At 64.6% G+C, this 56,199-nt stretch carries 51 protein-coding genes and 1 pseudogene (2 of these 52 cut by a window edge); 26 read left to right on the top strand and 26 right to left on the bottom strand.

The features are described 5' to 3' along the window. The 8 genes from hflK (DNK59_RS13025) to cfaB all read left to right on the top strand — a co-directional run. Positions 1-1,852 carry the 3' portion of a protease modulator HflK gene (gene hflK, locus DNK59_RS13025; RefSeq protein ID WP_110723445.1) on the top strand. Its footprint begins 86 nt before the window's first position, so the window shows 1,852 of its 1,938 coding nt (coding positions 87-1,938); the start codon falls outside the window, past its left edge; it ends in the stop codon at positions 1,850-1,852. Continuing rightward, the gene (hflC, locus tag DNK59_RS13030) at positions 1,849-2,889 is read left to right on the top strand and encodes a protease modulator HflC (RefSeq protein WP_110723446.1); all 1,041 of its coding nucleotides are present in this window, start codon (positions 1,849-1,851) and stop codon (positions 2,887-2,889) included. The genes hflK (DNK59_RS13025) and hflC overlap by 4 nt, the downstream gene beginning before the upstream one ends. Continuing rightward, positions 2,886-3,944: a protease modulator HflK gene (gene hflK, locus DNK59_RS13035; RefSeq protein WP_110723447.1), complete on the top strand. Its 1,059-nt coding sequence runs from the start codon at positions 2,886-2,888 to the stop codon at positions 3,942-3,944. The genes hflC and hflK (DNK59_RS13035) overlap by 4 nt, the downstream gene beginning before the upstream one ends. Further along, a complete protein-coding gene (locus DNK59_RS13040) occupies positions 3,941-5,842 on the top strand; it encodes a heavy metal translocating P-type ATPase (protein ID WP_110723448.1) in 1,902 nt (633 codons plus the stop codon). Before hflK (DNK59_RS13035) ends, DNK59_RS13040 begins: the two co-directional genes overlap by 4 nt. Positions 5,843-5,981: 139 nt before the next feature. After that, positions 5,982-6,233 (top strand): membrane protein, encoded by a 252-nt coding sequence (locus DNK59_RS13045; RefSeq protein ID WP_025131574.1) that lies wholly within the window; start codon positions 5,982-5,984, stop codon positions 6,231-6,233. Between the two features lie 66 nt (positions 6,234-6,299). Further along, positions 6,300-7,145: a DUF692 domain-containing protein gene (locus DNK59_RS13050; RefSeq protein WP_110723449.1), complete on the top strand. Its 846-nt coding sequence runs from the start codon at positions 6,300-6,302 to the stop codon at positions 7,143-7,145. Further along, positions 7,136-7,924 (top strand): DNA-binding domain-containing protein, encoded by a 789-nt coding sequence (locus tag DNK59_RS13055; protein WP_110723450.1) that lies wholly within the window; start codon positions 7,136-7,138, stop codon positions 7,922-7,924. The genes DNK59_RS13050 and DNK59_RS13055 overlap by 10 nt, the downstream gene beginning before the upstream one ends. A gap of 84 nt (positions 7,925-8,008) precedes the next feature. Beyond that, the gene (gene cfaB / locus DNK59_RS13060) at positions 8,009-9,196 is read left to right on the top strand and encodes a C17 cyclopropane fatty acid synthase CfaB (RefSeq protein ID WP_092317932.1); all 1,188 of its coding nucleotides are present in this window, start codon (positions 8,009-8,011) and stop codon (positions 9,194-9,196) included. A 19-nt stretch (positions 9,197-9,215) separates the two neighbouring features. On the opposite strand, the gene cls is transcribed toward cfaB, so the two are convergent. After that, complete coding sequence (gene cls / locus DNK59_RS13065; protein WP_092317929.1) at positions 9,216-10,655, bottom strand: cardiolipin synthase; 1,440 nt, start codon at positions 10,653-10,655, stop codon at positions 9,216-9,218. A gap of 132 nt (positions 10,656-10,787) precedes the next feature. Here cls and DNK59_RS13070 point away from each other — a divergent pair, with 132 nt between their 5' ends. Then, positions 10,788-11,312 (top strand): DUF3617 domain-containing protein, encoded by a 525-nt coding sequence (locus DNK59_RS13070; protein ID WP_110723451.1) that lies wholly within the window; start codon positions 10,788-10,790, stop codon positions 11,310-11,312. Between the two features lie 74 nt (positions 11,313-11,386). On the opposite strand, the gene thrS is transcribed toward DNK59_RS13070, so the two are convergent. From thrS to folE2, 8 genes are read right to left on the bottom strand one after another with little or no spacing between them, the layout of a single operon-like run. After that, entirely contained in the window at positions 11,387-13,276 is a 1,890-nt protein-coding gene (thrS, locus tag DNK59_RS13075; RefSeq protein ID WP_110723452.1) for a threonine--tRNA ligase, read from the bottom strand. Positions 13,277-13,305: 29 nt separating this feature from the next. After that, a complete protein-coding gene (locus DNK59_RS13080; RefSeq protein ID WP_110723453.1) occupies positions 13,306-14,640 on the bottom strand; it encodes a dihydroorotase in 1,335 nt (444 codons plus the stop codon). Between the two features lie 2 nt (positions 14,641-14,642). Next, the gene (locus DNK59_RS13085) at positions 14,643-15,203 is read right to left on the bottom strand and encodes a carbonate dehydratase (protein WP_092317917.1); all 561 of its coding nucleotides are present in this window, start codon (positions 15,201-15,203) and stop codon (positions 14,643-14,645) included. Continuing rightward, positions 15,193-15,636, bottom strand: coding sequence for a phosphoribosyl-AMP cyclohydrolase (gene hisI / locus DNK59_RS13090; RefSeq protein WP_092317914.1), 444 nt, complete (start codon positions 15,634-15,636; stop codon positions 15,193-15,195). The genes DNK59_RS13085 and hisI overlap by 11 nt, the downstream gene beginning before the upstream one ends. Further along, complete coding sequence (locus tag DNK59_RS13095) at positions 15,633-16,517, bottom strand: metal ABC transporter substrate-binding protein (RefSeq protein WP_110723454.1); 885 nt, start codon at positions 16,515-16,517, stop codon at positions 15,633-15,635. Before DNK59_RS13095 ends, hisI begins: the two co-directional genes overlap by 4 nt. Before the next feature lie 11 nt (positions 16,518-16,528). After that, complete coding sequence (locus DNK59_RS13100; protein WP_110723455.1) at positions 16,529-17,395, bottom strand: metal ABC transporter permease; 867 nt, start codon at positions 17,393-17,395, stop codon at positions 16,529-16,531. Continuing rightward, a complete protein-coding gene (locus tag DNK59_RS13105) occupies positions 17,395-18,063 on the bottom strand; it encodes a metal ABC transporter ATP-binding protein (protein ID WP_110723456.1) in 669 nt (222 codons plus the stop codon). Before DNK59_RS13105 ends, DNK59_RS13100 begins: the two co-directional genes overlap by 1 nt. Further along, entirely contained in the window at positions 18,063-18,956 is an 894-nt protein-coding gene (folE2, locus tag DNK59_RS13110; RefSeq protein WP_110723457.1) for a GTP cyclohydrolase FolE2, read from the bottom strand. The genes DNK59_RS13105 and folE2 overlap by 1 nt, the downstream gene beginning before the upstream one ends. A 128-nt stretch (positions 18,957-19,084) precedes the next feature. On the opposite strand from folE2, the gene DNK59_RS13115 reads away from it, so the two are divergent. Beyond that, entirely contained in the window at positions 19,085-20,308 is a 1,224-nt protein-coding gene (locus DNK59_RS13115) for an N-acetylmuramoyl-L-alanine amidase (RefSeq protein ID WP_110723458.1), read from the top strand. A gap of 91 nt (positions 20,309-20,399) precedes the next feature. Here DNK59_RS13115 and DNK59_RS13120 read toward each other — a convergent pair whose 3' ends face one another. After that, positions 20,400-20,780 (bottom strand): glutamine synthetase, encoded by a 381-nt coding sequence (locus DNK59_RS13120; protein ID WP_110723459.1) that lies wholly within the window; start codon positions 20,778-20,780, stop codon positions 20,400-20,402. Positions 20,781-20,900: 120 nt separating this feature from the next. Between DNK59_RS13120 and dksA the strand changes: the two genes are divergently transcribed. From dksA to DNK59_RS13140, 4 genes are all read left to right on the top strand, one after another. Then, complete coding sequence (gene dksA / locus DNK59_RS13125; RefSeq protein WP_092317894.1) at positions 20,901-21,305, top strand: RNA polymerase-binding protein DksA; 405 nt, start codon at positions 20,901-20,903, stop codon at positions 21,303-21,305. 29 nt (positions 21,306-21,334) lie between these two features. After that, a complete protein-coding gene (zigA, locus tag DNK59_RS13130) occupies positions 21,335-22,543 on the top strand; it encodes a zinc metallochaperone GTPase ZigA (RefSeq protein ID WP_110723460.1) in 1,209 nt (402 codons plus the stop codon). Then, positions 22,543-23,250: a DUF1826 domain-containing protein gene (locus DNK59_RS13135; protein ID WP_110723461.1), complete on the top strand. Its 708-nt coding sequence runs from the start codon at positions 22,543-22,545 to the stop codon at positions 23,248-23,250. The genes zigA and DNK59_RS13135 overlap by 1 nt, the downstream gene beginning before the upstream one ends. Before the next feature lie 104 nt (positions 23,251-23,354). Then, positions 23,355-24,317, top strand: coding sequence for a GTP-binding protein (locus DNK59_RS13140; protein WP_110723462.1), 963 nt, complete (start codon positions 23,355-23,357; stop codon positions 24,315-24,317). A gap of 7 nt (positions 24,318-24,324) precedes the next feature. On the opposite strand, the gene DNK59_RS13145 is transcribed toward DNK59_RS13140, so the two are convergent. Then, a complete protein-coding gene (locus DNK59_RS13145; protein ID WP_092317882.1) occupies positions 24,325-24,717 on the bottom strand; it encodes a DUF3301 domain-containing protein in 393 nt (130 codons plus the stop codon). A 117-nt stretch (positions 24,718-24,834) separates the two neighbouring features. Between DNK59_RS13145 and pdxY the strand changes: the two genes are divergently transcribed. Continuing rightward, complete coding sequence (gene pdxY / locus DNK59_RS13150; protein ID WP_092317879.1) at positions 24,835-25,707, top strand: pyridoxal kinase PdxY; 873 nt, start codon at positions 24,835-24,837, stop codon at positions 25,705-25,707. Positions 25,708-25,728: 21 nt separating this feature from the next. Here pdxY and DNK59_RS13155 read toward each other — a convergent pair whose 3' ends face one another. Together DNK59_RS13155 and DNK59_RS13160 are read right to left on the bottom strand one after the other, a co-directional pair. Further along, on the bottom strand, positions 25,729-27,123 hold the full coding sequence (locus tag DNK59_RS13155) for an APC family permease (RefSeq protein ID WP_110723463.1): 1,395 nt from the start codon (positions 27,121-27,123) through the stop codon (positions 25,729-25,731). A gap of 261 nt (positions 27,124-27,384) precedes the next feature. Then, positions 27,385-27,870, bottom strand: coding sequence for an acyl-CoA thioesterase (locus DNK59_RS13160; protein WP_060841804.1), 486 nt, complete (start codon positions 27,868-27,870; stop codon positions 27,385-27,387). Positions 27,871-28,157: 287 nt separating this feature from the next. On the opposite strand from DNK59_RS13160, the gene DNK59_RS13165 reads away from it, so the two are divergent. Continuing rightward, a complete protein-coding gene (locus tag DNK59_RS13165) occupies positions 28,158-29,921 on the top strand; it encodes a cation:proton antiporter (protein WP_092317874.1) in 1,764 nt (587 codons plus the stop codon). A 53-nt stretch (positions 29,922-29,974) separates the two neighbouring features. Here the strand turns inward: DNK59_RS13165 and DNK59_RS13170 are convergent, their stop codons facing one another. The 4 genes from DNK59_RS13170 to uvrD all read right to left on the bottom strand — a co-directional run bounded on the left by DNK59_RS13170 (position 29,975) and on the right by uvrD (position 34,305). Continuing rightward, complete coding sequence (locus DNK59_RS13170; protein WP_007927598.1) at positions 29,975-30,382, bottom strand: SMI1/KNR4 family protein; 408 nt, start codon at positions 30,380-30,382, stop codon at positions 29,975-29,977. A 136-nt stretch (positions 30,383-30,518) separates the two neighbouring features. Then, positions 30,519-31,394 (bottom strand): Tim44 domain-containing protein, encoded by an 876-nt coding sequence (locus DNK59_RS13175; RefSeq protein ID WP_110723464.1) that lies wholly within the window; start codon positions 31,392-31,394, stop codon positions 30,519-30,521. Positions 31,395-31,575: 181 nt separating this feature from the next. Then, positions 31,576-32,016, bottom strand: a complete 441-nt coding sequence (locus tag DNK59_RS13180) for an EamA family transporter (protein WP_110723465.1) — start codon at positions 32,014-32,016, stop codon at positions 31,576-31,578. Between the two features lie 105 nt (positions 32,017-32,121). Continuing rightward, positions 32,122-34,305 (bottom strand): DNA helicase II, encoded by a 2,184-nt coding sequence (gene uvrD / locus DNK59_RS13185; protein ID WP_092317864.1) that lies wholly within the window; start codon positions 34,303-34,305, stop codon positions 32,122-32,124. Positions 34,306-34,552: 247 nt separating this feature from the next. On the opposite strand from uvrD, the gene DNK59_RS13190 reads away from it, so the two are divergent. The 3 genes from DNK59_RS13190 to DNK59_RS13200 all read left to right on the top strand — a co-directional run bounded on the left by DNK59_RS13190 (position 34,553) and on the right by DNK59_RS13200 (position 38,849). Continuing rightward, complete coding sequence (locus tag DNK59_RS13190; protein WP_092317861.1) at positions 34,553-37,417, top strand: bifunctional diguanylate cyclase/phosphodiesterase; 2,865 nt, start codon at positions 34,553-34,555, stop codon at positions 37,415-37,417. A gap of 167 nt (positions 37,418-37,584) precedes the next feature. Further along, positions 37,585-38,451: a transcriptional regulator HexR gene (hexR, locus tag DNK59_RS13195; RefSeq protein ID WP_011064325.1), complete on the top strand. Its 867-nt coding sequence runs from the start codon at positions 37,585-37,587 to the stop codon at positions 38,449-38,451. 185 nt (positions 38,452-38,636) lie between these two features. Then, entirely contained in the window at positions 38,637-38,849 is a 213-nt protein-coding gene (locus DNK59_RS13200) for a PA3496 family putative envelope integrity protein (RefSeq protein ID WP_016966283.1), read from the top strand. Here DNK59_RS13200 and DNK59_RS13205 read toward each other — a convergent pair. Further along, positions 38,791-39,753 carry a LysR family transcriptional regulator gene (locus DNK59_RS13205; RefSeq protein WP_060845023.1) on the bottom strand — a complete coding sequence of 321 codons (963 nt, stop codon included), beginning with the start codon at positions 39,751-39,753 and terminating at the stop codon, positions 38,791-38,793. The two genes, DNK59_RS13200 and DNK59_RS13205, sit on opposite strands and share 59 nt — an antisense overlap. A gap of 190 nt (positions 39,754-39,943) precedes the next feature. Between DNK59_RS13205 and DNK59_RS13210 the strand changes: the two genes are divergently transcribed. The 4 genes and pseudogenes from DNK59_RS13210 to DNK59_RS13225 form a co-directional block, all read left to right on the top strand. Then, complete coding sequence (locus tag DNK59_RS13210; RefSeq protein ID WP_092317858.1) at positions 39,944-41,359, top strand: acetyl-CoA carboxylase biotin carboxylase subunit; 1,416 nt, start codon at positions 39,944-39,946, stop codon at positions 41,357-41,359. A gap of 100 nt (positions 41,360-41,459) precedes the next feature. After that, positions 41,460-43,268 carry a sodium-extruding oxaloacetate decarboxylase subunit alpha gene (gene oadA / locus DNK59_RS13215; protein WP_110723466.1) on the top strand — a complete coding sequence of 603 codons (1,809 nt, stop codon included), beginning with the start codon at positions 41,460-41,462 and terminating at the stop codon, positions 43,266-43,268. Between the two features lie 272 nt (positions 43,269-43,540). Continuing rightward, positions 43,541-44,815, top strand: coding sequence for a type II toxin-antitoxin system HipA family toxin (locus DNK59_RS13220; protein ID WP_110723520.1), 1,275 nt, complete (start codon positions 43,541-43,543; stop codon positions 44,813-44,815). Then, positions 44,812-45,075, top strand: a pseudogene (locus DNK59_RS13225) (helix-turn-helix domain-containing protein); the annotation flags it as partial. The gene DNK59_RS13220 and the pseudogene DNK59_RS13225, both read left to right, overlap by 4 nt. A gap of 83 nt (positions 45,076-45,158) precedes the next feature. Here DNK59_RS13225 and DNK59_RS13230 read toward each other — a convergent pair. Beyond that, a complete protein-coding gene (locus tag DNK59_RS13230; protein ID WP_110723468.1) occupies positions 45,159-45,995 on the bottom strand; it encodes an amino acid ABC transporter permease in 837 nt (278 codons plus the stop codon). Next, positions 45,992-46,813 (bottom strand): ABC transporter substrate-binding protein, encoded by an 822-nt coding sequence (locus tag DNK59_RS13235; RefSeq protein ID WP_110723469.1) that lies wholly within the window; start codon positions 46,811-46,813, stop codon positions 45,992-45,994. The genes DNK59_RS13230 and DNK59_RS13235 overlap by 4 nt, the downstream gene beginning before the upstream one ends. A gap of 110 nt (positions 46,814-46,923) precedes the next feature. Here DNK59_RS13235 and DNK59_RS13240 point away from each other — a divergent pair, with 110 nt between their 5' ends. After that, complete coding sequence (locus DNK59_RS13240; protein WP_110723470.1) at positions 46,924-47,823, top strand: homocysteine S-methyltransferase family protein; 900 nt, start codon at positions 46,924-46,926, stop codon at positions 47,821-47,823. Between the two features lie 83 nt (positions 47,824-47,906). On the opposite strand, the gene DNK59_RS13245 is transcribed toward DNK59_RS13240, so the two are convergent. Genes DNK59_RS13245 through DNK59_RS13255 form a run of 3 tightly spaced genes read right to left on the bottom strand, consistent with a single transcriptional unit; the run spans position 47,907 to position 49,698 of the window. Next, the gene (locus DNK59_RS13245; RefSeq protein ID WP_110723471.1) at positions 47,907-48,578 is read right to left on the bottom strand and encodes a GNAT family N-acetyltransferase; all 672 of its coding nucleotides are present in this window, start codon (positions 48,576-48,578) and stop codon (positions 47,907-47,909) included. Positions 48,579-48,597: 19 nt separating this feature from the next. Then, complete coding sequence (locus tag DNK59_RS13250; RefSeq protein WP_092317833.1) at positions 48,598-49,044, bottom strand: GNAT family N-acetyltransferase; 447 nt, start codon at positions 49,042-49,044, stop codon at positions 48,598-48,600. Between the two features lie 30 nt (positions 49,045-49,074). Continuing rightward, a complete protein-coding gene (locus DNK59_RS13255; protein ID WP_110723472.1) occupies positions 49,075-49,698 on the bottom strand; it encodes an FMN-binding negative transcriptional regulator in 624 nt (207 codons plus the stop codon). 103 nt (positions 49,699-49,801) lie between these two features. Here DNK59_RS13255 and DNK59_RS13260 point away from each other — a divergent pair, with 103 nt between their 5' ends. After that, the gene (locus DNK59_RS13260; protein ID WP_110723473.1) at positions 49,802-51,352 is read left to right on the top strand and encodes a PLP-dependent aminotransferase family protein; all 1,551 of its coding nucleotides are present in this window, start codon (positions 49,802-49,804) and stop codon (positions 51,350-51,352) included. A gap of 40 nt (positions 51,353-51,392) precedes the next feature. Continuing rightward, complete coding sequence (locus tag DNK59_RS13265; protein WP_110723474.1) at positions 51,393-52,604, top strand: YeeE/YedE family protein; 1,212 nt, start codon at positions 51,393-51,395, stop codon at positions 52,602-52,604. Positions 52,605-52,772: 168 nt separating this feature from the next. On the opposite strand, the gene DNK59_RS13270 is transcribed toward DNK59_RS13265, so the two are convergent. The 3 genes from DNK59_RS13270 to DNK59_RS13280 all read right to left on the bottom strand — a co-directional run. Beyond that, entirely contained in the window at positions 52,773-53,873 is a 1,101-nt protein-coding gene (locus DNK59_RS13270; protein ID WP_092317824.1) for a polyamine ABC transporter substrate-binding protein, read from the bottom strand. Between the two features lie 12 nt (positions 53,874-53,885). Continuing rightward, positions 53,886-54,917 carry a histone deacetylase family protein gene (locus DNK59_RS13275; RefSeq protein ID WP_110723475.1) on the bottom strand — a complete coding sequence of 344 codons (1,032 nt, stop codon included), beginning with the start codon at positions 54,915-54,917 and terminating at the stop codon, positions 53,886-53,888. Between the two features lie 163 nt (positions 54,918-55,080). Beyond that, positions 55,081-56,199, bottom strand: the 3' portion of a protein-coding gene (locus DNK59_RS13280; protein ID WP_110723476.1) for an ankyrin repeat domain-containing protein. It continues 798 nt past the right edge of the window; 1,119 of the gene's 1,917 nt are visible here — the last part of the coding sequence; its start codon lies off the right edge, out of view; its stop codon occupies positions 55,081-55,083.

The following is a 56,199-nucleotide window of genomic DNA, read 5'->3' on the forward strand; positions in this document are numbered from 1 at the left end:
GCGTTGGGGCGCGGTCCTGCTCGGGCTGGCGGTGCTGGGTTTGGTGTCGGCGGTGTTTGTCGACCTGTTCGCCGCGCAGACGATCTGGCCGGCGCTGCTGGTCAACTTGTCCTGCGCCTTGCTGGTAGCGGTGGCGGGTTTGCAGTCGGCCTGTTGGCTCAGTCGCTGGCGGGAAGAGGCGATCAACCCTGCGCCGCTGGCGCTGCCCGAGGAGCCGCTGCGCACCGGCCTCTCGGCGACCCTGGCGCTGCGCTGGCGACGCCTGTTGCGGCAGATCGGCGCCCCGACCTTGTGGCTCGCCGGCTGGTCGCTGCTGATCCTGTATAGCCTGTCGCAGGTGTTCAACCTGAGCTTGCCCGCCACGGCCCTGGGCCTGAGTGCCAGTGTCGCCGCAGTGCTGGCGTTGCTGCTGGCCTTCGCCCTGCTGGTGCTGGAGCGCCAACTGGCCCAGGAGCCGGTCCTGGAATGGCCGGAGGCCGGCGCCCTGGCGCAACTGTTGCGGGTGTCGATCCTGTGTCTGCTGGTCAGTGCCCTGTGCCTGCTGTTCAGCAGCGACGCGGCGCTGTGGCCGGTGCGCCTGGCGGTGCTGACCGGGCTGCTGCCGGCGCTGGTGGCCGGGGAGTTGCTGCTGCGGGCGCTGTTGTCGCTGTTCAGTCCGCAACGTGAACAGCTTGAACCGCGCTTGCTGGCCCACAGCGTGATCGCCGACATGCTGCGCTGGCCGCCGCAACCGCTGCTCAGCCTGCAGCACGAGTTGCACAACAGATTCGGCATCGATCTGCGGCAGATCTGGGCGTTTACCTACATGCGCCGGGCGTTGTTGCCGGTGCTGGCGGTGGTGCTGGCGATTGCTTGGCTGTTGACCGGCGTTCATGAACTTTCGCTGCAGAATCGCGGCATTTATGAGCGCTTTGGCAAGCCGGTACAAGTCTTCGGCCCTGGCCTGCATGTGGGCCTGCCCTGGCCGCTGGGCCGGGTCATCAGGGTGGAAAACGGCGTGGTCCACGAGCTGGCCACCAGCGTTGGCGACAGCCCGCAGCCAGTCCAGCTGGCCCCGGCCGAAGGCCCGGCACCGGCGATTGCCAACCGCCTGTGGGACGCCAGCCATGTGAATGACAAATCCCAGGTCATCGCCAGTGGCAGCGGCCAGCAACAGAGCTTTCAGATCGTCAACATGGACGTGCGCTTCGTCTACCGCATCGGCCTGGACGACAGGGCGGCGCTGGCCGCGACCTATAACAGCAGCGATGTGCCGACCTTGATCCGCAGCACCGCCAGCCGGGTGCTGGTGCACGACTTTGCGTCACGTACCCTCGACGGCCTGCTGGGCGAAGACCGTACCGGGCTGGCGGACGACATCGGCAAGGCGGTGCAGGCCGATCTGAACAAGCTGGACAGCGGCGTGGAAATCCTCGCCACCGTGGTCGAGGCCATCCATCCTCCGGCCGGTGCCGCCAATGCCTATCACGGCGTGCAAGCGGCGCAGATTGCGGCCCAGGCGCTGATCTCCCGGGAGCGCGGCGCCGCCGCCGAGCAGACCAATCAGGCGCTATTGCAGGCCAGTATGGCGAATGACCAGGCCCGGGCCGATGCTCGCGAGGTCCAGGCCACGGCCCAGGCCGCCGACCTGCGCTTTGGCGCCGATCGACAAGCCTATGCCAGCGCCGGGCAGGCCTTTGTTCTTGAGCAGTACCTGAGCCAACTGAGCCGGGGGCTGAGCCAGGCCCGGCTGCTGATTCTCGATCATCGTCTGGGGGGCGACAGCGCGCCGACCCTCGATCTGCGTACATTCACCCCGCCCGCCGACCCTGTGGCGCGGGGCAAAGCCGCTCAGCCAGGAGCCGTCCATTGAGCCAGTCTGCCCACTCTCACGATCACGCCGCTCATGACCATGGGCACGGCCATCATCAGCATCACGGTCATCACCACCATCATCACGGCGCGCCAGCCGAGGCCGGGCCCTTCCCCTGGCGGCGCATGAGCTGGGCGCTGCTGCTGGTGCTGTTCGCCGTCGCCGCCGCGAGCCTGGTGCAGGTGCGCTCCGGCGAGGCCACGGTGATCACCCGTTTCGGCAACCCGGCGCGGGTGCTGCTGGAACCGGGCCTGAGCTGGCGCTGGCCGGCACCCTTCGAAGCGGCGATCCCGGTGGATCTGCGTCTGCGCACCACCTCCAGCGGTTTGCAGGATGTGGGCACCCGCGACGGTTTGCGCATCATCGTCCAGGCCTATGTAGCGTGGCGAGTGCAGGGCGACCCGGACAACGTGCAGCGCTTCATGCGTGCCGTGCAGAACCAGCCCGATGAAGCGGCGCGGCAGATCCGCACCTTCGTCGGCTCCGCATTGGAAACCACCGCCAGCAGTTTCGATCTGGCCAATCTGGTGAACACCGATGCCGGCCAAGTGCGGATCGCTGACTTTGAAGCGCAATTACGCAAGCAGATCGATCAGCAACTGCTGGCTACATATGGTGTGCAGGTGGTGCAGGTGGGCATCGAGCGCCTGACCCTGCCGTCGGTGACCCTCACCGCCACCGTGGATCGCATGCGCGCCGAGCGGGAAACCATCGCCACCGAGCGCACCGCCATCGGCAAGCGCGAGGCGGCGCAGGTCCGCTCTGCCGCCGAGCGCGATGCGCGGATTGTCCAGGCCGATGCCACGGTGCAAGCGGCGAATATCGAAGCCCAGTCGCGGGTGGAAGCGGCGCAGATTTATGGTCGCGCCTACGCCAGTTCGCCACAGCTGTACAACCTGCTGCGCTCCCTGGACACCCTGGGCACCGTGGTGACACCGGGCACCAAGCTGATTCTGCGCACCGATGCCGCACCGTTCCGGGTGCTGGTGGACGGTCCGCCGAGCCTGCCGAACAAAGCCTCCGGATCGCAGCCATGAGCAAGGTTCCACGTGGAACAAATGAACTGAGCAGCCCGTGGATTCAGGCCGGCCGTCTGGCGTTTATCGCGCTGTACGTGGTCACGGTGCTGGCGGCGGTGGCCTGGGCGATCTCCAATGTGCGGCAGATCGACCCGCAGGACCGGGCCCTGGTGATGCATTTTGGCGCGCTGCAGCGGGTGCAGAACGCCGGTTTGCTCCTGGCCTGGCCGCAGCCCTTCGAGCAGGTGGTGTTGTTGCCCGCCGCCGACCGGGTGCTGGAGCGGCGGGTCGAAGGCTTGCTGCGTTCCGAGGCTGCGCTGGAAGGGGACCGGGTGGCGAGTCTGGCCACGCCCTTGAACGACGCCCTGGCCGGTTCGGGGTATCTGCTCACCGGCGATGCCGGGGTGGTGCAACTGGATGTGCGGGTCTTCTACAAGGTCAGTGACCCTTTCGCCTACGTGCTGCAGGGCGAACATGTGCTGCCGGCCCTGGATCGCCTGGTGACCCGCAGCGCCTTGGCCCTGACCGCCGCCCGTGATCTGGACACCATCCTGGTGGCGCGTCCGGAGTTGATGGGCACTGACAATCAGGCCGCCGAACGCCGCGAACGGCTGCGGGGCGATCTGTTGCAAAGCATCAACCAGCGGCTGGCGCAACTGACCGCCAGCGGCCAGGGCATTGGCCTGGAGGTGACGCGAGTGGACGTGCAGTCGAGCCTGCCGCAACCGGCGGTAAGTGCTTTCAACGCGGTGCTGACCGCCAGCCAGCAGGCCGACAAGGCGGTGGCCAATGCCCGCACCGAGGCCGAGAAGCTGACCCAGAACGCCAACCAGCAAGCCGATCACAGCCTGCAGGTGGCCCATGCCCAGGCCAGCGAACGCCTGGCCCTGGCCCGGGCCCGGACCGCCACGGTGCAGAGCCTGGCCCAGGCACAACGCGATGGCACCGATCCGCAAATGCTCCTGCGCATCTACCGCGAGCGCCTGCCGAAGATTCTCGGGCAGGCCGGCTCGCTGACCACGGTCAACCCCAAAGACGATTCCCGCCTGATCATTCAGGGAGCCGAACAATGACTGCTTCAACCCAGGCGGCCCCCGCCAGCATGCTGACCAGCGCCGAGCAACGCAGCGCCGCGCGCCAACTGACCCTGGCCATGCTGGCCCTGGGGCTGTTGGGGCTGGGCCTGCTGTGGCGCTGGCAGGCCCCGGAGCAGGAGGGCGTGAGCCAGTTGCTGCTGGGTGTGGCGTCCTTGCTGGTGGCGGTGCCGGTGATGCGCTCGGCCTGGTTCAGCCTGCGTTATCCCAGCCTGCACGGCATTACCGATCAACTGATCGCCCTGGCCATGCTCGGCGCCTGGGCCACCGGCGATCTGCTGACCGCCGCCTTGCTGCCGATCATCATGATCTTCGGCCACGTGCTGGAGGAGCGCAGCGTGATCGGCTCCCAGGAAGCCATCGATGCCCTGGGCCGCCTGACCCGCAGTCTGGCGCGCAAGGTTCAGGCCGACGGCAGTGTGCTGGAAGTGGACAACGCCAGCCTCAAGGCCGGTGATCGGGTGGAAGTGCGCGCCGGCGACCGCGTGCCCGCCGACGGCCTGGTGCTGTCCGGTCAGGCCAGCCTGGACACCGCGCCGATCACCGGCGAGTCGGTGCCCCTGGAGGCCACGGTGGGCATGCAGGTATATGGCGGGGCGATCAACCTGGATGGCTTGTTGCGTCTGCAAGTGACCCGCACGGGTGAAGAGTCGACCCTGGGCAAGGTCATCGGCCTGATGCAGAGCGCTGAACGGGCCAAGCCGCCGATCACCCGTTTGCTGGAACGCTATGCCGGCAGTTATCTGGTGCTGGTGCTGCTGTTGGCGGCGGTGACCTGGTTCATCACCCGCGATGCCCAGGCCATGCTCGCGGTGTTGGTGGCGGCTTGTCCTTGCGCCCTGGTGTTGTCGGCCCCGGCCACGGCGATTGCCGGGATCGCCGTGGCCGCGCGCCACGGCATCCTGATCCGCAGTTCGGCCTTTCTTGAAGAGCTGGCGGACCTGACCTCCCTGGTGGTGGACAAGACCGGCACCCTGACTTTCGGCTCCTTGCGCCTGCAGGCCATCGACAGCCCCCGGGAAGACCAGCAGGGCATGCTCAATCTGGCCGCCAGCCTCGGCTCGGCCAGCAGCCACCCGGTCAGTCGGGCCCTGGCCGGGTTGGTGCCCCAGGAACAACAATGGCTGCTGAGTGACATCCATGAGCGCCAGGGCCTGGGCGTGGTGGCCCGTACCGGGGAGGGCGAAGCGGCCCTTGGCCGCCCGGAACTGTTCGGCCAGTTGGGCATCACTACCAGCCCGGTGCCGAAGCATGACGGACCGATTGCCGGGCTTGCGCTCAATGGCGAGTTCCTCGGCTGGCTGCTCCTGGCCGACAGCGTCAAGCCCGAGGCTCGGCACGCGCTGGAGGAGTTGCGCGAGCTGGGGCTGGGGCGGCAGTTGTTGCTCACCGGCGACCGGCAGAGCGTGGCGGACAGCCTGGCCCTGGAGGTGGGGATCAGCGATGTGCAGGCCCAGGCCCTGCCGGAAGACAAACTCAAGCGCGTGCTGGGGGAGATCGACACGGGCTTCCGGCCGATGGTGGTGGGGGACGGCATCAACGATTCCCTGGCGCTGAAAGCCGGGGTGGTGGGCGTGGCCATGGGCGCCGGTGGCGCGGACATCGCCCTGGCCTCGGCGGACGTGGTGCTGATCGGCAGCGACCTGCGGCGCCTGGGCACCTGCGTGCGCCTGAGTCGAGAATGCCGACGCACCCTGCAGGTCAATGTGATCATCGGCCTGGGCTGGACCCTGGCCATCGTCGCCTTTGCCGCCTTTGGCTGGCTGGGGGCGGCGGGGGCCATGATCGCCGCGCTGTTGCACAACCTCAGCACCTTGCTGGTATTGGGCAATGCCGGTCGCTTGCTGCGGTTCCAGGAACCGCTGCTCAAGCTGTAGGAGCCGGCTTGCCGGCGAAATGCGACTGAGCAGATTTTTTTCATCCCGGCTGTAACGCCGGGATGCCTCCTCTCTCTAGTGCCATGACGGGATTGCACAAGCTGCCCGTCGACCCCTTGCGACTATTGAGGAATAAAAAATGAACATGAAGAAAACCGCTGCCGGTGCTGCTCTGGCCTTCGCCGCCGCCACTATGTTTGCCGGTGTCGTGACTCAAGCGTCTGCTGCCGATGCCCAGGTGCATTGCTACGGCGTCAACGCCTGCAAAGGCCAGAACGACTGCAAGACCAAGGACCACGCCTGCAAAGGCATGGGCGCTTGCAAAGGCCAGGGCTTCAAGGCCATGACCCAGTCGGCCTGCGAAAAAGCCGGCGGCAAAGTCGGCGAGTAAGCGGCGAATCCGTGCTGCCGCAGTGGGGGCTGACGACCACTGCGGCCACGTTGCGAGGAGTTCGCTATGTCTGACCTTTGTTCCTGCCTGGGCTATGGCCTGGGTTTGCGCAGCGCCTATTACCAACAGATTCTCGATGAAGCACCGGACATCGACTGGTTCGAAGTGGTGTCCGAGAACTTCATGGTCGAGGGCGGCAAGGCCCTCTACTACCTGGACGCGATTGCCGAGCGTTACCCCGTCGTGATGCATGGGGTGTCGCTGTCCATTGGTGGTCCCCATGCCCTGGACCTGGACTACCTCAAGCAACTCAAGCAACTGGCTCGACGGGTGGATCCTGCCTGGATTTCCGATCACCTGTGCTGGAGCCGGGGCAATGCTCATCAACTGCACGATCTGCTGCCCTTGCCCTACACCGAGGAAAGCCTGGAATACGTGGCGGGCCGGGTGCGGCAGGTGCAGGAGGTGCTGGAGCGGCCCCTGGTGCTGGAGAACGTCTCCAGTTATGTGCGCGCCGCGGCCGATCAATTCAGCGAATGGGAGTTTCTCGCGGCCCTGAGCCAGCTCAGCGGCTGCGAGCTGTTGCTGGATGTGAACAACGTCTATGTCAGTTCACGCAATCACGGTTTCGATCCCTGGCAGTTCATCCAGGGACTGCCGGCGCAGCGGGTGCGGCAACTGCATCTGGCCGGGCACCAGGACTACGGCGATTACGTGATCGACACCCACGACCATCCGGTGTGCGATCCGGTCTGGGCCCTGTATCAACGCACCCTTGAACACCTGGGGCCGGTGGCGACCTTGCTGGAGCGAGATGATCATTTTCCACCCTTGCACGAGCTGCTGAGCGAACTGCACAAGGCCCGCGCACTAGGGCAACAGGCTCTGGCCGGGAGGCAGCAATGCGCCTGAATGACTGGCAACTGGCTTTTGAAACCTATCTGCTGGGTGAACAGGCCCAGGCGCGCGCGGCCCTGGAAGAGAGCCTGATCGGTGGCCCGACCCTGGATGTCGAGACCGGCCTGGCGATCTATCACAACGCCTACCTGGCCCGGCTGCAGGAGGTGATGGGCAGTGACTTCCCGGCCATCTGGCACTGGCTGGGGGATGTTGAATTCCAGGCATTGACGGGGGCCTATATTCGCCAGTGCCCGTCCCGGCATTTCAGCCTGCGCTGGCTGGGGCAGGGCTTTGCCGAGTTTATCCAGGGCCATCTGGTGCCGGAGCAGGGCGAGCCCCTGGCGGAGCTCGCGCGTCTGGAATGGGCCTTCACCCTGGCCTTCGACGCCGCCGAAGCCCAGGTGCTGACGGTGGAAGCCATGGCCGGGCTGGATGCCGAACAATGGCCGCAGCTGCAACTGCGCCTGGCGCCTTGTGTGCAGTGGCTCGACTGTCGCTACAACAGCCTGGCCCAGTGGCGTGCGGTCAAGGAGCAGGTGGATTTCCCCGACAGTGCCTTACTCGATCAGCAACAGGTGTGCCTGGTCTGGCGAGCGGAGCGGGTCTGCCGGTATCGCAGCTTGTCGGCCGAAGAGGCCGCAGCGCTGTGGGGCATGATCGAGCAACAGTGGAATTTCGCGGAACTCTGCGCCGAGCTGGCCGTCACTTATGCCGAGGGGGCCCCGCTGCAGGCGGTTACCTGGCTGAAACAGTGGGTCGAAGAGGGCCTGGTGGTTCGCCGCGAATCCTGAAAAAAACCTGGAAATTCGATAGCCAGCTATTTTTTCAAGATGGTCTACCCTCATTTCAGACGTCTGAAACAGGGGGGATTTTTCATGCTCGCGCAACTTCCACCGGCCTTACAGAATCTGCAATTACCCTTGCGCCTGCGGCTCTGGGATGGCCATGAGTTCAATCTTGGGCCGGAGCCCAGCGTCACCATCGTGGTCAAGGACCCGCAGCTGGTCGCGCAATTCACCCATCCCAGCCTTGACGCGCTGGGGGGCGCCTTTGTCGAGGGCAAGCTGGAACTCGAAGGTTCCATCAGCGAAGTCATCCGGGTCTGCGACGAGCTGAGCCAGGCCCTGCTGGATGAGGACGGCGACAATCAGCCGGTGCGCACCCTGCACGACAAGGCCACGGACGCGGCAGCCATTTCCTACCACTACGATCTTTCCAACGCCTTCTACCAACTGTGGCTCGACAGTGACATGGCCTACTCCTGTGCCTATTTCGAGACGGGCAGCGAGTCCCTGGAGCAGGCCCAGCAAGCCAAGTTCCGTCATCTGTGCCGCAAGCTGCGTCTGCAACCGGGGGACTACCTGCTGGACGTCGGCTGTGGCTGGGGCGGACTGGCCCGCTACGCTGCCCGCGAGTTCGGCGCCAGGGTTTTTGGCATCACCCTGAGCAAGGAGCAACTGGCCCTGGCGCGGGAGCGGGTGAGTGCCGAGGGCCTGGACGATCTGGTGGAACTGCAGCTGCTGGACTACCGCGATCTGCCCCAGGATGGCCGCTTCGACAAGGTGGTCAGCGTCGGCATGTTCGAACACGTCGGCCACGCCAACCTGGCGCAGTATTGCCGGACCCTGTTCAACGCGGTGCGCGAAGGCGGCCTGGTGATGAACCACGGGATCACCGCCAAGCACATCGATGGACGCCCCGTGGGCCGGGGCGCCGGTGACTTCATCGAGCGTTACGTGTTCCCCAATGGCGAGCTGCCGCACCTGGCGATGATCTCCGCGCAGATCAGCGACGCCGGGCTGGAGATCGTCGATGTCGAAAGCCTGCGTCTGCATTACGCCCGCACCCTGGACCACTGGAGTGAGCGCCTGGAAGACAACCTGGAGGCCGCCGCCCGACAGGTTCCCGAGCAGGCGCTACGGATCTGGCGATTGTACCTGGCGGGTTGCGCCTATGCGTTCGCCAGGGGCTGGATCAACCTGCACCAGATCCTCGCGGTCAAGGCCCATGCCGATGGCAGCCATGAGTTGCCCTGGACCCGCGACGACCTCTACCACCCTTAGGCCGACCCTGAGCGACGACTTAAAGAATCGGTGAAATCAGCCGCGCGACCCGCATGCCCAGTTGTTGCAGGCGGTGGGTCTGGCGGCTTTCTTCCTTGGCGATTTCCCGGGCCTTGGCGAAGTCGGCCTTGAGCATGTCCTCGACCTCGGTGGCGAAATCGTCATCCACGGTCAGCAACATCACTTCGAAATTCAGGCGGAAGGAGCGGTTGTCCAGGTTGGCGCTGCCAATGGCGCTGATCTCGTTGTCGATCAATACAACCTTCTGATGCAGGAACCCCGGCTGATAACGGAAGACCCGGACCCCGGCGCGCACCGCCTCGAAGGCATAGAGACTGGAGGCGGCGTAGACGATGCGATGGTCCGGGCGCGCCGGCAGCAGGATGCGCACGTCCACACCACGCAGCACTGCCAGGCGCAGGGCGGCGAACACCGCCTCGTCGGGAATGAAGTACGGGCTGGTGATCCACACCCGTTCGCTGGCGGCGTGGATCGCCTCGACGAAGAACAGCGAGCAGGTTTCGTAGGCGTCCGCCGGACCGCTGGCCAGCAATTGGCAAAGCACGCCGCCGTCGGGGTAGGCGTCCGGCAGGATCAGCGGTGGCAGCTGCCGCGCGGCCCAGAACCAGTCTTCGGCGAAGGACTCCTGCAGGCAGGCCACCACCGGGCCGCTGACCTGCACGTGGGTATCGCGCCAGGGGGCCAGGGGCGGTTTCTCGCCCAGGTATTCGTCACCGACGTTGTGTCCGCCGACAAACCCCAGCATGCCGTCCACCACCACGATCTTGCGGTGGTTGCGAAAGTTCACCTGAAAGCGATTGAGCCAGCCGCTGCGGGTGGCGAAGGCGTGTACCTGAACCCCGGCTTCGCGCAGGGTCTGCACGTAGCTGGCGGGCAGGGAATGGCTGCCGATGCCGTCGTAGAGCAGGTGGATCGACACCCCTTCGGCGGCCTTTTCCAGTAGCAGGCGTTGCAGGCGCCGGCCCAACTGGTCGTCGTGAATGATGAAGAACTGGATCAGCACTGCCGTATGGGAACGGCGGATGGCATTGAAGATCGCTTCGAAAGTGGCATCGCCATTGACCAGCAGGCGCAGCTGATTGTTGGCCAGGCACGGCATGCGACCGAGCTTGGGCATGGCGCGCAACGAGGCATAGGCCTGGGAGGCCCGGGCGGTCAGGGCTTCTTCGACCCAGGGGCGCCAGTTCAGCTCATTGATGGCCTTGTGCATTTCCACGTTGGCCTGGCGCCGGGCCTTGATGTAGGCGTCGAAGGTGCTGCGGCCGAACACCAGGTAGGGGATGAGGGTCAGGTAGGGCATGAACATCAGCGACAGGGCCCAGGCAATGGCGCCTTGGGCGGTCCTGACGGTGAACACCGCGTGGATCGCGGCGATCAGCCCGAGAAAATGCAGCAGCGCGATGAGATAGCCAAAGATGTGCGGGCCAAAATAATCCATGGGGCAGCCTTGCTCCTGAAGAATTCAATGCCTAACAGACCATGTTCCACAGCGAATGTCGCTATTTTATTCTGCATGCAACGCCGTGCCTTGCTTGAAGTCTAACGGCCACTACTGTCTAGGAGTCATTCGATGAAACTTCGTTTACTGGGTTGGGCGTTGGCGGCGGGAATGGCGCTGCCACTGGCGGCGCAGGCGCAGATGCTGCAACCGGGCTTGTGGGAACTGACCAGCAGCAACATGAAGGTCGATGACCAGAACCTGCCGGATCTGTCGCTGATCCTCGGCCAGTTGCAGCAGCAGATGACCCCGGAGCAACGGGCCATGCTGGAGAAACAGGGCGTGACCATGGGCGGCAAGGGCATTCGCGTGTGCCTGACGCCGGATCAGGTCAAGTCCGATACCATCCCGCTGCAGGACCCGCAGTCGGGCTGCCGGCAGCAGGTCACCGAGCGCAACGGCAACCAGTGGAAGTTTCGTTTCAGTTGTCCCAAGGCCCAGGGCAGCGGGGTGGCCAGGTTCATCAGTGACCGCGAGTTCACCACCAATGTGATCGGCACCTTCAATGCCACCGGCCTGCAGCAGAAGGGCAGCATGGACACTCGCGCCGTGTGGCTCGGCCAGGACTGCGGCACGGTCAAGCCCCGGGCTTCCTGATCCCGCCCGGTACCGGTTGGCCGACACCCGCCCGACATCTGGAACCGGGTCCTGGCCGACCAGCCGGCCCCACGCTAGACCATGCGCTGCAGTGCCTGCTCCAGGGTCAGTTGCCCCAGGTCTTCGCCCTTGCGGCTGCGCAGGCTGACGTAGCCTCCGGCTTGCTCCTTGTCCCCTATCACCAGCAGATAAGGCACTTTCTGCAGGCTGTGCTCGCGGATCTTGTAGCCGATCTTTTCGTTGCGCAGGTCGGCGCTGGCCCGCAGCCCATGCCGGCGCAGGCGCTCGGTGATGGCCTGGGCATGGTTCGCCTGGGCCGCGCTGATGTTCAGCACCGCCACCTGCTGCGGTGCCAGCCACAGGGGCAGGGCGCCGCCATGGTGCTCAAGGAGAATGCCGATAAAGCGTTCCAGGGAACCGAACAGTGCGCGGTGCAGCATCACCGGCTGGCGCCGTTCGCCGTGGTCGTCGACGTAGCTGATGGCAAAGCGCTCGGGCAGGTTGAGGTCCACTTGCAGGGTGCCGCACTGCCAGTCGCGGCCGATGGCGTCGCGCAGTACGAACTCCAGTTTCGGGCCGTAGAACGCGCCTTCCCCCGGGTTGAGCCGATAGTCGATCTGCATGCTTTGCAGTGCGCCGACCAGGGCGCCTTCCAGCTGATCCCAGACCTCGTCGCTGCCGATGCGATTGGCCGGGCGGGTGGATAGCTTCACCGCCACTTCGTCGAAACCGAACTCCTTATAGATGTCGAACACCAGGGCGATGGTGCGGGCGCATTCGTCCTGCATCTGTTGCGGGGTGCAGAAGATGTGGGCGTCGTCCTGGGTGAAGTGGCGCACCCGCAGCAAGCCGTGCAGTGCCCCCGAAGGTTCGTAGCGATGGACCTTGCCGAACTCGGCGATGCGCAGCGGCAGGTCGCGGTAGCTCTTCAAACCCTGGCCGAAGATCGCCACCGCGCCGGGGCAGTTCATCGGCTTGAGGGCGAAGGTGCGCTGGTCCTCGGTGCTGGTGGTGAACATGTGGTCGCGGTAGTTGTGCCAGTGCCCGGAGGTTTCCCAGAGGCTGCGGTCCATCACGTCCGGGGTGTTCACTTCCTGGTAGCCGGCCTGTTCCTGGCGCTGGCGCATGTAGCCGATCAACTGCTGGAACAGGGTCCAGCCCTTGGCGTGCCAGAACACTGAACCTGGCGCGCAGTCGTCGAAGTGGAACAGGTCCAGTTGCTGGCCCAGCTTGCGGTGGTCGCGCTTGGCGGCCTGTTCCTGGCGAACCAGATAGGCGTCCAGATCCTGGCGAGTGGCCCAGCAGGTGCCGTAGATCCGTTGCAACGGCGCGTTGTTGGCGTCGCCGCGCCAATAGGCCCCGGCCACCTTGGTCAGCTTGAACGCCCGTAACTGACCGGTGCTGCGCACGTGGGGGCCGCGGCACAGGTCTTCGAAATCGCCCTGGCGGTACAGCGACAGCACGGCCTCCTGAGGCAGATCGCGGATCAGTTCGACCTTGTAGTGCTCGCCCTGCGCGGCGAAGTGTTGCAGCGCCTGCTCCCGGGACAGCTCGCGGCGGTGCAGGCGGTGGTTGGTGGCGGCCAGGCTGTGCATGCGCGCCTCGATCAGGTCCAGATCCTCGGGAGTGAAAGGGCGCTCGTAGGCGAAGTCGTAGAAGAAACCGTCCTCGATGACCGGGCCGATGGTGACCTGAGCCGAGGGGTACAACTGCTTCACCGCCATGGCCAGCAGGTGGGCGCAGGAGTGACGCAGGATTTGCAGGCCATCGGCATCGCTGGCGGTGACGATGCTCAGGTGGGTGTCGCTGTGCAACAGGTAGTCACAGTCCACCAGGCGGCCGTCGACCCGTCCGGCCACGGCGGCTTTGGCCAGGCCGCTGCCAATGCTGGCGGCCACTTCAAACACGGACAACGGCTGGTCGTACTCACGGCACGCGCCATCAGGCAGGGTGATGCGGATCATCTTGGGTGGTCCTTGGGCTGGCTGGGGGATCAGCGATCGAAGCGCAGGGGCAGGCCCTGACAGTGGTCGTACAGGCGACCCTGGTGCCAGGCGAGCTGGCCGGACACCAGGGTGGTGGCGACGCTATGGCGAAAGCGCCGGCCGGCGAACGGCGTCCAGCCGCATTGGGCGAGAATCGGCTGCTGGTCCACTAGCAGGCCCGCGGGCTCGGGGCGGATCAGCACCAAGTCGGCCCAGTAGCCTTCGCGCAGGTAGCCACGGTCGGGAATGCCGAACAGATCGGCCACCCGGTGGCTGGTCTTTTCCACCAGGGTGGTCAGTGGCAGGACTCGGTCCGCCACCAGCTCCAGCAGGGCGGGTAGTGCGTGCTGCACCAGCGGCAGGCCCGCCGGCGCGCGGGTGTAGGGCTGCTGCTTCTGCTCCCAGGTGTGGGGGGCGTGGTCGCTGCCGATGACGTCCAGGCGCTGGCTGTTCAGGGCCTGGCGCAAGGCGTCGCGATCGGCCTGGGTCTTGATCGCCGGGTTGCATTTGATCAAGTGCCCCAGGCGCGAGTAGTCGCGGTCATCGAACAGCAGGTGGTGCAGGCAGACTTCGGCGGTGATGCGCTTTTCGGCCAGGGGCCGGTCCTCGAACAGGGCCAGTTCCCGGGCGCTGGTCAAGTGCAGCACGTGCAGGCGGGTGCCGTGTTTCTTCGCCAGGGCTACCGCCAGGGACGAGGAGCGGTAGCAGGCCTCGGCGTCGCGAATGCGCGGGTGGGCGGCGGCGGGAATCTGCTCGCCGTAGAGCTGCTGCCAGCGTTGTTGCGCGAGCTGGATGCTCGGGGTGTGTTCGCAGTGGGCCAGGAGCAGGGTGGGCACCTGGCGAAACAGCCGGTCCAGCACCTCGGGGTCGTCCACCAGCAGGTTGCCGGTGGAGGCCCCCATGAACACCTTGACCCCGGCGACCTGGGTCGGGTCCAGAGCGGCGACGGTGTCCAGGTTGTCGTTGCTGACGCCGAAGTGGAAGCCGTAGTTGGCCACCGAGGCCACCGCTGCGCGGCGTTTCTTGTCGGCCAGGGCGGCCAGGGTCAGGGTCGCCGGTGAGGTGTTGGGCATGTCCATGAAGCTGGTGATGCCGCCGGCCACCGCTGCCCGCGACTCGCTATGGATGCTGCCTTTTTCCGGCGCGCCGGGATCACGAAAGTGCACCTGGTCGTCGATCATTCCCGGCAGCAGCCACTGGCCCTGGGCGTCGATTTCCAGTTCGGCGCTGAGATGGTCGAGGCTGCCGATGGTCTCGATGCGCCCATGGCTGACCAGCAGGTCGGCGTCGAACTCGCGACCTTCGTTCACCAGTCGGGCATTGCGGATAAGGATTCGGCTCATGGTCAGAACTCGTTCTGCAGGGCCTTGTAGCCACGCACCAGATCGATGTTGGTGCGGGCCACGTCTTCGGAAAACTCCGCGGCACTGATGCTCACCGGAGGGAACTGCGCCAGGTCGGTCTTGGGGCCGATGCGGGTGGTGGAGGGCACATAGAAGCCCGGCGGCAGGTCGCGACCGTCCACCACCGAGTTGTGCCGGACCACGCTGCCGTCGCCCACCTCGCAGTTGAACAGCACGCTGTTGAAGCCGATGAATACCCGGTCGCCGACCACGCAGGGGCCGTGGACGATGGAGCGGTGGGCGATGGAGGTGTGCTGGCCGATGGTCACCGCCGCGCCGGATTTGGAGTGGATTACCACGCCGTCCTGGATGTTCGAGTTGGCACCGATGGTGATGGCTTGCATCTGGCCGCTGGCGTCCACTTCATCGGCGCGGATCACCGCGTAGGGGCCGACGAACACGTTTTCGCCGATCACCACCTTGCCGCAGATGATGGCGGTCTTGTCGACGTAGGCGGATTCAGCGATCACCGGCAGGTCGCCGGAAGGGTTTTTACGGATCATGGCGCGAGTCCTTCAAGGGGGAACTGATGACTTCCACCGCGCCATCGCGAATGGCGTTGTAGAAACAGTTGGGGCGGCCGGTGTGGCAGGCCGGGCCGTGCTGATCCACCTGCAGCAGTACGGCGTCGCCATCGCAGTCCAGGCGCGCCTCGATCAGGCGCTGGCGGTGGCCCGAGCTTTCGCCCTTGCGCCACAGGCACTGGCGCGAGCGCGACCAGTAGCAGACCTGGCCGCTGGCCAGGGTTTCGGCCAGGGCCCGGCGGTTCATCCAGGCCAGCATCAGTACCTCGCCGCTGTCGTGTTGCTGGGCGATGGCGGCGATCAGGCCGTCGCTGTTCCAGGGCAAGGCATCGAGCACCGCGGTCAGTGGCCAGCGACTGCCCAGGGCAGCGCTTTCCAGGTCCAGCAGCGATAGCGCAGGGCGTTGGATCATGGTTGGCTCAGGGCGTCGTACAGGGTGTTGAGGTTGGACTCGAACAACCCTATGAAGCTGCTGGCCGGGCCGCTGGCCGCCAGGGCATCGGAATACAGGGTGCCGCCGATGTGGGCGCCGCTTTCCTCGGCGATCTGCTGGAGCAGGCGCGGGTTCTTGATGTTTTCCATGAACACCGCCTTGACCTTGGCATTGCGGATCTGGGTGATCAGTGCCGCGACTTCGGCGGCCGAGGGTTCGCGTTCGGTGGACAGGCCCTGGGGTGCCATGAACTCGATGCCGTAGGCCTGGCCCAGGTAGCCGAAGGCGTCGTGGGAGGTGACGAGCTTGCGGTTGCCCGCAGGCAGGGCGCCGAGCTTGGCCTTGGCTTCGGCCAGCAGGCGGTAGATCTGTTGCAGGTAGGCCTGGCTGTTGCGCAGGTAGTCGGCCTGATGGGCCGGGTCCGCGGTAATCAGCGCCCGGGTGATGTTGTGCACGTAGAGTTCGCTGTTGGCCAGGTTGTGCCAGGCGTGCGGGTCGGGAATCTGTTCACCGTCCTCGTCCAGGGTGCGTGGAATCACCCCGCGACTGGCGGTGATCACCGGCGTATTGCTGGCCGAGCTGGCCACCAGGCGATCCAGCCAGGGTTCGAAACCCAGGCCATTCTTGATGATCAGCCGGGCCTGGAGCAGAGCCTTGGCATCGTCCGGCGTGGGTTCGTAGGTATGAGCATCCTCGTCGGCGCCCACCAGGTTGGTGATCTGTACATGCTCGCCGCCGACCTGGCGGGTCAGGTCGGCGAGGATGCTGAAGCTGGTCACCACGGCCAGCTTGTCCGCGGCCTGGGCCGTGGACCAGGACAATGGCAGCAGCAGGCTGAACAGCACGAGAAGAGCGCGCATCGGGAAACACCTCATGGGGATGTGAGCAAGGGCGGGCGGTACAGCAGGCCGTGCACCGGACCGAACACCACGGACAGCAGGTACAGGCAGCCGGCCACCAGGACGATGGCCGGGCCGCTGGGCAACGAGTAATGGAACGACAGCAACAGGCCGAGCCAGACCGACAGGCAGCCGAGCAGGGCGGCGATGCCCAGCAGCCTCGGCAGGCGCCGGCTCCAGAAGCGCGCGGCGGCGGCCGGCAGCATCATCAGGCCGACCACCATCAGCGCACCGATGGCCTGGAACCCCATCACCAGATTGAGCACCACCAGGGTCAGGAACAGGCCATGGGCCAGGGGACCCAGGCGGCTGACGCTGTGCAGGAACAGCGGGTCGAGGGTGTCCAGCAACAGGGCTCTGTAGATCAGGGCCAGGGCCAGCAGGCTGAAGGTCGAAACCAGGAGCATGGCGTCGAGGGTCGGTTCGTCCACCGCCAGGGCCGAGCCGAACAGCAGGTGCAACAGGTCCAGGCGTTTGCCCGCCAGCCCGAGAATCAGCACGCCGCTGGCCAGGGAAATGGGGTAGATCGCGGCGATGCTGGCGTCTTCCCGCAGGCCGGTGCGACGGGTGATCCAGGCGGCCAGCCCGGCCATGCCCAGGCCGGCGCCGAGCCCGCCGAGGGTCAGGGCCGGCAGGCTGAGGCCGGCGAACCAGAAGCCCAGGGCTGCACCGGGAAGGATGCCGTGGGCCACCGCGTCGCCGATCAGGCTCATGCGCCGCAGGATCAGAAACACCCCCAGAGGCGCAATGCTGCAGGCCAGGACCAGACCGCCGAGCAGAGCCCGGCGCATGAACAGGAACTCGCTGAAGGGTTGCCAGAAATGCGCGTCGAACTGCATCAAGCCACCTGCGTCTGCAGGGGCTGGGCAATCAGTTCGCGGCTTGGCGCGTACAGGCAGCCGGTACTTCTGAGCAGCAGGGTCTGGGGGATGTGCTGGCGCACCGCGGCCAGGTCATGGCAGACCAGCAGCAAGGTCCGGCCCTGGGCATGCCAGGCGTGCAACTGCTGCCAGAGCAGGGCCTGGCCTGCTTCGTCGAGGGCGGCGTGGGGTTCGTCCAGAAGCAGCAGGGGGGCTTCGGTGAGACTCATCCGTGCCAGCAGCGCGCGCTGCAGTTCGCCGCCGGAGAGTGCCATCAATGGACGCTGTTCCAGGCCGCTTAGGTGCCAGTCGGCGAGGGCGGTTCGCAGTTTGTCTCGACGAGTCCTGGCCGGCTCGTGCTTGCCCCAGAACCCGGCGGCTACCAGCTCTTCGAGACTGATGGGAAATTGCCGGTCCAGCTGTTGCTGTTGCGCTAAGAACGCCAGGCCACCTCGTCGCGGGATCGCCAGTTCGACCTTGCCGGCCAACGGCTTTTGCAGACCGGCCAGGACTTTCAGCAGACTGGTCTTGCCCGAACCATTGGCGCCGATCACCGCGCTCAGGCTGCCTGTGGGCAGGTGCAGATCCAGCGGCGGGGTCAATGGTTGGCCCGGCGCGCCCCAGAGCAAAGCTTGGCAGCGCAGCATCAGACCTCCCAGTTCCAGCGACTTTCCGCCACTGCATCATGGGCGTGCAGGCTTTCGGCATGCACCACCCGCAAGTGGAAGGCGTTGACGCCGGGGGAGCGACGCAGCGCTTGATTCAGGCGGCGGGCGGCGTCTTCGCAGAACATCAGGTTCTGTCCGTTGGCCAGGGCAAAGGCTTGCTCGTCGGCGCGTTTGACCGCGGTCTGCACGGCGGTGCCCAGGGCGCTTTCCGCGTCGTTGATCAGCGCAATCAGTGGCAACTCGTCGAGGAAATCGTCCAGGCGCAGGCGCAATTCGGCAGTGCTGCGTTGACTGTGGGGCGTGGCGACTATGCCTTGGGTCGAACCGAGCCAGGCCAGGACATCAGCGTGCCGCAGTGGCTGGTTGGCGAAATCCTCGACGAATTGCTGTTGGATCAGCTGTCGGGAAAGGGCGGCCGAGCAGGGGCAGGTGGAGGAGTAAGGCACGTCGATTTTTAGTTCCACGTGGAACATCGCGTTTTTCAGGCGTGCCTCGATGCTCAGCGGATAACGCTTCCAACCGGCCAATGGGCTGACCAGGGCCGGGCGTTTGAGCAGCAGATCGAAGTGAAGGCGCAGGTAGGCGCTGTGGGCCAGGCCATCATGGCTATCGAGAAAACGCTGCAATACCCGATGTAACAGCGCCGGGTTGAGGTTTTCCTGTTCGAGCATTTCCAGGGCCAGGTACAGGCGCGACATATGAATGCCTCGCGCTTCGCCATCGTCGAGGCTGACGCCGGCATCGGCCTTGGCAGCGGTTCGCTGGCCGTCGATCACTACAGGTAAGGCAATGCCGCACATGCCCACCCATTCCAGGGGCAAGGCTTGGCGTGAGGCCTGCGCGGCGATATCCGGCAGAGTCAGCGCGTTCATGGACAGGTCCGTCGTGGGAAATAATTCGACATGTTATATTATAACAATACGTCCGATGGGAAGTTTTTCCGCGACGGTCGTTCATCCTGCCTTGTGAGTACGGACGCTCCTTTTTTGCGGTATTTGCCATGCACAGACGTCAATTGCTCAACCTGCTGTTGGCCGGTACGGCCCTGATGTTTCCCTGGAGTGTTAGCGCCGCGCAGATTCGCCATGCCCGGCTGTGGAACTCGGCGGACAAAGTGCGCCTGGTGCTCGATCTGAGCGGGCCGGTGCAATACAAAACCTTCAGCCTCAGCGCCCCGGAGCGTCTGATCATCGACGTCAGCAGCGCTCGCCTGGGGGGCGACTTCAGCCAGTTGAACCTGGCCGACACACCGATCCGCGCAATCCGCTCCGGGCCTTTTGGCCAGGGCGACACGCGGATCGTCCTTGACCTGACTCAACCGCTGCAGCTCAACAGCTTTCTCCTGCCACCCCAGGATGGGCAGGGGCACCGACTGGTGCTGGACCTGTCCGCCCCCGGCAAGGCAGCGTTGCCGATCGCTGCGGCCAGCGCGCCTTTGGTCAGATCCCAGGCGGCGCCGGGCAAGCCGCATCCCAAGCGCGACATCATCGTGGTGGTGGACCCCGGTCATGGCGGCAAGGACCCGGGCGCGGTCGGGGCCAAGGGCGAGCGAGAGAAGGATGTGGTGCTGGCCATCGCCCGCTTGCTGGCCAAACGGCTCAAACGCGAGAAGGGTTTCGACGTGAAGCTGGTCCGCAACGACGACTTCTTCGTGCCGCTGCGCAAGCGCGTGGAGATAGCCCGCAAGCATCAGGCCGACATGTTCATCTCGGTGCATGCCGACGCGGCGCCGCGCCTGACCGCGTCCGGTGCTTCGGTGTACGCCCTGTCCGAAGGCGGCGCGACATCGGCCACCGCGCGTTTGATGGCGCAGCGGGAAAACGGCGCCGACCTGCTGGGGGCGAGCACGCTGCTCAACCTCAAGGACAAGGACCCGATGCTGGCGGGGGGGATCGTGGACATGTCGATGAACGCCACTATCGCCGCCAGCCTGCAATTGGGCAGTACCGTGCTGGAGAGCCTGTCGGGGATCACCACCTTGCACCAGAAGCGTGTGGAGCAGGCGGGTTTTGCGGTGCTCAAGTCACCGGACGTACCGTCGATCCTGGTGGAAACCGGCTTCATCTCCAACAGCCGCGACAGCCAGCGGCTGGTCACCGCGCGCCACCAGCAGGCGCTTGCCGATGGCCTGTTCAACGGCCTGCAACGCTACTTCGAGAAGAATCCGCCGGCCAACAGCTACCTGGCCTGGCTGCAGGAAACCAGGAACACCCGCCCCGTGTAGGAGCCGGCGAACCGGTCGTCGCGTGTTGTGCCGTCCCTGAGGGCGCTTTCGCTGGCAAGCCAGCTCCTGCGAAAGGGGTGAGAAAGAGGGGCTAGCAACCGCTGATGCGGCTGCAGGTGAACTGGCCGCGGCTGCCGCCGGAGCTGGAGAAACGGTTGCGGGTGGTCCAGCCTACGCGCTGGCTGTAGCCCACCCAGGCTTCGCCATCGGAAGCCAGGCCGGTGAAGAAGGTCAGTTGGCCGTAGCGGCTGTTGGTCTGCACCCAATAGCGTTTGCCGATCACCTCGAACCCGCGCAAGTAGGTGGTGCTGCCCGCCGTGGCGACGCTGTAGGCATTGCCCAAAGGATCGACGCAGGCCAGCAGGGTGGCGCTGCGGGTGCAGGTGGCCAGAGGGTTGGGTACGGCTGCACCGGCATGGCCGGAAAACGTCAGGATCAGGCTTGAAAGCAGGAGCGGCAGGGCGGGGCGCATGGCGATTCTCGTGGCGGCAGGGCTGCAGCATCGCGCCCTTCGTCGCGGGCGGCAAGGCAGGGTTGGCTAATTTGTGTTGTTATAATATAACATTGAATAAAGCCTGATCCGTGACCTGCCATGACTGAACAAGAGCTTCTCGCCGAACCCCAAGCGCATTACATGAACGACGCCCAACAGGGTTTTTTCCGCGATTTGCTGCTGGCCCAGCGCACTGAGCTGCAGGAACGCATCGCCGCGGAGTTCGATCAACTGCGCGAGCAGGAGCCCCACAGCGACCCCGCCGATATCGGCAGCGCCGAAGAACAGCGGCAGTGGCAACTGCGCCTGCTGGAGCGGGAAAAGAAGCTCCTGGACAAGATCGACGAGGCCCTGGAGCGCCTGGCCCGTGGTGAATACGGCTGGTGCGCCGACACCGGTGAGCCCATTGGCCTGCAGCGCTTGCTGCTGCGGCCCACCGCCACCCTGTGCATCGAAGCCAAAGAACGCCAAGAGCTGCGCGAACGCCACCAACGGGCGCTTTGACCCGCCGCGAACCTGATGAGGAAACACCCATGACCGAGCGTCTTCCCGTTACCGTGCTGTCCGGCTTTCTTGGCGCCGGCAAGAGCACCCTGCTCAATCACGTCCTGCGTAACCGCGACAACCTGCGGGTAGCGGTGATCGTCAACGACATGAGCGAAATCAACATCGATGGCAGCGAAGTGCAACGCGATGTCAGCCTCAACCGCGCCGAAGAAAAACTGGTGGAAATGAGCAACGGCTGCATCTGCTGCACCCTGCGCGAAGACCTGCTGGAGGAAGTGGGCAAGCTGGCCCGCGACGGGCGCTTCGATTACCTGCTGATCGAGTCCACCGGGATCTCCGAGCCGCTGCCGGTGGCGGAAACCTTCACCTTTCGCGATGAATCTGGCCAGAGCCTGGCGGATATTGCGCGTCTGGACACCATGGTCACCGTGGTCGACGGCAGGAACTTCCTGCTCGACTACCAGGCGGCGGAGAGCCTCGCCAGTCGCGGTGAAACCCTGGGCGAAGAAGACGAGCGTTCGATCACTGACCTGCTGATCGAGCAGGTGGAGTTCGCCGACGTGATCCTGGTCAGCAAGATCGACCTGATCGGCAGCGACGAGCGCGAGGAACTGCTGGCGATCCTGGCGCGGCTCAACGCCCAGGCGGAAATCATCCCCATGGTCATGGGCCAAGTGCCCCTGGCCAAGATCCTCAACACCGGGCGCTTCGACTTCGAACGGGCGGCCCAGGCGCCGGGCTGGCTGCAGGAGCTGCGCGGCGAGCATGTGCCGGAAACCCAGGAGTACGGCATCGCATCCACGGCGTACCGCGCCCGGCGTCCCTTTCATCCGCAGCGCTTCTTCGACTTCATCAACCGGCCCTGGGTCAACGGCAAGCTGCTGCGCTCCAAGGGCTTTTTCTGGCTGGCCAGCAAGTACCAGGAGGCGGGCAGCTGGTCCCAGGCCGGGGGCTTGATGCGCCACGGCTTTGCCGGGCGCTGGTGGCGCTTCGTGCCCAAGCAGCAATGGCCCCAGGACGAGGAAAGCACCGCAGCGATCCTGCACAACTGGACGGCGGAAACCGGCGATTGCCGCCAGGAGCTGGTGTTCATCGGCCAGAACATCGACTTCGCCCGGCTCTGTGCCGACCTCGATCTGTGCCTGTTGGATGACGAGGAAATGGCCCTGGGTGTCGAGGGCTGGAGCCTGATGACCGACCCTTTCGGCTCCTGGCATGAAGAGGAGGCGGCCTGATGCTGACCCTGAGTTCCCCGGTGACTCCACTGCGCATTCCATTGGCGGCCAAGAGTTTGCTGCTGCCTTGTGCGGTGCCGCTGGTTTCCCGGCGCACAGCCATTGGCCCGACCCCGGCGGTCCTGGCCGAAGTGCTGGACGATGAGGTCAACCTCGGCCTCTGGCAGCGCCAGTTGCCGGCGCACATCGAGGACTTTGGCCAGTTGCTGTTGTCGCTGAACCAGCCCTTGGCGGAGTCCCTGTCCCTGGAGCTGCCGGACGAGGAGGCCTCACCGAACCTGCAGGGCCTGGCATCGGGTTTCAGTGATTTGCACGGCTATGAGGGCTTTATCGCCGACGTTTCCTGGCTGGTCAGCGCCTTTGCCTGCCTGCTGGGCGCCAAGCGCGTGGGCTTGCGCCTGCGGGTTCTGGACAAGGCCATGTGCCCGCGCTTTCACGTCGACCATGTGCCGGTGCGCCTGATCACCACCTACGCCGGGATTGGCAGCCAGTGGTTGCGCGAGGGGGCGATGGATCGCCGCCGGCTGGGGCAGGCGGAGGGCGAGCCCCGGGATCCGGCGCTGATCCAGCAGATCGGCAGCGGCGAGGTGGCGCTGTTCAAGGGCGAGAAGTGGCACGGCAACCAAGGGTTCGGGCTGATCCACCGTTCGCCGCAACCGGCGCCGGGAGAGCGGCGGCTGATCCTCACCCTTGATTGGCTGGGGTGACCCGCGAGCGTTCGCGGGCAAGCCCGCTCCTGCGGCGGTCGGCGGATTTTCGTCACGACGGGGAAGGGCGTAGCATCAGCGCACAAGCTTGCGGAAGTCCTTCCATGCTGCAGAACATTCCCACCCATGTGATCGCCGGCCCGCTGGGCGCCGGCAAGACCAGCCTGATCCGCCACCTGCTGAGCCAGCGTCCGGCCCAAGAGCGCTGGGCGGTGCTGATCAACGAGTTCGGCCAGATCGGCCTGGATGCGGCCTTGCTGACTCGCGATGAAGACGGCATCGCTCTGGGCGAAGTGGCCGGAGGTTGTCTGTGCTGCGTCAATGGCGCGCCGTTTCAGGTCGGGCTTGGGCGGCTGTTGCGCAAGGCTCGGCCGGACCGCTTGCTCATCGAGCCTTCCGGCCTGGGTCACCCGGCGCAGTTGCTCAGGCAACTGAGTGTTGCGCCCTGGCAAGGCGTGCTGGCGGTGCAGCCCTGTGTGCTGGTGCTCGATGCCCAGGCCCTGGCCGCCGGCAAGCCGCTGCCCCAGGCCCAGCAGGACGCCCTGGCCAGCGCCGGTTTGCTGGTGCTGAACAAGGACGAACTGCTCAGCGACAGCGATCGGCTGCGGGTACTGGAGCAACTGCCGGACCTGCCGCTGTTCTGGACCCGCCACGCCGCCTTGCCCCTGGCCGAGTTGCCGGGCCTGGAAGTCAGCGCCGGGGCGGCGCTGGAGCAACTGGATATTCCCCAGGGACTGGCACAGTTACCGGCGTTGTGGAGCGATCCGGCGCAACCGATCTGCCTCAGTCAGTCTCAGCAGGATGGCTGGAGCATTGGCTGGCGCTGGCACCCGAGCCAGCGTTTCGATCTGGTCCGGGTCGAGCACTGGTTGCAGAACCTCGACTGGCGCCGGGCCAAGCTGGTGATCCACAGCGATCAGGGCTGGCGCTCGGGCAACGGGTTGGATAACTCACCGCTGAACTGGCTGCCCAGTGAATGGCGCCGGGATTCGCGCCTGGAGTTGATCTTCAACGCCCCTCAGGACATGGCCGCCCTGCAAGCCAGTCTTGCTGCCTGCCGCCTGTAGGCGCATCTCACTGCTTGAACTTGCGATGCTCTTCGCGCCACTGGCTCAGCTCGATCACCTCGGCGCTGGGCAGTGGCTCCTTGGCCTCGAACGGATAGGGCGCCAGTTCGATATGGGCGCTGTGGGCGCCGAACTGGGTGATGGTCCCGGCGTGGCGGGTTTCGCCGGTCACGGTGAACTCGAAGTTGTAGATCCGCGCCAGGCGCCGGCGACCATTGGCGTCCTTGACCAGGCCGATGCGCTTGAGCGCGACGTTGCCGTCCAGCAGCTCGATATCGAGTCGGGCGCAGTGCTGCTTGACCCGCTCCAGCGCCCGCTCGCGCAGGCCGTGGTTGTGCCACAGCCAGGCGGCGCCGGTCGCCAGTAGCATCAGCACAAAGATGTTTCCAAGGGTCAGCATGAAGGTTTGCTCCAACGAAGTGGCATCAGCTTAACTGCGTCTCCGGTCTGTCGTACAGGCTGCGTTTAGTCGCATACTGCGCGGCTTGAATTCCACCGGTTTTATGGAAAATCCTGCATGAAACGTACGCCCCACCTGCTTGCGATCCAGTCCCATGTGGTTTTCGGCCACGCCGGTAACAGTGCTGCGGTGTTTCCCATGCAGCGGGTCGGGGTGAATGTCTGGCCCCTGAATACCGTACAGTTTTCCAACCACACTCAGTATGGTCACTGGGCCGGAGAAGTGCTGGCGCCGCAGCAGATTCCCGAGCTGGTGGAAGGCATCGCCGCCATCGGCGAGCTGGGCAACTGCGACGCGATTCTCTCCGGCTACCTGGGCAGTGCGGCCCAGGGCCGGGCGATTCTCAGCGGTGTGGCGCGGATCAAGGCGGTCAATCCCAAGGCCCTGTACCTGTGCGACCCGGTGATGGGCCATCCGGAAAAGGGCTGCAGCGTGCCAGCGGAAGTCAGCGACTTCCTGCTGGACGAGGCGGTGGCCATGGCCGACTTGCTGTGCCCCAACCAGTTGGAGCTGGACAGCTTTTGCGGGCGCAAGCCGCAATCGCTGTTCGATTGCCTGGGCATGGCCCGTTCGCTGCTGGAAAAAGGCCCCAAGGCGGTGCTGGTCAAGCACCTGGACTACCCGGGCAAACTGGCGGAAGGCTTCGAGATGCTGCTGGTGACCGCCGAGGGCAGCTGGCACCTGCGGCGTCCGCTGCTGGCGTTTCCGCGGCAGCCGGTGGGCGTGGGTGACCTGACGTCGGGTCTGTTCCTGGCCCGGGTGCTGTTGGGCGACAGCCTGGTGGCGGCGTTCGAATTCACCGCCGCGGCGGTGCATGAAGTGCTGCTGGAAACCCAGGCCTGCGCCAGCTACGAGCTTGAGCTGGTGCGGGCCCAGGATCGGATTGTCCATCCGCGGGTGCGGTTCGAGGCCACGCCGATCGGTTTCTGATTCAAACGGCGGGCCGCTGCATCAGGCCTGCTCGGAGAACTGCACCGTTGGCGCCGGCTGCCGGAAGCCGCGGGTGTGCGCCGCCAGGTACAGCACGCCCAGGGCGAACCAGGCCAGGCCAATCCCCAGGGTCAGGGCCGAAAGGCTGGTCCACAGCCAGACGATCAGGCCGAAGCCGATCAGCGGCAGTAGGCCGTATTGCAGCAGCCGGGCTCTGGTGCGCGGCTGACCCTGGCCCAGATGGCTCTTGATCACCGCCAGGTTGACCACCGAAAACGCCACCAGTGCGCCGAAGCTGATCATCGACGCCAGGGTGGTGAGGTCGATGACCACCGCCAGCAAGGACACCAGCGACACCAGGACAATGGCCAGCACCGGGGTCTTGTAGCGCTCGGACAAGGTGCCGAACATTCGCCGCGGCAGGATGCCGTCGCGGCCCATGCTGAACAGGATGCGCGACACCGACGCCTGGGACGCCAGGGCCGAACCGGCGGCGCCGGCCACATAGGTGGCGGTGAAGAACATCTCCAGGAAGCGTCCGCCGGCGTGCAGCATCACCTCGCTGGCCGCCGAGTCGGCGTCCTTGAAGCTGCTGCCGGGGAAGGCCAGCTGGCTGGTCATGGCCAGCAGGATGAACAGCAGGCCAGCCCCCAGGGTAGTGATGACGATGGCTCGGGGGATGTCGCGGCGCGGGTCGCGGGTTTCTTCGGCCAGGGTCGATACCGCGTCAAAGCCGAGGAACGACAGGCACAGCACCGCCGCCCCGGCCATCAACGGCAGCAGCCCGCCCTGGCTGCCATCGCCAACCCAGGGCGCGCTCAGGTCCAGGCTCTCGGCCCCGGCCAGCTGACGAATCACCAGGGCCACGAACACCACCACGAACACCATCTGCGCACAGACGATCAGGTTGCTCATGCTCGACACCGAGCCGATGCCGCGAATGTTCAGCAGTGTCACCAGGCTGATGGTCGCCACCACGAAGACCCAGGCCGGCACCGCGGGAAAGGCCAGGTTGAGAAACAGACCGATCACCAGGTAGTTGATCATCGGCAGGAACAGGTAATCCAGCAGCAGCGACCAGCCGGCAAGAAAGCCGATCCCCGGCCCGAAACTGAGGCTGGCGTAGGAATAGGCCGAGCCGGCAATCGGGTATTTTTTCACCATGACGCTGTAGGAAAGGGCGGTGAAGAGCATGGCCAACAGGGTCACTACATAGGCAGCGGCCGTCCTGCCGCCGGTGATCTGGGTGACCACGCCGTAGGTGGTGAAGACGGTCAGCGGGACCATGTAGACCAGGCCGAAGAACACCAGGGCCGGCAGCCCGAGGATGCGCCGCAGGGAGGTGCCCTGGGCACTGTGGGTGAAATCGCTGGGGGCGAGGGTGGGATTGTCGGAGAGCGTATTGGCGCTGGGCATTGTTATTGTTCTCACGCGTTCGTGGGTTCGAAGGCTCCCCAAATGGGGAGTGCGCTTGTGCCTTGCCCAACGATTCTGGCAGCGGTGCCCCCGGGGCATAACTCTCTATGTGGTCAAAAAGGGATGAATGTGGCCATTCGGGATGACCGTAGAAGACTGCCTGAAGCGACAGCGGCAAAGCAGGACGAGCGCGGGAGGCTCTGCAGGGCGTGGTGATGGGACCGTCCGTGGTCCGGCTGAATCAGCGCGTGTGCCTCAAGGTCACGGGCCGTCGGCCTTGATTTCCTGGTAGCGCTTTTCCAGTTCCTGACGGATCTGCCGGCGCTGCTGGGCCTGGATATAGCGACGCTTGCCATCGGCCGTTTCCGGCTGCAGCGGCGGCACCGGGGCCGGTTTGCGCTGGTCGTCCACCGCCACCATGGTGAAGAAGCAGCTGTTGGTGTGGCGCACCGAGCGTTCGCGAATGTTCTCGGTCACTACCTTGATGCCCACCTCCATGGAGGTGTTGCCGGTGTAGTTGACCGAGGCCAGGAAGGTCACCAGTTCGCCGACATGCACCGGCTCGCGGAAGATTACCTGGTCCACCGACAGGGTCACCACGTAGCGACCGGCATAACGGCTGGCGCAGGCGTAGGCGACTTCATCGAGGTACTTGAGCAGGGTGCCGCCGTGCACATTGCCAGAGAAGTTGGCCATGTCAGGGGTCATCAATACCGTCATCGACAGCTGGGCGTTTCCGGGTTCCATAGCACGCTCACGGTTCTGGGCAGGGGTTGCTGGAGCACCTCTGCGGGTGCTGGGTTCAAGGTTTTCAAACCATCGATAACGGGACGCCGGGCCAGGCCGCGTCGTCACGCCCTGGTGGATCTGTTTCCTAATATTGCACCGCCTTTCTGCCGGAAGTCGCGGTGTTAACCTGCAAGACACCCGTTCCAGGGCTTTTTCCGACACTCCTTCAGGATTATTCCTACTGCCGATCAGAGCTTTCTAATTAGGCGATCTGCGCCGCCCCGCTTTCAAGGAGAACCCTGGCCATGCATGCCATCAGCTTCATTCAGGACCTGGCCGTGATCATGTTGGTCGCAGGCGTGGTGACCATTCTCTTTCATCGACTCAAGCAACCGGTGGTGCTGGGCTATATCGTCGCCGGCTTCCTCATCGGCCCGCACACGCCGCCCTTCGGCCTGATCCACGATGAGCAGACCATCAAGACCCTGGCCGAGCTGGGGGTGATCTTCCTGATGTTCTGCCTGGGGCTGGAGTTCAGCCTGCGCAAGCTGTTCAAGGTGGGGGCCACGGCCTTTATCGCGGCGTTCCTGGAAATCGTCCTGATGATCTGGATCGGCTATGAAATTGGCCGCTGGTTCGACTGGAGCACCATGGATTCGCTGTTCCTCGGGGCGATCCTGGCCATTTCCTCCACCACCATCATCGTCAAGGCGCTCAACGACCTGAAGATGAAGAACGAGCGCTTCGCCCAGCTGATCTTCGGCGTGCTGATCGTCGAGGACATCCTCGGCATCGGCATCATCGCCTTGCTGTCGAGCATCGCGGTCAGCGGCACGGTGAGTTCCGGCGAGGTGTTTTCCACGGTCGGCAAGCTCTCGTTGTTCATGATCGTGGCGCTGGTGGTCGGCATTCTGCTGGTGCCGCGCCTGCTGGCCTACGTGGCCAAGTTCGACAGCAACGAGATGCTGCTGATCACCGTGCTGGGGTTGTGTTTCGGCTTCTGCCTGCTGGTGGTCAAGCTGGAGTACAGCATGGTCCTGGGGGCCTTCCTGATTGGCGCGATCATGGCCGAATCCCGTCAGTTGCTGAAGATCGAGCGCTTGATCGAGCCGGTTCGCGATCTGTTCAGCGCGATCTTCTTCGTCGCCATCGGTCTGATGATCGATCCGCAGATCCTCCTGCAATACGCCTGGCCGATTGCGGTGATCACCGTGGCGGTGGTCCTGGGCAAGCTGTTTTCCTGTGGTATGGGGGCCTTTATCGCTGGCAACGACGGCCGAACTTCGTTGCGCGTGGGAATGGGCCTGTCACAGATTGGCGAGTTTTCTTTCATCATCGCCGCCTTGGGCATGACCTTGCAGGTCACCAGCGACTTTCTCTACCCGGTGGCGGTGGCGGTGTCGGCCATGACCACCTTGCTCACGCCCTATCTGATCCGCGCTGCCGATCCTTTGTCGTTGAAGTTGGCGGGGGTTGTGCCCCAGCGCCTGAGCCGGGTGCTGGGGATGTATGGCGAGTGGCTGCGCAGCATCCAGCCACAGGGCGAGGGCGCGCTGCTGGCGTCGATGATTCGCAAGATCCTGCTGCAAGTGGGGGTGAACCTGGCGCTGGTGGTGGCGATCTTCTTTTCCGGCGGTTATTTCGCCAGGCGTATTGGTGCTTACCTGGAGGGCTGGGTCAGTGATCCGAGCTGGCAGAAGGCGTTGATCTGGGGCGCAGCCCTGCTGCTGTCGCTGCCATTCCTGATCGCCGCCTATCGCAAGCTCAAGGCGCTATCGATGCTGCTGGCGGAGATGGGGGTCAAGGCGGAAATGGCCGGGCGCCATACCCAGCGGGTGCGTCGGGTGATCGCCGAGGTGATCCCGATCCTGTCGCTGCTGGTGATCTTTCTGCTGTTGGCGGCGCTGTCGTCGAGCATCCTGCCGACGCTGGAGTTGCTGGTGCTGATTGCGGTGGTGGCGGCGGCGGTGGCCGCGGTGCTGTGGCGCTGGTTCATCCGTGTGCACACGCGGATGCAGGTGGCGTTGATCGAAACCTTCGATCACAGCAAGGACAACGGCGGGCATTGACCTTGCCGCTCGCCAGCAGGGCGCTGGCGAGCCTGTTCATGCCTGGCGTCGGCTCAGCTTTCCAGCCAGACGTCCCGCGCCCAGTGCCACACCGATTCCCAGGATTCCTCGGTGATCAGCTCTTCTTCGCCGGACCACAGCACCACGGTGCCGTCTTCCTCGACGCAGTAGTAATCGTCGCCGTCCTGGCAGATCGGGATCAGCTCCCGCGGCACGCCCATGTCCCAGGCGGTCGCGGCCACTTCCGGCAGGTAGGTGTGGGATTGCGGGTCGGTGACGGTGACCGGCTCCAGGCTGCCGTAAACCACATCGCTGACGGTCAACAGGAACTCTTTGAAGACGAACGGGATATTGATGAACAGCTGTTCCTCAATTTCCACCAGCAGGTCTTCGTCCGGCAGTTCCAGGGGGACGGGTACCGGTTCGTTGGCTTCTCGGAGTTGTTCGATGACTTCTTCCACGGCCTGGGTCCTCTTAGCTCTATGGCGCGGTTGTTTGACGGCGGTTTATACAGTAGCTCGCTGTAAGTGCAATCGTGAAATGCAAAACCCCGACTTGAGTCGGGGTTTTGCCTTACTGCTGTGACAACGGCATGAATCAACCGTTCTGGCGGATACCTGCCACCAGCCATGGCTGGTTGTCGCCCTGGGCACGTTCCATGTTCCAGCTTTCGCTGAACACTTCGCCCTGGTCGAAGCGCGAGGTCTTCGACACACCGCTGAAGGTCAGGGTGGCGATGGTCTTGTCGGCGCGGTCATCCACGCCTTCCAGCTGCACTTGCAGGTTGTCGATGTAGGTGGACTGGAAGCCGTCGCCCAGATCGGCACGTTCCTGCTTGAGGAACTGCAACATCTGCGGGGTCACGAACTCGGCGATCTTGTCCATTTCATTGGCGTCCCAGTGTTGCTGCAGGGACTGGAAGTGGTTGCGCGCCGCTTCAATGAAGCTTTCTTCGTTGAACCAGGCCGGAGCGTTGATCACCGGACGCGCGGCAGGAGCTGCCGAGCCACCGAAGATCGAGCCGCCAGCCGGTTGCTGAGGTTCGAATGCCTCGCGCTGCATGGGCGCGTGGCCTGCCGGAGCGAACTGCTCCTGCTGCTTGCGACGACGCGCGGCGATGAAGCGGAAGATCACGAAGGCAATGACCGCCATGATCAGGATGTCGAAGATCTGCATGCCCTGGAAGCCGCCGCCCATGAACATGGAGGCCAGCAGGCCACCGGCGGCGATGCCGGCCAGAGGGCCGAGCCAGCGCGAAGCGCCACCGGCCTTGGCCGCGGCACCTGCAGCACCGGCTGCGCCAGCGGTGGCGGCAGCGGCAGGCGCGCCCGGAGTGGCGGGGGCCGCCTGGCGAGCCTGGTGGGTCGGGGCAGCGCCGGCGCTTTTGCCGCCACCGAAGCGCTTGGCGTTGGCGTCGAGGCTCATCGTCAGGCCGATGCACAGCGCCATGGCGATGCTAAGAAAACGTTTCATAAAGGGGGTTCCCATTTGTGGATGGCACGCGCGCCATATTGCACAGGTGAAGTGTCAGTGGCGAGCGGCATAATGTTTCGGGCTTTTGCCTGAAAGGCTCGGTTCAGCTCCGTTCGCCGGCATGCTCGCCGATAGGCTTTTTGTCCTCAAGGACGCGGCTTTGGTTCAATCCCGCCGCCGTTCAGCGACGCAGTGCCAGCAGCACCACGCCGGCGGTGATCAGGCCGATTCCGCCCCACTGGCGCAGATCGAGTTTCTCTCCCAGCAAGGCCACGCCGATGAGGGCCACGAACACCACGCTGAGCTTGTCCACCGGTGCTACCAGGGAAGCCGGGCCGAGTTTCAGGGCGCGGAAATAGCACAGCCAGGAGGCCCCGGTGGCCAGTCCCGACAGCAGTAGGAACAGATAGCTCTTGGTGGAAATCGATCCCAGGGACTGATATTGGCCCGTTGCGTACAAAATCAAGGCCAGGCTGACCAGTACCACCACGGTGCGCAGCAGGGTGGCGAAGTCTGAATTGACGTTTTCTATCCCGACTTTGGCGAAGATCGCCGTCAAAGCCGCGAAAGTTGCCGAGAGCAGCGCCCAGAATGTCCACGAGGAAAAAAAGCCTGAACCCATGTTCGCGCTGCCTTTCTGCACTGACTGTAGGAGCCGGCTTGCCGGCGAAGAGGCTCTTCGCCAGCGAGATTCGCCGGCAAGCCGGCACCTACGGACCGTTTGGGGTTAGATGGCTTCCAGCTTGGCGTAGCCGAGCATCAGCCATTTGCTGCCTTCGCTGAAGTTGACCTGGACTCGGGCCTGGGCGCCGGCGCCTTCGAAATTGAGGATTACGCCGTCGCCGAACACTGAGTGGCGCACCGCCTGGCCGAGACTCAAGCCGGTGTCCGGAATCTCGCTGCCGCCGAACAGGCTGCTGGTGCTTTGCGACTGGCCACCGCCGAAAGGCCGGCTGACGCTGTTGGACAGGCGTACTTCCTGAATCAGCCCCTTGGGCACCTCGCGGACGAAGCGCGACACCTTGTTGTAGGTTTCGCTGCCATATAGACGACGGGTTTCCGCATAGGTCATCACCAGGTTCTGCATCGCCCGGGTGATGCCGACATAGGCCAGACGGCGTTCTTCCTCAAGGCGGCCGGGCTCTTCCAGGCTCATCTTGTGCGGGAACAGGCCTTCTTCCATGCCCACCAGGAACACGTAGGGGAACTCCAGGCCCTTGGCGCTGTGCAGGGTCATCAGTTGCACGCTGTCTTCATGCTCGTCGGCCTGGGTATCGCCGGCTTCCAGGGAGGCGTGGCCGAGGAAGGCCGCCAGCGGCGTCAGGTCTTCGTCTTCTTCGCTGTTCTCGAAGTTGCGCGCGGCGCTCACCAGTTCCTCAAGGTTTTCCACCCGGGCCTGGCCTTTCTCGCCTTTTTCCGCTTCGTGGTAGGCGATCAGCCCGGACTGTTCGATGACGGTCTGGGTCATCAGGTGCAGGGGCATTTCCAGGGTCTTGGCGGCGAGGTTCTCGATCAGTTCGATAAAGGCCCCGAGGGCGCCCGCGGCGCGACCGGTCAGGCCTTTATTGGCCACCAGCTGGCGCATGGCCTCCCACATTGATACATCGCTGTGGCGCGCGTGTTCGCGGATGGCTTCGACGGTTTTTTCGCCGATGCCCCGGGCCGGAACGTTGATCACCCGCTCCAGGGCCGCGTCGTTGCCACGGCCTTCCAGCAAGCGCAGGTAAGCCATGGCGTTCTTGATCTCGGCCCGCTCGAAGAAGCGCTGGCCGCCATAGATGCGGTACGGAATGCGCTCGCGCAGCAGGGCCTCTTCCAGCACCCGGGACTGGGCGTTGGAGCGGTAGAGAATGGCGATGTCGCTGCGGGCCAGGCCAGTCTTCAGCGCGCTCTCGATGGTTTCCACGACATAGCGGGCTTCATCGTGCTCGTTGAAGGCGGCGTACAGGTTGATGGCTTCGCCATCGCCGCCGTCGGTCCACAGCTCCTTGCCCAGGCGTCCGGTGTTGTTGGCGATCAGGGCATTGGCGGCCTTGAGGATGCCGGCGGTGGAGCGGTAGTTCTGCTCCAGGCGGATCACTTCGGTGTCCGGGAAGTCGGCGGAATACTGGTGAATGTTCTCGATTTTCGCCCCGCGCCAGCCGTAGATCGACTGGTCGTCGTCGCCCACCACCATCAGGCTGTCGCCACCCTTGGCCAGCAGTCGCAGCCAGGCGTACTGCACGGCGTTGGTGTCCTGGAACTCGTCCACCAGCACGTGGCGGAAGCGCTTCTGGTAGTGCGCCAACAGGCCGGGGTGGTCGCGCCACAGGTCCAGGGCCCGCAGCAACAGCTCGGAGAAGTCGATGACCCCGGCGCGCTGGCAGGCGGCCTCGTAGGCTTCATAGATGCTGCGCATGGTGGCCAGGAACAGGTCGCCACTGGCCTGGATATGTTGCGGGCGCAGGCCTTCGTCCTTCTGCCCGTTGATGAACCACTGGGCCTGGCGGGCTGGCCAGCGTTGCTCGTCCAGGCCCAGCTCGCGGATCACCCGCTTGACCAGGCGTTGCTGGTCGTCGCTGTCGAGGATCTGGAAAGTCTGGCTCAGGCCGGCTTCCTGCCAGTGGGCCCGCAGCAGGCGGTGAGCCAGGCCGTGGAAGGTGCCGACCCACATGCCCGCCGGGTTGATGCCCAGCAATTGCTCGATGCGGTGGCGCATCTCGGCTGCGGCCTTGTTGGTGAAGGTCACCGACAGGATCGAGTGGGGCGAGGCGTTCTCGACCTGGATCAACCAGGCGATACGGTGCACCAGCACACGGGTTTTGCCGGAGCCAGCACCGGCCAGGACCAACTGACGACCCACGGAGGCGGCTACGGCCTGGCGTTGGGCATCGTTGAGGGAGTTCAACAGGAGGGAGAGATCATCGCGCATCGGGGCATTCTAGGGGGCCGCGCCACCCCGGGCAAACCCGGCTTTGCATTAGCCGATAAAACAACCGCGGGTGACGACCGGTCGGTCATGGGTCGCAGCCTTTGGCGCTTCAAGTCCGGGCTGTTGCCCCGTGGATTGATGGGGGATCGGTTTTATCGAATTTATGACTTGGAGCAGTTTGGCTCGCGCCTTTGCTTGTGTATGCTCCGCCGACGTTTCAGGCTCAACCATTATAAGAACACTGCCTATGACTCATGATTCCGACCTGTCCGGACCCTTGGTGGAACCGCGGGTTATTCTTCTGCGCTACGCCGTCGAGATGGCGGTGGAACGCACGCGTCTGCTGTATCAGGGCTCGCTGCTGCCGACGCTGTTCATGTTGCTCAACGGCCTGGTGTGCACCTGGCTGCTCTGGAGCCCGGCGCGCTATTTGTTGCTCAGCGTGTGGATGGTCTGGCTGTTGGCCCTAGTGGCGTTGCGGGTGATCCAGGTGGCGGCCTTCGACTCGGCAATCCCCAGCCGCCAGGCGCAGCCGGTCTGGCAGCGCATGTTTCTGCTGGGGTCGACGGTCAGCGGCCTGACCCTGGCCTGCGCCGGCATCGCTCTGGTGCCCACCGACAGTTTTCTCCAGCAGGCCTGGGTCTTCGGCCTGATCGGCGCGGCCATTCTTTCGGCCAGCGTGGCCTATGCGGTCAGCCTGCAAGCCTTTCTTTCCTTCACCTTGCCTTGCCTGCTGCCGGCGATCGCCTACCTGTTCTGGGGTGGCGACGAGCAGCAGCGTGGCTGGGGCTGGCTGGGGCTGATTCTCCTGGGGTCCCTGAGCGTGGTGGCCTGGCAGGTCAATCGCCTGATCCAGCGTGGCTTGCTGCGACGCTTTCAGAATCAGGCCTTGATCGAGCACCTGCAGGACGCCCAGAGCCGCAGCAACCAGCTCAACCGCGAGCTGGCCCGGGAAGTGGAGCAACGCCGCCGCGCCGAGGAGCAATTGCGCGAGGCCCAGGCCGGACTGGAACACCGGGTGGCTCAGCGCAGCCTGGAGCTGGACGCGGCCAACCAGGCCCTGAGCAAGAGCGAGGCGCGTCTGGCCCTGGCCCTGGATGCCAGCGAACTGGGCTTGTGGGACTGGAACCTGCAGACCGACGAGGTCCATCACACCCAGCTCAAGGAGCTGTTCGGCCTGGAGCCGGAAGACGTCACGGCGATGCTCAGCCACCTCAAGCCGCGTCTGCATCCCGAGGATCTGCCGGTGCTCAAGCGTGCCCTGGTGGAGCACCTCAAGGGCCGCAGCGAGGACTATCAGGTGGAGTACCGGGTGCGCCATGGCGATGGCCGCTGGGTGTGGGTCGAGGACCGAGGTCGAGCGGTGGAGCGCAGCCCCGGCGGACGGGTGCTGCGCATGGTGGGCACGCGGCGCGATATCAGTGCCGACAAGGAGCTGGAAGTGCAGCGCGACCTGGCCGCCACGGTGTTCGAGGCGGCCAGCGAAGGGATTGTCATCCTTGACCCCGATTACGCCCTGATCGCCGCCAACCAGGCCTTCAGTCTGGTCACCGGCTATCAGGTCGAAGACATGCTCGGGCGCAATGTGGTGGAGCTATCCTGCAGCCGCGACGCCCGTCGTCACTACCCAATGATCCATCAGGCCCTGGAGCAGCACGGCAGCTGGCAGGGCGAACTGGTGGAAACCCGCAAGAACGGCGAGCTTTATCCGCAGTGGCTGCAACTGAATGTAGTGCGCGACAGGCGGGGAAAAGTCCGGCATATCGTGGGCTTCTTCGCCGATCTGTCGGCCCGGCGTGAATCCGAGGAGCGCATGCGCTACCTCACCCACTATGACGAGCTCACCGGGCTGGCCAACCGCTCGCTGTTCCGCGAGCGCCTGCGCGAGGCCCACCAGCGGGTGCGCCAGGGCAGCCGCAGCCTGGCCTTGCTGCACATCAATCTGGATCGCTTCAAGCTGCTCAATGACAGCCTCGGCCATGAAATGGCCGACCAACTGTTGCAGAAAATGGCCCGGCGGCTGGTCAACGCGCTGCCGGAAGCCGACACCATCGCGCGCTTGTCCGGGGACGAGTTCGCCGTGCTGTTCGATGCCTACGGCAGCCTGTCGAGCCTGACCCGGGTGGCGACCCGCTTGTTGAGCAAGTTGCGCCTGCCGATCACCGTTGAAGGCCACGAGTTGGTGGTCAGCGCCTCCATTGGCATCAGCATGCTGCCGGACAGCGCCAGGGAGGTCGCCGCCCTGGTCAGCCAGGCGAACATGGCCATGGCCCACGCCAAGCACCTGGGTGGCAACAACTTCCAGTTCTATACCGAAAGCCTGCAAGCCAGCACCCTGGAGCGGCTGCAACTGGAGAACCAGTTGCGCAAGGCCATCGAAGAACACCAACTGATGGTCTTCTACCAGCCCAAACTGTGCCTGGCCACGGGCCGCCTGAATGCCGCCGAGGCGCTGGTGCGCTGGGACCATCCGATCATGGGCCGGGTGCCGCCGGGAGACTTTATCGGTCTGGCGGAAGAAACCGGGCTGATCGGCCCCATTGGTGAATTCGTCTTGCGCCAGGCCTGCCGGCAGGCCTGTGAATGGCAGCGCCAGGGCCTGGAACCGATTCGGGTGTCGGTCAACCTGTCGGTGTATCAGTTGCGCCAGGGCAAGCTGGTTAGCCTGGTGCGCCAGGTGCTGGAGGAAACCGGCCTGGAGCCGCACCTGCTGGAGCTGGAACTGACCGAAAGCCAGTTGCTGGACAGCGTCGAGCACATCATCGCCACCTTCCGGCAACTACGCGCCCTGGGGGTGAAGCTGGCGATTGACGACTTCGGCACCGGCTACTCGTCCCTGAGCTACCTCAAGCGGATTCCGGTGGACTACGTGAAGATCGACCAGGCCTTTATCCGTGGGCTGGCCGATGGCGGCGAGGATGCCGCGATCACCCGGGCGATCATTGCCATGGCCCACGGGCTGTCGCTGAAGGTGGTGGCCGAGGGCGTTGAAGAACCCGGTCAACTGACGTTCCTGCGGGCCGAACACTGCGATGAAGTGCAGGGCTATCTGATCAGTCGTCCGGTGGACGCCGAAGGCCTGGCGCTGCTGTTGCAGGCCCAGGCGCGCTAGCCTTCATGGGCATGCGCCAGAACGGCTACATAAGTCGTACCCGGCTGAAAATGGGGGGTAGGCCGGCAACTTCGTGATGCATTGAGCAGGCAAAAAGACGATTCCTGTAGTATAACTACAAGCCTGCTACATCTCCGGCGTCAGCCAATAACAATGAGTCCAGCCCTTTGAACCTGTTGCAGCACATCGCCCAGTCACGTCATTTGTTACGCAAATCGGAACTCAAGGTCGCCGATCACGTGCTCCTTGATCCGGCGGCGGTGATGCACAGTTCCATGGCGGATCTGGCCCACAGCGTGGGCATCAGCGAACCGACCATCGTGCGCTTTTGCCGAGCCATCGGCTGCTCCGGTTTCCAGGACCTCAAACTCAAGCTGGCCCAGAGCCTCGCCGCCGGCGCCAGTTTTGGCCAGTTCGCGATTCATGAAGACGATTCCGTCGCCGACTACAGCCTGAAGATCTTCGACACCACCCTGCACACCCTGATGGAGGTTCGCGAGAAGCTCGATCCGGTGGCCCTGCAGCAGGCGGTGACCGCCATGTCCCAGGCCCAGCGCGTGGAGTTCTACGGCTTTGGCGCCTCGGGCGCGGTGGCGGCGGATGCCCAGCACAAGTTCTTCCGATTGCTGCTGACCGCGGCGGCCTATTCCGACCCGCACATGCAGGCGATGTCGGCAGTGACCCTCAAGCCCACCGACGTGGCGATTTGCATTTCCCAATCCGGGCGCTCCAAGGACCTGCTGATCACCGCCAACCTGGTGCGTGAAAGTGGCGCCTCGCTGATTACCCTGTGCCCGAGCCAGACGCCTTTGGCCGAGCTGTCCACGGTCAACCTGGCCATCGACGTGCATGAAGACACCGAGATCTACACCCCGCTGACCTCGCGTATCGCCCATCTGGTGGTGATCGACGTGTTGGCGATGGGCGTGGCCATGGCTCGTGGCCCGAGCCTGGTGAACCACCTCAAGAGCGTCAAGCGCAGCTTGCGCAGCCTGCGCCTGTCGCCCAAGTCGGTCAAAGCCCTGGACGATTGAGTTTCTCTGGCCGGTGATGAGGCCTCAGGGTTGTGCATCGCGCTGACGGACGCCTTCGCTGGCAAGCCAGTTCCTACAGATAGGTAGGCGCTGTGAATGTTCATCGTCCTGTAACCGACCCGCCGCCAAAACGTAACCGCCGACGTCCATCGTGAAGCTTCCGTACTCGCATTGGGAGACTCGAAATGGCCCGGCCTTACGAAGAGAGCAACAGCGCCGTCAAGACCCGTCGTCAGCAGGAAGACCAGCGCCGCATGGAGTTTCGGCGTGCGATCGAACACCGCTTCGAGCTGCGTCAGTTGCAGCAGGAAATCAACGATTACCCCGAGCTTGAGGCGGTCAATTACTGGCAGGCGGCACCCGCGGCTTCCCGTCGAAGCGTTCAACCAGCCCGCTGATCTGTACCCGTTCGCTGCGGATGAATCCCAGGAACGCATGCGCTACCGGTGACAGGCGTTTGGCTTTGGCCTGTACCAGGCACCAGCTGCGCAGCAATGGCAGCTCTTCGACCGGCAACTCGATCAAGCCGCCGGTCGCCAACTCAAGGTTCAGGGCGTGGCGCGTCAGCAAGGCCACGCCCAGGCCCGCCCGCACGCACTCGCGCTGAGCCTCGGCCGATGACACTTCGAGAATCTGGGTGAAGTGCACGCGCTTCTCCTTGAAGTACTCCTCGCAGGCCAGGCGCGTGCCCGAGCCCGGTTCGCGCAGCACCAGGGTGTAGGGCTCCAGGTCCTGCAGGCGCAGCGGGCCCATGTGGCTCAGGGGATGATCCGGTGGCGCTACGGCAACGATGGGGTTGTTGAGAAACGGCAGGAATTCCAGCTCCATGTCCTGGGGCACCATGGACATGATCACCAGGTCGTCGCGGTTGTCCGAGAGTCGGCGGATCACCTGGGCGCGGTTGACCACGGTCAGTTGCAGGTGGACTTCCGGATGCTGGCGCTTGAAGGCGGCGAACAGGTGCGGGACGAAATACTTGGCGCTGGATTCCACCGCCAGCTTGAGCTGGCCCTGCAGCGAACCCTGCATGTCCGAGAGCTGCATGTCGAGGTTTTCCAGGCGTCCGAAGATGTCCCGGCTGGCCCGTTGCAGGGCTTCGGCGGCTTCGGTCATGTAGAGCTTCTTGCCGACGTAATCGAACAACGGCTGGCCGATCAGTTCCTCCAACTGACGGATCTGCAGGCTGACTGCCGGCTGGGTGAGATTCATTTCATCGGCGGCGCGGCTGTAGGAGCGCAGATCACAGACTTCATTGAAAATCTGCAACTGACGCAATGTCAGTCTCATCAAGGACTTACGCATTTATGGAGTGCTCGCGCCTGGGGCTTGTGGCACGACTATAAGTCTTTACTTATGCCCAACCCAATAATTATTGATTTTTGTTAATCCCTCTTCAGGGCTAGTGTGACGCGGCGACTGACCTGAAACATTTGGTCACGCGCCGACTCGGTCTAGCGGGTCGTTTGTTCCAACGGCTCAAGGGAACCTCCAAGTGATAAAAAAGATCCTGATCGCCAACCGTGGTGAGATCGCCGTGCGAATCGTGCGTGCCTGCGCCGAGATGGGCATCCGTTCGGTAGCGATCTTCTCCGACGCCGATCGCCATGCCCTGCATGTGAAGCGCGCGGATGAGGCCCACAGCATCGGTGCCGAGCCGCTGGCCGGCTACCTGAACCCGCGCAAACTGGTGAACCTGGCGGTGGAAACCGGCTGCGATGCCCTGCATCCCGGCTATGGTTTTCTTTCGGAAAACGCCGAACTGGCGGACATCTGCGCCGAACGTGGAATCAAGTTCATTGGCCCGTCGGCGGAAGTCATCCGCCGCATGGGCGACAAGACCGAAGCCCGCCGCAGCATGATCAAGGCCGGCGTACCGGTGACCCCGGGCACCGAAGGCAACGTCGCGGATATCCACGAAGCCCTGGCCGAAGGCGACCGCATCGGCTACCCGGTGATGCTCAAGGCCACCTCCGGTGGTGGTGGGCGCGGGATCCGTCGCTGCAACAGCCGTGAAGAGCTGGAGCAGGCCTTCCCCCGAGTGATTTCCGAGGCCACCAAGGCCTTCGGTTCGGCGGAAGTGTTCCTGGAAAAGTGCATCGTCAATCCCAAGCACATCGAAGCGCAGATCCTCGGTGACAGCTTTGGCAACGTGGTGCACCTGTTCGAGCGCGACTGCTCGATCCAGCGCCGCAACCAGAAGCTCATCGAGATCGCCCCGAGCCCGCAGCTGACCCCCGAACAGCGCGCCTACATCGGCGACCTGTCGGTGCGCGCGGCCAAGGCCGTGGGCTACGAGAACGCCGGCACCGTGGAGTTCCTGCTCGCCGAGGGCGAGGTGTACTTCATGGAAATGAATACCCGGGTGCAGGTGGAACACACCATCACCGAGGAAATCACCGGCATCGACATCGTCCGCGAGCAGATCCGCATCGCCTCGGGCCTGCCCCTGTCGGTTAAGCAGGAAGACATCCACCACCGCGGTTTTGCCCTGCAGTTCCGGATCAACGCCGAAGACCCGAAGAACAACTTCCTCCCCAGCTTCGGCAAGATCACCCGTTACTACGCCCCCGGCGGCCCTGGCGTGCGTACCGACACGGCGATCTACACCGGCTACACCATTCCGCCGTTCTACGACTCCATGTGCCTGAAGCTGGTGGTCTGGGCCCTGACCTGGGAAGAAGCGATGGACCGTGGCCTGCGCGCCCTCGACGACATGCGTCTGCAAGGGGTCAAGACCACCGCCGCCTACTACCAGGAAATCCTGCGCAATCCGGAGTTCCGTAGCGGCCAGTTCAATACCAGCTTCGTCGAAAGCCACCCGGAACTGACCAACTACTCGATCAAGCGCAAACCCGAAGAGTTGGCCCTGGCCATCGCCGCCGCCATCGCCGCCCACGCAGGCCTATGAATAAGCAGCGGCAAGCTTTCAGCGGCAAGCGGCAAGCAACAGCCGATTGGCTTGTTCTTGCAGCTTGTAGCTTGGAGCTTGCCGCCATGAGGAGATACCCATGACTAAAAAGATCTTCGTTACCGACACCATCCTGCGTGACGCCCACCAGTCGCTGCTGGCGACCCGCATGCGCACCGAAGACATGCTGCCGATTTGCGACAAGCTCGACAAAGTCGGCTACTGGTCCCTGGAGGTCTGGGGTGGCGCCACTTTCGACGCCTGCGTGCGCTTCCTCAAGGAAGACCCCTGGGAGCGCCTGCGCCAACTGCGCGCCGCGCTGCCTAACACTCGCCTGCAAATGCTCCTGCGCGGGCAGAACCTGCTGGGCTATCGCCACTACAGCGACGACGTGGTCAAGGCGTTCGTGGCCAAGGCCGCGGTCAACGGCATCGACGTATTCCGCATCTTCGATGCGATGAACGACGTGCGTAACCTGCGGGTCGCCATCGAGGCAGTGAAGGCCGCCGGCAAGCACGCCCAAGGCACCATCGCCTACACCACCAGCCCGGTGCACACCATCGAGGCGTTCGTGGCCCAGGCCAAGCAGATGGCCGCCATGGGTTGCGACTCGATCGCGATCAAGGACATGGCCGGCCTGCTGACCCCTTACGCCACCGGCGAGCTGGTCAAGGCGCTGAAGGCCGAGCTGTCGCTGCCGGTGTTCATCCACTCCCACGACACTGCGGGCCTTGCCGCGATGTGCCAGCTCAAGGCCATCGAGAACGGCGCCGACCACATCGACACCGCCATCTCCAGCTTCGCCTGGGGCACCAGCCACCCGGGCACCGAGTCCATGGTCGCGGCCCTCAAAGGCAGTGAGTTCGACACCGGCCTGGACCTGGAGCTGCTGCAAGAGATCGGCTTGTACTTCTATGCCGTGCGCAAGAAGTACCACCAGTTCGAAAGCGAATTCACCGCGGTCGATACCCGGGTGCAGGTCAACCAGGTGCCGGGCGGGATGATTTCCAACCTGGCCAACCAGTTGAAAGAGCAGGGCGCGCTGAACCGCATGGGCGAAGTGCTGGCGGAGATTCCGCGGGTGCGTCATGACCTGGGCTACCCGCCGCTGGTGACCCCGACCTCGCAGATCGTCGGCACCCAGGCGTTCTTCAACGTCCTGGCCGGCGAGCGCTACAAGACCATCACCAACGAAGTGAAGCTCTACCTGCAAGGCCGCTACGGCAAGGCCCCGGGTCAGGTGGACGAGAACCTGCGGCGCCAGGCCATCGGCAGCGAGGACGTGATCGATGTGCGTCCGGCCGACCTGCTGCAACCGGAAATGACCAAGCTGCGCGGCGAAATCGGTGCCCTGGCCCATTCCGAAGAAGACGTGCTGACCTACGCCATGTTCCCCGACATCGGGCGCAAGTTCCTCGAAGAGCGTGAGGCCGGCACCCTGGTTCCGGAAGCGCTGCTGCCGATCCCCGAAGCCGGCGGTGTCAGCAAGCCGGGCGGCGAAGGCGTGCCGACCGAGTTCGTCATCGACGTCCACGGCGAAACCTATCGCGTCGACATCACCGGTGTCGGGGTCAAGGCCGAAGGCAAGCGTCACTTCTACCTGTCCATCGACGGCATGCCGGAAGAAGTGGTGTTCGAGCCACTCAACGAATTCGTCGGCGGCGGTGGCAGCAAGCGCAAGCAGGCCAGCGCGCCGGGCCATGTCAGCACCACCATGCCGGGCAACATCGTCGATGTGCTGGTCAAGGAAGGCGATGTGGTCAAGGAAGGTCAGGCGGTGCTGATCACTGAAGCCATGAAGATGGAAACCGAAGTCCAGGCTGCGGTGGCCGGCAAGGTGGTGGCGATTCATGTGGCCAAGGGCGACCGGGTCAACCCGGGCGAAATCCTGATCGAAATCGAGGGCTGAGTTCAGGCCCTCATCTGTAACGGTTTACCTCGGGGGAGCTACGGCTCCCCTTTTTTTTTGCTTTTTTGAAGTGTCATTTAATGCATTTTCGTGGAGGTAATATTTTATATAAATGCATTTTGGTGCATGTATAGGCATGGTTACCTGGAATAACTGCAATATAATGCGCGGATGATTGAGGCGGAACGTCTATTGAAGTGCAGCAAATTACAGGTACCCCAATGCTCCGGCTGACGTTGCAGCTCTACGGCGCAGGGGCGTGGGCCGATGCCATGACCCTGAGTTTCGACAACCCCGCAGAGGGCTTTGCCAGCCCTTGCAGCTTTGGTTATGTCCCGCAGTATCTGGTGGACAACCTGGAAGCTGTTGCCAGCCCGTTGGGCCGTTCGGTCAGTGCACATATACCTCTGGGGTGGGAGTCCTGGCGAGAAGACCGGGCGCCGGCCTTTCTTTATGACCTGGTCGCCACGCCGGCGGCGCGCGGCTTTTTGCTCCGGCAGATGGGTCATGAGCGGCCCGATGGCGTGGGCAGCGAGTTGTTCCTCCTGGCCCGAAGCACGGCGGCGCCGATTGGCCATCTGCGGATCAAGGAGTCGCTGGCAGGGCTGCACAGGCGCCCGGCCCTGGGCTTCACCCGGGAACAGGTGGTGACCCTGGACAACCGGTTTCTTGAATACGCCCATGAGCAGGCGGCGGCTTTTGGTGGCACGGCGAGCCTCGGAGACGAAGCGCCCAAGCTGTTGCTGACGGAAAACCGCGAGGGCTTGCTGTACCCCGATGCGCTGCTCGATGACGCATATGCAGCGCGTCACTGGTGGGTGAAGTTCCCCCGTAACCCGGCCTCGCCGAATGCCTGCGACATCCTCAGAAGCGAGTTCCACTACTACCGGGCGCTGCACCAGTTGGGGATCGAGACGCCGGCGGCTTCCGGGCTGGCCCTGGAAGAGGGGCGCCGGCCAAGCCTGTGGATGCAGCGGTTTGATCGTCGGCCAACGCCCGCCGGAGTCGAACGCCTGGCGGTGGAGTCGATCTATTCCCTGGCCGGGCTGGTGGGCCATGGCCAGGGCATGCGCCATACCGAGGTCCTGGGGATTCTCGCCGAACTGTGGCGCGCCACCGGCCAGGAGACGTCGATCCCCGAACTGGTGGCGGACTACCTGCGGCGCGATCTGCTCAACAAGATCCTCGGCAACACCGACAATCACGGCCGCACGCTTTCGGTGGTGCGCACGGATACCGGGGTGCATCTGGCGCCGATCCATGACCTGGCGCCCAAGGTCATGGATGACCAGGGGATTGCCCGCACCACCAAATGGCCCGGGCGCATGGAAGTGGCCGGGGACGTCGACTGGCGCCTGGTGTGCGCCAGCCTCAAGCCGCTGCTCGATCCTGAGGCCGCGTTGACCCGCCTGCGCGCGGATGCCGAACAACTGCGGGCCCTGCCGGACCTGCTGAGTGCCGGCGGCTTGCCCGAAGCCACCCTGAATCATCCGCGCATTCACTTGCGCCACCTGGACCGACGCCTGCAGGAGTGGGGATTGCGATGAACATGACGCTGGAACAACGCGGGGCCCTGATCGACCACATCCAGCAGGAAATGGCGGCCGGTCGCCTGCCGCTTGGCGAGGCGGTCAAGCGCCTGCGTACCGAAGTCACCGGGCTGCATCAGAGTCAGTTCGCCCGCATGTGCCGGATCTCCCTGCGCACCCTGATCCATATCGAACACGGTGACGGCAACCCGACCCTCAAGTCACTGACCGCGGTGTTCAAGCCGTTCGGCCTGCAGATGGGGGTGGTGAAAGTGCAGAGAACCAGCCGCGCCCGTTCGCTGCTCGATGAGCTTGAGCGTTCGGCAAGCAGCCCGGGTGCTCCCGGGCCCTCGCTTGAACCTCAACCGCGCTTGGCGTAGCCCTTGCCGTAATGCCTTTCCATCCGCGCCTGGATCAGTTCCAGGCCGATGGACAGCAGCCAGTAGATCAGCGCCGCGGTGCTCAGCATCTCGATGTAGCGGTAGCTGGAGCGGCCATAGGACTGGGCCAGGAACATCACCTCCCAGACCCCCATCACCGAGATCAGCGACGAGTCCTTGAGCATCGAGATGAACTGGTTGGTGGTCGGCGGAATGATGGTGCGCATGGCCTGGGGCAGGGTCACCTGCCAGAAGATCACACTGTCGCTCATGCCCAGGGCCAGGGCCGCCTGGCGTTGGCCGTGGGGCACGCCGAGGAGGCCGGCACGGAAGATCTCGCTGAGGTAGGCGCCGTAGTTCAGCGACAGGGCGATGATCCCGGCGGTAATGGCGCCCGGCACCACCCCCAGTTGCGGCAGGCCGAGGTAGATCAGCAGGATCTGGATCAGCAGCGGCGTGCCGCGAAAGAACGAGGCGTAGAAGCTGGCGATGCCGAACGCCACGGCGCTCGACGACAGGCGCGCCAGGGCGGTGACGAAGCCCAGCAGCGACGAGGCGACGATGGAGCAGGCGCAGAGGAACAGGGTCAGCGCCGCGCCCTGGAGAAAGCCGCTGGGGGACAGGTGCAGGCCCAGCAGGTTTGGCAGCTTGTCGAGGATGATCGAGAACTTCAGGTCGAAGCTCAGGAAGAAGCTGGCGAACAGCCCCAGCAGCGCCGCCCAGGTCAGATACAGGCGGCTGCGAAAACCCAGCAGGCGCTTGAGCAGCGGTTCAGCCACCGGTTGCGGTGGCCGGGGCGGTGGCGTGTAGGCAGTCATTGGCTGATGTCGGCGCCGATCCACTTCTGCGACAGCTTGCTCAGGGTGCCGTCCTGCTTCAGCTGGGCGAAGACTTCACGCACCTTGGCATTCCACTGCGCATCGCCTTTCTCGATGGCCACCGAGTTGGGCTCGGCGTACAGCGGCTCGCCGGCCAGCTTGAAGCGCGAATCCTGGGTCAGCCGCGGTTGCGCGGTGACCAGGTTAGTGAGGATCGCATCCAGGCGCACGCCCGGGCCCAGGCCGAGGTCCTGGAAGGCCACGTTGTCGGTGTCGTAGGGGGCGATCTGCACGTTCTCGAAGGGATATTGCAGTTGGGTGTCCTCGGCGCCTTCGATCACCAGGTTCTTGTTCAGGTAACTCTCGTAGCTGGAGGCGGCGGTGAGGCCGACCTTCTTGTCGCTCAGGTCCTTGGTGCTGTGGATCCGCTCATCCTTGGCATTGACCACGATCACCGCCGGCGAGGCGTAGTACTGCACCGGGAAGTCGAAGACTTCGGCGCGGGCCTTGCTCGGGGTCATGGAGCAGATGCAGATGTCGTAGCGCCCGCTCCAGCGGCCGGCGGCGATCACGTCCCAGGATGGGGTTTCCAGGCGCAGCTTGACCCCGAGCTTGTCGGCCACGGCCTTGGCCACGTCGACATCGAAGCCGTCCAGCTGGTTTTGCTCATTGAGGAAGGAGAAGGGCGGGTAGCTTTCCATCAGCACCCCGACCAGTTCCTTTTTCTGCTCGATGCGCTCCAGGGTGGCGCCGGCGAAGGCTTGGGAAGAGGCGGCAAATACGGTCAGGCCGAGGGCCAGCAGCGGTTTGATATTCATCGGAATCCTGACTGAAAAAGAGTTGTTATTAACCGAATGGTGCGTATTTAATAGTTATAAGAACGACTCCGGTAGTGAGTTATTTTCATAAGCATATGAGTAAAAAGCATATGGGCGCAGGTAGCACGGTAATTCTGGATGGCGGTATGGGTCGTGAGTTACAGCGCCGTGGTGCGCCGTTCCGGCAGCCCGAGTGGTCAGCCCTGGCGTTGAGCGAAGATCCCCAGGCGGTGGAGGCGGTGCATGCGGCCTATATCGCCAGTGGTTCCAACGTGATCACCAGCAACAGCTACGCCGTGGTGCCGTTCCACATCGGTGAAGAGCGCTTTGCCGCCGAAGGCCAGGCCCTGGCGGCCCTGGCCGGTGAGTTGGCGCGTCGCGCGGTGGAGGCCTCCGGCAAGCCGGTGCGGGTGGCGGGTTCGTTGCCGCCGCTATTTGGTTCCTATCGACCGGATCTGTTCGATGCGTCCCGGGTCGAGGAAGTGCTGAGCCCGCTGGTTAACGGGCTGGCGCCGTTCGTGGACCTGTGGCTGGCGGAAACCCAAAGCTCGATCGCCGAAGCGCGGGCCATCCACGCGGGACTGCCCGAGGACGGCAAGCCGTTCTGGCTGTCCTTCACCCTGAAGGATGAAGATGTCGATGAAGTGCCGCGCCTGCGTTCCGGCGAGCCGGTGACTGACGCGGCGGCGGTGGCGGCGCAACTGGGGGTGCAGACCCTGCTGTTCAACTGCAGCCAGCCGGAAGTGATCGGCGCGGCGGTGGATGCGGCCCGTGACACCTTCGAGCGCCTGGGGGCGCAGATCCACATTGGCGTGTACGCCAACGCCTTCCCGCCGCAGCCCGAGGATGCCACCGCCAACGACGGCCTGTGCCCGCTGCGCGAAGACCTGGATCCGCCGGGTTATCTGCGATGGGTAGCGGACTGGCACCAGCGCGGAGCCAGCCATGTCGGCGGTTGCTGCGGCATCGGGCCGGAGCATATTGCGGTGTTGGCGCAGAAGCTCGGTTGAGTCCTTCGCTGGCAAGCCAGCTCCTACAGGGTTCGGGTTCACCGCAATTCCTGTAGGAGCCGGCTTGCCGGCGAAAATCCCGCTTACCCGCGACACTCCGCCAGCGACTTGAGCTGCCCCGCGCCGCTCTGGTTCTCATCGCTGAGCCATTGCTCGAAACCCTTGGCAATCGCCGGCCATTCCCCGTCCAGGATCGAGAACCACGCGGTATCGCGATTCTGCCCCTTGGCCACCATGTGCTGGCGAAACACACCCTCGAAGCTGAAACCCAGACGTTCCGCGGCGTAGCGCGAGCGGGCATTGGCGTTGTTGCACTTCCATTCCAGGCGTCGGTAGCCCAGGGCGAAGGCTTCATTGGCCAGCAGGTACACCGCCTCGGTGCTCTTGGGCGAGCGCTGCATCGGCGCGCCGAAGGTCACGTGGCCGATCTCGATGCGGCCCTGGGCCGGGACGATGGACATCAGGCTGATAAGGCCCTGGGCCTGGCCACTGGCGCGGTCGATCACGGTGAAGAAATACGGATCGCTGGCAAGGGCGTGGTTGCCGAGCCAGGCATCGAACGCCGGGCGCTCGGGGAAGGGGCCGTAAGGCAGGTAGTCCCACAGCACGGGGTCGGCATCGGGGCCTTGCAGCACCTGAAACAACTCATCGCCGTGGCGCGCCGGGTCGAGCCTTTCCAAACGGATGAAGCGCCCTTCAAGCAGGGTGGCCGAAGGGGCGGGGACGCCTTTCCAATCGGCAAGTGAAATCGACATGCAGTGGCTCCTTGGCAATTCAGAGGGGTTTGCGGAACTGGATGAAGCCCGGGCGCTCGGCAATGCGCTCATACAGCTGGATGGCCGTGGCATTGGTTTCGTGGGTCAGCCAATGCACCTTGGCGCAGCCGTCCTGCTTGGCCTGGGCATAGACGAATTCGATCAGTTGGCGGCCGACACCGGTGCCGCGCTGGTCCGGGGTCACCAGCAGGTCCTGCAGGTAGCAGGCGTTCTCGATGCTCCAGTTGGAGCGGTGGTAGATGAAATGCACCAGGCCCACGGCGCGCTCGCCGTCCCAGGCCAGGGCGGCGTGGGTCGGTTCGCGGGCATCGAGAAAACGCTGCCAGGTGCTCTGGGTCACGGCGTCCGGCAGCTCGGTTTCATAGAAGCGCAGGTAGGCTTGCCACAGAGGCAGCCAGGCGGCGTGATCGGCGGTGGTGACGGGGCGGATCTGGATCTGGCTCATGAAAGCTCCTTTATTGTTGTGGGCGGGCACTCAGCCCATCAGTTGCGACAGTTGCTGGTCGCGCAGGTCGGCGCTGGCCGCCAGGCCGTCGCGTACTCCGGCGATATCTTCGGCATTGCGGTTCTGGCTGAGCTTGCGCTTGCCTTCCAGGCGCTGGATCGGCAGGGCGAAACCGACAATCGCCTTGAGCATGCCGTCGACATAGTCGGCCGGGGCATCGGCCACCTTCCACGGTTGCGGGCGGCCGGCCTCATGGCGCTCGGTCAGGCCTTCGACCACCTGCAGCAGCCGCTGCGGATCGGTGAACACCTCCGGCTGGCCGTAGGCGTGCACCGCCACGTAGTTCCAGGTCGGCACCACTTTGCCGTGTTCGGCCTTGCTCGGATAGAAGGAGGGACTGACGTAGGCATCTTCGCCCATGAAGATCAGCAGAGCCTCGGCGCCACTGGCCAGCTCGGTGCACTGCGGATTGGCCTTGGCCAGGTGCCCGTAGAGGGTGCCATTGGGACCTGCCGCGGGATCCAGCAGCAGGGGCAGGTGGCTGGCCTGCAGGCCCAGGGCGCCCCAGGTCACCAGGGTCGCCAGACGGCTGCGTTGCATCACCCCGTGCAGGCGGGAAAGGTCTTCATCGACGAAAGCGCGAGGCAGGTACATGGAAAAACTCCTTGGCGAGTGGCTGCATCCTAGGCAGGCTAATGGTTCGTTGTAAGAGCCATCTCTGGTCTATTTCATAGGTCCAATTCCCGGGTGCCCCGCGATGAACAGTGCTTTGCCTCCGCTGTCTTTCAACCCTGCCGGGATCGAGCTGGATCGCCGCCAGGGCCTTAGCCGCCAGCTATACCAGGCCCTGCGTCTGCGGGTGCTGGACGGGCGCCTGGCCAGCGGCACGCGCTTGCCCGCCAGCCGTGATCTGGCGGCGGCGCTGGGGATTTCCCGCAACAGCGTGGTGCGCGCCTATGACCAGCTGTATGCCGAGGGTTTTATCGAAGGGCGGGTCGGTGATGGCACCTACGTGGCCCAGTTGCCGGAAACCCGACTCCCCATCAAAAAACTATCCACAAAAGTATCCACAGGGTTGTCAACAGGCTTACCCACAGGGTTATCCACAAAATCGACCGAAATAACTGGTGATCCATCCAGTAAAGTTATCCACAGCAGTGGTCTGCAACGCCTGCAAAAGCATCATCTGAGCACGCCACCCAGTGGCCCGCCGCGGGCTTTTCGGGTCGGCGTGCCGGCGTTCGATCTGTTCCCGTTCGAGGTCTGGGCCAAGCTGAATGCGGCTTTCTGGCGCAGGCCGAACCTGCACCAGCTGTGCTACGGCGATTCCGCCGGCGATTCACGGCTACGCAGCCTGATCGCCGCTTATCTGCGCAGCGCCCGGGGGCTGCAATGTAGCGCTGAACAAATTGTGATCACCAGTGGCGCGCAACAGGGCATCAGTCTTTGTGCACAGCTGCTGGTGGAGCCCGGCGACGTCGTGGCTGTGGAAAACCCCGGCTATCGAGCGGCCGGTCACGCCTTCGCCGTGGCCGGGGCGCGACTGCAGGGCGTGGCGGTGGACCAGGACGGCATCGACTGTCGTCAGTTGGAACAACTGGAGCACTGCAGTCTGGCCTATGTCACCCCGTCCCATCAGTACCCCACCGGGGTGATCATGAGCCTGGCCCGTCGTCTGGAGTTGCTGGCCTGGGCCGAGCGCAGCGGCGGCTGGATCGTCGAGGACGACTACGACGGCGAGTACCGCTACAGCGGCGCGCCCCTGGCCCCGCTGGCGGCGCTGGACCGCCAGGGGCGGGTGATCTACGTCGGCACCTTCGGCAAGGTGGCGTTCCCGGCACTGCGCCTGGGCTACCTGGTGTTGCCGCCGGGCCTGGTGCAGGCCTTTGCCCGGCGCCGGGCGGTGGACGTGCGCCATTCCGAAGTCAGCACCCAGGCGGTGATGGCCGAGTTCATGGCCGCCGGGCACTTCCAGCGACATATCCGGCGCATGCGCCGCGCCGCCCTGAGCCGGCGCAACACCTTGCTTGCCGGCTGGCCCGAGACGATCCCGGGCGTCGGACCACTGCCCACGGTGGCCGCCGGGTTGCACCTGACCGTGCGCGTGGACAGTCTGGCCCGGGAGCAGCAACTGCTGGAGCAGGCGGCCAGTGTCGATGTCGAGGTCAACGGTCTGAGCAGTTACTGGTTGCCGGAAACCCGGTTGCCCGAGGACCAACGGGCCGGGCTGGTGCTGGGCTTCGCTGCGGTGCCCGAGGCTGATATCCAGTCGGCCCTGGGCCGCCTGCGTCAGGCCTGGCGAGTCTGACCGGGTATACTCGCGGCCATTTCCTCGCCCGAGATAGCTCATGAGCCAGACCCTCCCCACGGCGCCGCAACGCACATTCGGCGCCCCCCTGTTCGCCTTGTTGCTACTGCTGGCCGGCGCCTTGTTCCTGCAGGCCCAGGTGGGCGCGCGACAGGTGCTGCTGTTGCTGCTCGGCGCCGCCCTGGGGCTGACCCTGTACCACGCGGCTTTTGGTTTCACCTCGGCATGGCGGGTGTTTATCCGCGATCGGCGCGGTGCCGGCCTGCGGGCGCAGATGGTCATGCTGGCCCTGGCGGTGCTGCTGTTCTTCCCGGCGCTGGGGGCGGGCAGCCTGTTCGGCCAGCCGGTGGTGGGGCTGGTGGCGCCGGCCGGGGTGTCGGTGATCGTCGGTGCCTTCATTTTCGGCATCGGCATGCAACTGGGGGGCGGTTGCGCCTCGGGCACCCTGTTCACCGTTGGCGGCGGCAATGCGCGGATGCTGGTGACCCTGGCGTTCTTCATCTGCGGCTCGCTGTTTGCCACCCAGCATGTGCACTGGTGGTTTGCCCTGCCGTCGCTGCCACCGATCTCCATCGTCCAGAGCTTTGGTGTCGGCCCGGCCCTGGGCTTGAGCCTGTGCCTGTTCGCGCTGATCGCCTTGCTCACCCAGACCCTGGAAAAGCGCCGCCATGGCAGCCTCGAAGCCCCGGTGGCCAGCCAGTACCAAGGCTGGCGCCGGTTGTTGCGCGGTCCCTGGCCACTGGTCTGGGGCGCGGTGGCCCTGGCCTTGCTCAACTTCGCCACCCTGGCCCTGGCCGGGCGCCCGTGGGGCATCACCTCGGCCTTTGCCCTGTGGGGCGCCAAGGTCGCAAGCGGACTCGGCGTGGACGTGGGCAGTTGGATGTTCTGGCAGGGCGCGGCGAACGCCAAGGCCCTGGCCGCCCCGGTGTGGCAGGACATCACCAGCGTCATGGACATCGGCATCGTCCTGGGGGCCTTGCTGGCGGCGGGACTGGCGGGACGTTTTGCGCCCAACCTGAGAATCCCCACCCGTTCCCTGGTGGCGGCGGTGATTGGCGGGCTGCTGCTGGGCTACGGTTCGCGCCTGGCCTATGGCTGCAACATCGGCGCCTACTTCAGCGGCATCGCCTCCGGTAGCCTGCACGGCTGGCTATGGCTGGTGGCGGCCTTTATCGGCAACGGCGTCGGCGTGCGCCTGCGGCCCTGGTTCTTCACCGAAGAACGCAGTCCCCAAGGCCTCACCGGCTGCTGAGCACTTGTCGTGGCGAGGGAGCTTGCTCCCGCTCGGCCGCGTAGCGGTCGTCAAGCCGGCTGTCGCGGTGTATCAGGCAGAACCGGGAAACCGCCTGGGCTTGCTGCGCAATCCAGCGCGAGCAAGCTCGCTCGCCACAGGGAGCGCGGTTCCCGTTCTGGATGAGGGTCAGGTCCCGGACTTGATCTTGGTCCAGGCCCGGGTCCTTGCCCGTTCCGCATCGCGGGGCAACGGTTGCAGGGTGTACAGGGTGCCCATCGCCGCTTCCGTCGGATACAGGTTGGGGTTGTGGCGGATCGAAGGGTCCACCAGTTCGGTGGCGTCCTTGTTCGGGTTGGGATAACCGACAAAGTCGCTGACCGGGGCAATCACCTGGGGTTGCAGCAGGTAGTTGATGAAGGTGTAGGCATCTTCCTGGTTCTTGGCGCCCTTGGGGATCGCCAGCATGTCGAACCAGATCGGCGCGCCTTCCTTGGGCAGGCGCATGTCCACGGTCACGCCGTTCTTGGCTTCCTTGGCGCGGTTGGCGGCCTGGGAGAAGCTCCCCGAGTAGCCCACCGCCACGCAGATGTCGCCATTGGCGATGTCGGCCATGTACTTGGATGAATGGAAGTAGGTGACGTATGGCCGGATCTTCATCAGCAGCGCTTCAGCCTTCTCGTAGTCCGCCGGCTTCTTGCTGTTGGGGTCCAGGCCCAGGTGCTGCAGGGCCAGGGGCAGGATTTCCGATGGCGAGTCGAGCAGGGCCACGCCGCACTGCTTGAGCTTGCTGATGTTCTCTTCCTTGAAGATCAGGTCCCAGCTGTCCACCGGCGCCTTGTCGCCGAGGGCGGCCTTGATTTTGTCCGGGTTGAAGCCGATCAGGATGGTGCCGTACATGTAGGGCACGGCGAATTGGTTGCCCGGGTCGTTGGCCTCGATCAGCTTCATCAGCTTGGGGTCCAGGTGGTTCCAGTTGGGCAGCTTGCTGCGGTCCAGGGGCTGGAACACCCCGGCCTCGATCTGCTTGGCCAGGAACACGTTGGACGGCACCACCACGTCATACCCGGAGTTGCCGGTCAGCAGCTTGGCCTCCAGGGCTTCGTTGGTGTCGAAGATGTCGTAGACCAGCTTCACCTGGCTGTTCTGCGCCTTGAAATCCTCCAGGGCCTTGGGGGTGATGTAGTCGAACCAGTTGTACACCCGCAGGGTGCGCTCTTCGGCGTGGGCGGCGGTGCCCAGCAGGCAGGCGCACAGGGCGGGAACGATAAAGCGTTGGCGTCTTTGCATGATGCGTGTCCCTCACTGGGCGCTTTGAAAACCTTCGAGAACGTTCACGGCGTTGATGCCGATTTCTGCTACCGCGTAACCGCCTTCCATGACGAACAGCACGGGCTTGCCAAGGGCGGCGATGCGCTTGCCCATGGCCAGGTAATCCGGGCTGTCGAGTTTGAATTGCGAGATCGGGTCGTCCTTGAAAGTGTCCACGCCCAGGGACACCACGATGATGTCGGCGTCATAGCGCTGGATCTCGTTACAGGCCTGCTCCAGGGCCGCGCTCCACACATCCCAGCCGCTGCCGGCGGCCAGTGGGTAGTTGAAGTTGTAGCCTTCGCCCGGGCCTTCGCCGCATTCGTCGGCATAGCCCAGGAAGAACGGGAACTCGGCTTCCGGGTGGCCGTGGATCGAGGTGAAGAGCACGTCGCTGCGCTCGTAGAAGATCGATTGGGTGCCGTTGCCGTGGTGGTAGTCGACGTCGAGGATCGCGACTTTCTTGTGGCCCTGGTCGAGGAACGCCTGGGCGGCGATGGCCGCGTTGTTCAGGTAGCAGTAACCGCCCATCAGGTCGCTGGCGGCGTGGTGTCCCGGTGGCCGGCACAGGGCGAAGGCACTGTGGGCGCCATTCTGGATATGGGCCTGGGCGGTCAGCGCCACTTGCGCCGCGCTGTAGGCCGCTTGCCAGGTGCCGGCGGTGATCGGCGCGCCGCCATCGAAGCTGTAGTAGCCCAGCTGACCATGCAGGCTGGTGGGGATCACGCTGCGCAGGGTGCGCGCCGGCCAGGTGTAGGGCAGCAGGTCGCCGTCGATGCCCTGGGCCGCCCAGCGCTCCCAGGCGCCTTTGAAAAAGTCCAGGTAGGCGCGACTGTGGATGCGCTCGATGGGCTCCAGGCCGAAATCCTTGGGCGCCTGTACCGGCCCCAGGTTCTGATGTTTCACCCGATCCAGCACATGGTCGGCCCGGGACGGCATTTCGAAGCAGGGCATCAGTTGCCCGTCGATGAGTTCACAGCGGCCATGGTGCAGGTGGTGATCGTCCGAGTAGATCGTCAGCATTTTCTTGTTCTCCGTAGGCTGATTCGGTGGCTCACAGTCTTGCGGGGCACGGAGTTTCGGAGAACGGCAGGAGCGGCCAAAAGGGGATCAATCTGGCCAAAGTGTTTGACCGAAATTCGCCCCTTAAAGAGGCGCGGCGCCCCATTGCGGGGCGCCGCGGGTTTCAGCCGGCGGGCGCAGTGGGAACGTAGCGCTGCAGGACCTGGAGCATGTCCTCGCGTTTGTTCCGGGCGATGGCTTCCAGCAACAGGGTGTAGCCCTTTTTCTCGCAGTGCTGGCCGACAGTCGGGTCGGCGCCTTTTTCCAGCAACAGGGTGAACAGCGCCAGGGTGTCCTGCTGGCTGACGTAGGGGGCCTTGGCGTCGGCGGCGGTCTTGTCGGCCACCAGGGTCAGCAGGCTTTCGCCAACGGGCTGGTTGTAGCAGGTGCCGCGGCCGTAGCTCAGGTTGAGGTTGGCGCCGGCCGCTATCAGTTGCTGCACGGCCTCGTAGTTGCTGCCCGAGAACGCTTGGTACAGGGCGGTTTCGCCATCCCTTGCCGTGCGCAGGTCGAGGTTTTGCGGGTACTTCAGCAGCCAGCTGAAGCCTTGCAGGCTGCGTTTGTTCTCGGCCATCTGCATCAGCGGTGTCACGCCCTGGCTGTCCGGCTCGTCGACGGCGACACCGGATTCGATCAGGAACTTCAGGCGTCCGCCCTGGCTCAGGTCGGGGCTGTCGCCCAGATCGCGGCGCATGGCCAGGGTCGCCAGGGTAGTCCAGTTGTACAGGCCGCTGGTGTGGGCGCCGTGTTCAAGCAGCAGCCGGGCGATGTCCAGGCGCGGTGCGTCCAGGGCGTGCAACAGGGCGCTGCGGCCATCGTCGGCCATGACCTCACCGCTGACGCCACTGGCCAGCAGGCGCTGCACTTCGGCCAGGTCGCCGGCATCCACCGCGTCCACCAGCGGCCAGAAGGCCTGGCAGTCCCGGGGGTTGGCGGCGTTCAGGCCCAGGCGCTGCAGCACCCGGGGCGGGATGCTCATCTGGCGTTGCAGGCGCAGGCCGCAATACACCCGATAACCCTCGATGGCCCGGCCCTGGTGGATGTTGTCCAGGGTGCGTTGTTGGTAGATCGCCCAGTCCAGGTCCGCCAGGTTGAGGTAGGTCGGCATCCGCCCTGGGTCGCGGCGCAGCACTTCCTTGAGCCAGGGGCGGGCGGTTTGCAACTGCCCGGCTTCGCTGCTCCAGTAGGCGATGTCGTTGAGCAGGCCTGGGTATTCGCGGCGCTCGGTGGCGATGCTGCGAAC

It is taken from the genome of Pseudomonas sp. TKO26, from assembly GCF_003225665.1.
Lineage (GTDB): Bacteria > Pseudomonadota > Gammaproteobacteria > Pseudomonadales > Pseudomonadaceae > Aquipseudomonas > Aquipseudomonas saponiphila.

Excerpts from the sequence above, each read along its gene's own strand:
- DNK59_RS13050 (WP_110723449.1), top strand. The coding sequence starts at position 6,300 with ATGTCTGACCTTTGTTCCTGCCTGGGCTATGGCCTGGGTTTGCGCAGC.
- DNK59_RS13045 (WP_025131574.1), top strand. The coding sequence starts at position 5,982 with ATGAACATGAAGAAAACCGCTGCCGGTGCTGCTCTGGCCTTCGCCGCC.
- DNK59_RS13120 (WP_110723459.1), bottom strand. The coding sequence starts at position 20,780 with ATGCGCCCCGCCCTGCCGCTCCTGCTTTCAAGCCTGATCCTGACGTTT.
- DNK59_RS13115 (WP_110723458.1), top strand. The coding sequence starts at position 19,085 with ATGCACAGACGTCAATTGCTCAACCTGCTGTTGGCCGGTACGGCCCTG.
- DNK59_RS13105 (WP_110723456.1), bottom strand. The coding sequence starts at position 18,063 with ATGCTGCGCTGCCAAGCTTTGCTCTGGGGCGCGCCGGGCCAACCATTG.
- DNK59_RS13200 (WP_016966283.1), top strand. The coding sequence starts at position 38,637 with ATGGCCCGGCCTTACGAAGAGAGCAACAGCGCCGTCAAGACCCGTCGT.
- DNK59_RS13255 (WP_110723472.1), bottom strand. The coding sequence starts at position 49,698 with ATGTACCTGCCTCGCGCTTTCGTCGATGAAGACCTTTCCCGCCTGCAC.
- DNK59_RS13265 (WP_110723474.1), top strand. The coding sequence starts at position 51,393 with ATGAGCCAGACCCTCCCCACGGCGCCGCAACGCACATTCGGCGCCCCC.
- folE2 (WP_110723457.1), bottom strand. The coding sequence starts at position 18,956 with ATGAACGCGCTGACTCTGCCGGATATCGCCGCGCAGGCCTCACGCCAA.
- DNK59_RS13135 (WP_110723461.1), top strand. The coding sequence starts at position 22,543 with ATGCTGACCCTGAGTTCCCCGGTGACTCCACTGCGCATTCCATTGGCG.
- cfaB (WP_092317932.1), top strand. The coding sequence starts at position 8,009 with ATGCTCGCGCAACTTCCACCGGCCTTACAGAATCTGCAATTACCCTTG.
- DNK59_RS13140 (WP_110723462.1), top strand. The coding sequence starts at position 23,355 with ATGCTGCAGAACATTCCCACCCATGTGATCGCCGGCCCGCTGGGCGCC.
- dksA (WP_092317894.1), top strand. The coding sequence starts at position 20,901 with ATGACTGAACAAGAGCTTCTCGCCGAACCCCAAGCGCATTACATGAAC.
- DNK59_RS13275 (WP_110723475.1), bottom strand. The coding sequence starts at position 54,917 with ATGCTGACGATCTACTCGGACGATCACCACCTGCACCATGGCCGCTGT.
- DNK59_RS13165 (WP_092317874.1), top strand. The coding sequence starts at position 28,158 with ATGCATGCCATCAGCTTCATTCAGGACCTGGCCGTGATCATGTTGGTC.
- DNK59_RS13270 (WP_092317824.1), bottom strand. The coding sequence starts at position 53,873 with ATGCAAAGACGCCAACGCTTTATCGTTCCCGCCCTGTGCGCCTGCCTG.
- DNK59_RS13230 (WP_110723468.1), bottom strand. The coding sequence starts at position 45,995 with ATGACTGCCTACACGCCACCGCCCCGGCCACCGCAACCGGTGGCTGAA.
- DNK59_RS13040 (WP_110723448.1), top strand. The coding sequence starts at position 3,941 with ATGACTGCTTCAACCCAGGCGGCCCCCGCCAGCATGCTGACCAGCGCC.
- DNK59_RS13145 (WP_092317882.1), bottom strand. The coding sequence starts at position 24,717 with ATGCTGACCCTTGGAAACATCTTTGTGCTGATGCTACTGGCGACCGGC.
- DNK59_RS13235 (WP_110723469.1), bottom strand. The coding sequence starts at position 46,813 with ATGAATATCAAACCGCTGCTGGCCCTCGGCCTGACCGTATTTGCCGCC.
- DNK59_RS13190 (WP_092317861.1), top strand. The coding sequence starts at position 34,553 with ATGACTCATGATTCCGACCTGTCCGGACCCTTGGTGGAACCGCGGGTT.
- hflK (WP_110723447.1), top strand. The coding sequence starts at position 2,886 with ATGAGCAAGGTTCCACGTGGAACAAATGAACTGAGCAGCCCGTGGATT.
- hisI (WP_092317914.1), bottom strand. The coding sequence starts at position 15,636 with ATGATCCAACGCCCTGCGCTATCGCTGCTGGACCTGGAAAGCGCTGCC.
- DNK59_RS13095 (WP_110723454.1), bottom strand. The coding sequence starts at position 16,517 with ATGCGCGCTCTTCTCGTGCTGTTCAGCCTGCTGCTGCCATTGTCCTGG.
- DNK59_RS13250 (WP_092317833.1), bottom strand. The coding sequence starts at position 49,044 with ATGAGCCAGATCCAGATCCGCCCCGTCACCACCGCCGATCACGCCGCC.
- DNK59_RS13205 (WP_060845023.1), bottom strand. The coding sequence starts at position 39,753 with ATGCGTAAGTCCTTGATGAGACTGACATTGCGTCAGTTGCAGATTTTC.
- DNK59_RS13245 (WP_110723471.1), bottom strand. The coding sequence starts at position 48,578 with ATGTCGATTTCACTTGCCGATTGGAAAGGCGTCCCCGCCCCTTCGGCC.
- DNK59_RS13085 (WP_092317917.1), bottom strand. The coding sequence starts at position 15,203 with ATGATCCGTAAAAACCCTTCCGGCGACCTGCCGGTGATCGCTGAATCC.
- cls (WP_092317929.1), bottom strand. The coding sequence starts at position 10,655 with ATGGATTATTTTGGCCCGCACATCTTTGGCTATCTCATCGCGCTGCTG.
- uvrD (WP_092317864.1), bottom strand. The coding sequence starts at position 34,305 with ATGCGCGATGATCTCTCCCTCCTGTTGAACTCCCTCAACGATGCCCAA.
- DNK59_RS13260 (WP_110723473.1), top strand. The coding sequence starts at position 49,802 with ATGAACAGTGCTTTGCCTCCGCTGTCTTTCAACCCTGCCGGGATCGAG.
- DNK59_RS13080 (WP_110723453.1), bottom strand. The coding sequence starts at position 14,640 with ATGAGCCGAATCCTTATCCGCAATGCCCGACTGGTGAACGAAGGTCGC.
- pdxY (WP_092317879.1), top strand. The coding sequence starts at position 24,835 with ATGAAACGTACGCCCCACCTGCTTGCGATCCAGTCCCATGTGGTTTTC.
- DNK59_RS13100 (WP_110723455.1), bottom strand. The coding sequence starts at position 17,395 with ATGCAGTTCGACGCGCATTTCTGGCAACCCTTCAGCGAGTTCCTGTTC.
- DNK59_RS13055 (WP_110723450.1), top strand. The coding sequence starts at position 7,136 with ATGCGCCTGAATGACTGGCAACTGGCTTTTGAAACCTATCTGCTGGGT.
- DNK59_RS13175 (WP_110723464.1), bottom strand. The coding sequence starts at position 31,394 with ATGAAACGTTTTCTTAGCATCGCCATGGCGCTGTGCATCGGCCTGACG.
- DNK59_RS13160 (WP_060841804.1), bottom strand. The coding sequence starts at position 27,870 with ATGGAACCCGGAAACGCCCAGCTGTCGATGACGGTATTGATGACCCCT.
- oadA (WP_110723466.1), top strand. The coding sequence starts at position 41,460 with ATGACTAAAAAGATCTTCGTTACCGACACCATCCTGCGTGACGCCCAC.
- DNK59_RS13220 (WP_110723520.1), top strand. The coding sequence starts at position 43,541 with ATGACCCTGAGTTTCGACAACCCCGCAGAGGGCTTTGCCAGCCCTTGC.
- zigA (WP_110723460.1), top strand. The coding sequence starts at position 21,335 with ATGACCGAGCGTCTTCCCGTTACCGTGCTGTCCGGCTTTCTTGGCGCC.
- DNK59_RS13070 (WP_110723451.1), top strand. The coding sequence starts at position 10,788 with ATGAAACTTCGTTTACTGGGTTGGGCGTTGGCGGCGGGAATGGCGCTG.
- thrS (WP_110723452.1), bottom strand. The coding sequence starts at position 13,276 with ATGATCCGCATCACCCTGCCTGATGGCGCGTGCCGTGAGTACGACCAG.
- DNK59_RS13155 (WP_110723463.1), bottom strand. The coding sequence starts at position 27,123 with ATGCCCAGCGCCAATACGCTCTCCGACAATCCCACCCTCGCCCCCAGC.
- DNK59_RS13240 (WP_110723470.1), top strand. The coding sequence starts at position 46,924 with ATGGGCGCAGGTAGCACGGTAATTCTGGATGGCGGTATGGGTCGTGAG.
- DNK59_RS13180 (WP_110723465.1), bottom strand. The coding sequence starts at position 32,016 with ATGGGTTCAGGCTTTTTTTCCTCGTGGACATTCTGGGCGCTGCTCTCG.